Here is a 57,406-nt window from a genome sequence, read left to right on the forward strand (position 1 = left end):
CGATTAGAAGCCGCCTGATTCCAGGTTCCAACAAGCTTGACAGGCATCGGCCCCAGGCTATGGCAAAGTCGAGCCCTGCCAGTAGCGCAAATATCCAAGTCAATAAACCGGTCAGTACACTGACAGCGGTTCTGACGAGCATGTAGCGGCGAAATTTCCACCCGAGGATATGAAATGCCCTCAGCAGCCGGTCGGCTGCATCCGCGCCAAGTGCATGAGGAAGGCGATGCTGGAAGGCACTGGCTTCCAGCAGGCCCAGGATCAGAAAAATCAAGGTCAATGCCACGAAGCCCATGATCGCATTGATGCGCAGTACGGCCTCATGAACCAGGTGAAAGAGTCCGTTGAGGCTGAACGGATCACCTGCGGTGGGCCAAAGGCCAATCCCCCTTCCTTCGAGCCAGAGACCGATGGCGCGATAGGTCTCCTGTGCGCGATCGCCGTACAGGGACAGGCCGTCCGCAACGGTGCGGACGCCGTAACCGATCAGCAGGAGAACGGCTGCCGTGGCAACCAACACGAGCAGAACCGAAATGATGAGCGCCAATCCGCGCAGTGCTCGTCTTCTCTTGAATGCTCTGTGCTGGTAAACAGGCCACACCAGCGCCATCAGAAACAGCGAGAATGCCATGGGCGCGGCGAGAACCCGTAGCCAGTAGAGGGCTGCGACGATAAGGATGATCGCGATCACCCAGAGTGGATTCAGTATCGGTGACCCATGGTGGTCGTACATGATGTTTCACGTTTCTCCCGAGTCTATTCTCTTCTTCATGGCCAATGGCCAGCCGTAGAGCCCGCGAAACGCGATCTCGCTGGCACCGTCGCGTAGCGTTCCCGCGAGTTCGAGCCAGGAGCCGATCATCGCGCTGTTCAGCGCCTCCCATTGGGGAAACGGGTTGTCGGTGTTGAGTGGCTCGCGTGCGGTTGCCACGGAGGCTGCCAGCTGCTTCACAGAGGCCATCCAGGGGTTAAAACGCTCGGCATACAGCAAACGGCTGGTTCTGGCGGGGTGTAGTTGGCGTAGCGCCTCTGCCGTCCATGGATTGGACATTAGCCGTACCCAGGGGCCAAGAAACGTCTCGTACAGAGCCACATTGTGCTCGGACAGTGCACGCACCCGCTCGAACGCCGGAACCTGGTCGGGATAATCCAAGTCCTCCACGCGACGTTCCTCGAAGTGCACCCGGAATTGCGGCTTGTGACAGTCGGGGTCGCCGGTGGGGTTATCGATGTGCATCTCGTAGAGGCCGTGCGCCAGGTCTTTCAGCTCACCGACACTCTCGAGGATCGCCCGATGCTCGAGTCGGGCAACCTTGGCCGAGACGAAGATGCCCAGATGGCCTACATGGGGGTTGATCAGATAGACGATGCGCTGGCCCGAGGCCTTGAGCGCCGCGGTGTCCGGGTAGACCGCCGGGATCCAGTTCAGCGCTTGATGGGGCGGGGTAATGTTGTCGCCGCTGGAGGCGAAGATCACCAGCGGATTGCGGATGCGCCGTAGATCGACGGTGCAGCCCGGACATACCCTGAGTTCGCCGCGTTCGAGCTTGTTGCCGACGAAGAGGTTCCCGACAATGGAGGTGATCTCTTCCTTGCTCAGTGCGAAGAAACCCGTCCACCAGCGCTCGAAGTCGAGGAACCGCTCGCGCTCGGTGTCGATATGGGAAAAGAGCTGGTACTCCTTCTGCCAGAGGGTGTTTGCTGGCTTGAGCGATTCGAAGTTGGCGGCCAGGTGGGCGCCGTCGAAACGCCCATCGCCCAGGTCGGCCAACAGGTGTGCCAGCCAGGCGCCGCCCATGAGCCCGCCGGCAAGCCGCATGGGGTTGACGCCGGACTCGCCCGACCAGTAGGAGAGCGGAGAGCCATTGAGGACCGCGGGTCCCACGAGGCCCTCGCAGTCGGCGGCGAGCAGGGCGATGGCCCAGCCCGCCTGACAGTTGCCGTAGAGCACCGGCGGCTTGCCAGGATGGCGCTTGGCCACCGTCTCGACGAACCGCCGCAGGACATGCAGTACATCACCCAGCGTTTGACCGGCCACGGGCTCCGGAAAGAAGGCGACGAAGTAGACCGGGTGGCCTTCGTGGAGCGCCATTCCGACTTCGGAGTCGCGCTTGAAGCCGCCGATGCCTGGGCCATGGCCGGCGCGCGGATCAAAGATGACTACCGGCGGTTTGCTGGCGTCGAGGCAGTCCTCCAGGCAGTCATCCCCCACCCGGGTTATCCGCAACAGCGCATAGTTGGCGGGGCGTTCCAGCCGACGACCGTCGAGGACTGTCTCGTAGTCGAAGTCGAGCAGCGTCGGCTTGCCGGCCCGCTCGTGCTCGAGCATGTTGTTTGCGCGCTCACGCAGGGTGTCCAGATGGAGCACGCTGCGCTGCCAGAGATCGGTCTGGTAGCTCAACAAGTTGGGCATCATTTGATTGTCCACCGTACCCGACAACAGCCGAGCCGTCGTCGTAGTGGAAGGTTGCTGAGCCATTTAGAGGTCCTTGGAGCGGTTGGTCTGGTGGACCAGGCGCATCGCTTCATGCTCTTCGAGCTTCAGGAGCTCACCGATCAGCTTGCGCGTCTCGGGAATCTCGGTGCGCCCTTCGAGATAGCGATAGAAGCCGATGACCTGCTCATGGAGGTCGAAGATCTCCTGGCAGATCTCGTCGAAGCTCATCTGGGCATAGGGCGCGCTGCATGACAGGTGGGGCTTGATGGGCGCGTAGGCAATGTAGTCGTAGAGCCAGGTATTCAACGCCTTGGTGGCAGCCTGCTTCTTGAAGCTAGTGACGGTTTTCTCCAGTGCCGCCTCATGATCCGCTAGATATTCCAACAGCCACTTGGCGCGCTCCTCCTCCTGCCGCGTTGAACAGTGCTTCAGGCACCTGGCCAGATGCTCATGCAGGGCCCGAGTCCACTCGACTACATCACGAAAGGTTTCAACGTTCATGGCAATCACTCACTTTACTGGTGTGTATCAAGACATGAGACCAAGTATCGAGATCTCAGTTAGGACACCGGTGACCGTAGCACCAAACCGACAACGTTCATGGGTATGCCCGTGCCGCGGCACCGAGTAGAACGGATGTACGGCTTACAGGCGCAGGCGCTGGGTGAGCAGATAGATGGGAGCGCCGGACTTGGACGGCTGTTGTCGAGGTGTGCTGGAGACGGATCTAGGGATGGGGGCAGGCGTCGGTTTGGTCGTGACCGTCAGGGCATCCTCGAACTCGATTTCCTGCTGATCGACACGTAGGACTCCCTTAGGCAGGGTGAACTCGCCATGACCGTGCCGGCAAAGTGGCCCTTCTTCATGCCGCGCTTTAGCAGCCACCGTGGTGGAAGCGCCCTCAAGCACCATTACCGCGTGGTGCCCGGGATCACCGGCCTCGGGATCCGGGGCCTCGGCATGGGCCAGCGCGAGTCCACTCAGCAGCAGCGCAAATAGCCCGACCAGCAATAGCCTTGCCCACTTCATGGGAGCATACGGCACTTGGCGGTTGAATAAGCTGTGAGGGTGCATGGCGCATCGCTGCCTGACGCTGAGTGATCCTATTCACCATAGCTCACTGGCATCTAATGTCGCTTGATCGACATCAAGTGATATACATCACCCAACCTGAAGACAGGTCACGGTTTGCCTAGGTGCGTACGGCGTGGAAGACTGGCGGCTGTGCTGTTTGGGAGAGGTTTCATGACAGGAACGCAAGCCGGTTACGGCCCACTGAAGCGGCTGTTGGCTAGCCCGGAATTCAACGTGGCACTCTTTGCCTTTCTACTGAATTTCCCCTGGGAGTTCCTGCAGGTGCCGCTCTTCGTCGCGATGCCGGAGATGGCGCACTGGGACGCCGTTCTCTTCTGCACCCGGGCGACCCTGGGCGATGTGCTCATCGCCCTGATCGCTTTCTGGGTCGTGGCGGGTCTGCGCCGACATCGCTACTGGCTGCTTCGCCCCGATACGCGCTCGATCCTCGGCTTCTTAGCCATTGGCATCGTGATCACGGTCGGGCTGGAATGGCATGCAACGGAGATCCAGCAGCGCTGGCAGTACGCTGAGCGGATGCCTACCCTGCCGCTGCTGGGGACTGGGCTGGCGCCGCTGCTTCAGTGGCTCCTACTGCCGCCGCTGATCCTGTGGTTGGCACGACGCCAGATGCTCGGGGAGGCGTGTCTACAATAAATTGGCGCACCCCACCGCGCACTCCACCGTGTTCTGCTCCGGGCTTGATGGACACAAGGTCGTAGACCTGGAGAGTCGTCTCATCCCCGGCCATGAAAGGCATGGTCATCAGTACGGCCAGTATCAAAAAGAAGGGGATGCCCTGGGCCAGAGCGATCGGGTTTGTTGGACTTGGGAAGCATCGAGTCATTCCTCCATTGGTATTCAGGGCCTGTCAGTGAGCGGCAGGGAGAGGCAGAAGGTAGTGATGCCATCCTGTGAGGAGACCGTGACGTCACCCCCATGCGCTTTGATGACGGATCGGGTGATGGCGAGCCCGAGCCCGGCCCCTTCTCCGTGGTGGCTGCGGATGTTGTCGGCGCGGTGGAAGCGCTCGAATAATCGTGGAAGTTGATCGGCAGGTATGGTTTCGCCGGGATTGCTGACGCTCAGCTGTGCCCAATCCTGGGACGGGGTGATAGAAATCTCGATGGTGCCGCCGGCGGGCGTGTGGCGCACGGCGTTCGAGATCAGGTTGGAGAGAGCGCGACGCAGCATCAACCGGTCGCCGGTTACCGTGGCGTTTCCGGATAGCTGTAGCTTAATGCCTTTTTCTTCAGCGAGAGCCTCGTAGAATTCCAGCAGCGCCTCTGCTTCCTGTTCAAGCACCACGGTCTCGAACGGGTTCGGTAGCAGACCGTGGTCGGTCTTCGCCAGGAACAGCATGTCGGCGATCATCCTTGCCAGTCGCTCGAACTCTTCCAGGTTGGAGTGCAGCACCTCACGGTAAGCCTCGGCGGAGCGCGGCCGCGACAGCGCGACCTGGGTTTCGGTCAGCAGGTTAGAGACGGGGGTGCGAAGCTCATGTGCGATATCTGCGGAGAAATCGCTGAGACGCTGAAAGTCGGCTTCCAAGCGGTCGAGCATACCGTTGAAGGCGCTGACCAAGGCCAGCATCTCAGCCGGAGCATCTCGCTCGGATAGGCGCTCGCCGAGACGGTCGGCGGAGAGCTTGCTGGCGGTGCGGGTGACCCGGCGAAGTGGTGCTAGGCCGTTGCGTGCGGCTAGCCAGCCGAGATGCGCCGCAATCAGCGTCGCCATCGTTATTCCGGTCCACAGATGGCGGCGGATGTCGCTGAGGAAGTGTGCATGGTGGCTGATATCAAGCCCAATCAGCACGTCCAAGGGAATTGGCTCGGGCAGTGGAAGCGTCTTCTCGGCCTCTCGGCCGATGAAGCTGCGCCCCTCATGCTGCCAGCGGGTCTGGGCGGCGACCTCATTTCCCTGCTTTGCTGGTGTTAGTTGCTCGGGCCGAAAGGCATAAAGCACCTCGTCCTCTTCGTCTCGGATCGAGAGGGCCAGGGTGTCATGACTGGCCAGTATGGTGTCGAGTTGAAGTAGCAAAGCGTCGAATGCCACGGATGAGTGCGCTTGCCCCAGCAGATTATCGATCATGGTCATCTTGGCACTCAGTTCCTGGCTATCGATTTGGTCGAAGTGAGTGTCGATCAGACGCTCCATCAATAGGCCAAGTACCAGCAGCAGGCTAGCGGTCAGCATGGCGAACAATAGTGCTAGACGCGCGGTTAGGGAGAGTGGCTGCCGTCTCATGTGATGTCAGAGGCCTCCAGCACATAACCCATGCCGCGAACGGTACGTATCAGCTTGAGGTGGAACGGGCCATCGACCTTGGCTCGCAGCCGCCTGACGGCAACATCAATCACGTTGGTGTCGCTGTCGAAATTCATGTCCCAGACCTGAGAGGCGATCAGCGAGCGGGGGAGTACCTCACCCTTCCGACGAATCAGCAGCTCGAGCAGGGCGAATTCCTTGGCGGTAAGGTCGATACGCTCACCAGCTCTTGTGACTCGGCGCTTCAGCAGGTCAAGCTCCAGGTCAGCGGCCCGGAATATTTCGGGCTCGCGGGTCTTGCCGCGCCTGAGTAAGGATCGGATACGAGCCAGCAGCTCGGAAAAGGCAAACGGTTTTACCAGGTAGTCGTCAGCTCCGAGCTCAAGCCCCCTGACTCGGTCGTCAACTTCGTCCCGGGCCGTCAGAAACAGGACGGGGACATCCTGCCCTGCGCGTCGCACCATCTGGAGAATGGTCCAGCCATCCATCCCCGGCAGCATCACATCGAGAATCAGAAGGTCATACTCCTCATTCTGTGCCAAGTGGAGGCCATCCAGCCCATCGCGCGCCAAGTCGACGACAAAACCGGCCTCCCTAAGGCCCTGGGCAAGGTAGTCACCCGTTTTCGGCTCGTCTTCAACAATCAGAATTTTCACGACGCCTCCGTTTTCTGGCCTCAATAGAAAATGACAAACATGTCATTTTGGGGTCACTTTCCTGTCCGTTTCTATTAGTTACTATGAGCACATAAAGACGAAGCGGGAGAGGAGTAGACAAGAGACATTCTACCACTTTTCCACATCAGAACCATAGAAGTCTGACGAAGTGAACCGCAGTCCTAGTAAACTTTAAATTAGATGAGGTGTAACATGCTTAAGAAAATCGCTCTCGCCACTGCTGTTGTTAGCATGTTCTCTGTACCGGCTTTTGCCAGTTTTGGCAGCGCAGCAGAGAACGGAAATTTCCTCCAGGAAGGCAGTACCACTAGCAAGATTATTAACAGTGGTCAGGCGCATACTTACTATCTGGATGTGGAGCAAGCCACGGCAGTGAAAATCGGCAGTGACCATTTCCCTGGTGCCACTCACCCCTTGCTCCGTATGAGTGCTCAGCTCGTGGATGCGCAAGGTAACATTGTCACTGAAGCGCAATCATCTGCTGGAAATTTCGAAATTCAAGAAACTCTTCAGCCTGGCCAATACCGACTGATGGTATCAGGTGACTCCGCTCCCGGTGGAGATGGCTGGGAACCGCATCGCTACAGCTTGCACGTTAATTTTCAGTAATCAGATTATCAAGTCATTGTTCTCTAGGAGAATTGGCCGGCGCAAGTCGGCCAATTTTATTCGGGCCTGTTTGAAGTGTGCGCCACATTTCATGGCAAATAATGATGATTAAAGTAAACAATCTTCTAGAGGCGGGGGGATAGTTTTATGGGCTATAAAACAGTGTGTATGCGGGCTGCCCTGATGTTGAGCGCCGCATTGTTCGTTCCCTCCCTGGTGCTGGCAATGCCATCGCTCTCGCTCAGCGAGGCCGAGCGCCTTGCCCGTATCGACGATCCTGCCACACTGCGCTTTCAGGAGCTGGCTGAGGCACGCCGGGAGGCTGCCATTTCGGCAAGTCAGCTCCCCGACCCCATGCTGATTGTCGAAGTCATGGATGTTGCCCGCGATGGCTTTACAGTCGAAGACGACAGCATGACTCAGTTACGGCTTGGCATTCGTCAGACCTTCCCCAGAGGCGATAGCCGCCGCTTTGCAAGCGAGCGGGAATTGGCCATGGCACAGGCGGAGGAAGCGCGTAGCAGCAATGCTGAGCGCGCTGCCATCCGCGCCGTTCGCCGCGCTTATTTATCTCTTTATAACCAGCGCGCCGTACTTGAGGTGCTTAAGCAAAGCCAGCCATTGTTCGAGGATCTGCGTGAAATTACCGAGCGTGAATTCGCTTCCGGTTTCGCCGATCAGCAGGATCTCTTGCGTGCCGAGCTTGAACTTGACCGACTGCATGATCGCTTGCTGAACACGCAGGCTCAGGAATCAGCGGCGTTGGCCCAGCTTTCTCGGTGGGTCGGCCTGGAAGCCGTGGCAAGACCCCTACCGTCGGACTTTCCGGAGCTTTCCGAACCGACGGGCACGTTACTAGCCCACCCCTTGTTGGCGGCGGAGCAGGCAATTGTCGATGCCGGAGCCCATGGTATCGAGCTGTCGCGGCAGGGCTATAAGCCGCAATGGTCAGTCGAGCTCACCTACGGCACCCCGACTGAAAGAGGCATGGGCATGCCTGACCGCATGTCGGCCATGGTCATGGTCGATTTACCTCTTTTCACTCGCCAGCGTCAGGACCGTGACCTGTCTGCCAGCGTACACCAGCGCGAGGCGGCTCAATACGCGTGGCATGAGCAGGTACGGGAGATGCAGCGCCAACTCGAAGAATCGCAGGCCAGGTGGCGACAGCTGAGCGAGCGTGAACGCGGTTTCGTGGAGCGACTCATCCCCCAAGCCAAGGCGAATGCTGAGGCGGCCGAGCATGGCTACAGAAACCGGACGGTCGATTTTACTGCCTACGTACGCGCTCGACTCATTGAGTTGGACACGCAGATCGATGCGATAGGCATCGCCACGGCACGACGTCTTGAGCAGGTGGATCTGCTCTATCTGTTGGGAGAGGACGCATGAGAGTTCTGGGAGTAATTGCCATTCTGGGGGTGGGGGCCGCATTGGGTGGCGCTGCCATGAATTACTGGCCGGATTCACATGCTCACGTTGCTGCGGCAGATGAACCGGCGAGTGGCGAGCGTGACATTCTTTACTACCGGCATCCTCACAACCCCTCCGTCACGTCTCCCGAGCCACGCAAAGATGAGATGAGCATGGATTTCATCCCGATCTATGCGGGCGGTGGTGATGCTGCGGCACCCGGCACGGTGAGCATCAGCCCGGTGGTGCAGCAGAACATGAACGTGCGCATCGGCTCGGTTGTTCGCGGCGATCTGGCTCGCCTGGTCGAAACGGTGGGTTTCGTCGATTACGACGAGTCGAGTCTGTCACATGTCCATCTACGCACCGAAGGATGGATCGAAGACCTCACGGTTCGAACCACCGGTGAGCGGGTCGAGGAGGGGCAGCTGCTGTTTCGCCTCTACTCACCCGAACTCGTCAATGCGCAGGAAGAGCTGCTGCATATCGTACGCCGTGGCGGCAGTGCTGCGCCGGCACGTGAGCGTCTGAGGGCGCTGGGTGTCAGTGCGGCCGAGATCGCCGAGGTCGAGAGAGCCGGCGAGCCGCGCCGGCTGGTGTCGGTACGGGCACGGCAGGGCGGTGTCGTGGAGTCGCTGAATGTCCGTGAAGGCATGTATGTCACGCCGGGCACCGAGGTCATGACCATTGCCGATCTGTCGCGGGTATGGGTGATGGCCGATCTGTTCGAGCATCAGGTCGATGCCGTGACACGAGACGATGCCGCTCACGTGAAATTGCCTTTCCGGCCCGGCGAACGTCTGGAGGGCAAGGTCGATTACATCTACCCGAGCTTGAACAGCCCGACCCGTACCGTGCGAGTGCGATTGGCCTTCGACAATCCCGGGGAACGGTTGAAGCCAGGCATGTACGCGGACGTTCATCTGGCGCCCCGTCCTTTGCTAAGTGTGCTGCATCTCCCTGCCGAGGCGGTGATCCGCACCGGTAGGCAGGATCGCGTGATCCTGGCGCTGGGAGAGGGGCGTTTCCAGGCTCGCGAAGTGCAGGTGGGTAGCCGTGCCAATGGTGACCTGGAAATCATCGATGGTCTCCAGGAGGGGGAGCGAGTCGTCCTCTCCGGTCACTTCCTGCTCGATTCCGAAGCGTCAGCCAGTGCCGAGCTTGGCCGCATGCTCGAGGCCGTGGAAGAGGAAGTGGGCGATGAGGTCTGGGCGGATGGTCGCCTTCTCTCTGTCGATCTGGAGGCACGGATGGTGAATGTCGATCATGAGCCAATACCCGTGTTGGGGTGGCCTGCCATGGTCATGGACTTCGCCGTGGCTGACGACCTTGAGCTTGATGGCCTGCACGAAGACATGGCGATGCGCTTCCGCATGCACGAGCGTGAAGAGTTCGTGTACGAAGTCACCGCTATCGAGCCGGCGGCTCACGACCACTGAGGAGAGGTTGCATGATCGAAAGGATCATTTCGTGGTCGTTGCACAATCGCCTGCTGGTGCTCTTGGTGACCGCCATCTTCGTCGTCTGGGGGCTGTTCACAGGCCGACAGATGCCTCTGGACGCCATACCCGACCTCTCGGACGTTCAGGTGATCGTCCATACCAGTTTTCCCGGCCAGGCGCCTCAGGTCGTCGAAGACCAGGTCACCTACCCCTTGTCGACGGCCATGCTGGCGGTGCCCCGGGCGAGGGATGTGCGGGGTTTCTCCATGTTCGGGGATTCCTATGTCTACGTGCTATTCGAGGATGGCACTGATCCTTACTGGGCCCGCTCCCGGGTATTGGAATACCTGAGCCAGGTGGCGCCGCGCATGCCGGAAGGCGCCCAACCTGCCCTGGGACCCGATGCCACGGGTGTGGGCTGGGTCTACCAGTATGCGCTGGTAGACCGCAGCGGTGAGCTAGACCTGGCGGACCTGCGCTCGCTACAGGACTGGTTCCTCAAGTATGAACTGCAGTCGGTGACAGGCGTTTCAGAGGTCGCCACCGTGGGCGGCATGGTCAAGCAGTACCAGGTAGTGCTTGACCCGAACCGTGCGCGTGCCTACGGCTTGACCCTGTCGGGCATTCGCACGGCCATTTCCAATGCCAACCGTGAGGCAGGCGGTTCCGTGATCGAGATGAGCGAAGCGGAGTACATGGTCCGTTCGCGAGGCTATCTCACCGGCATCGAAGACCTGCGCCTGGTTCCTGTTGGTCTGGGTGATGATGGCACACCTGTACTGCTCGAGGACGTGGCCGAAATTCGCATCGGGCCTGCGGCTCGGCGTGGGATCGCAGAGCTGGATGGTGAGGGTGAGGCCGTGGGTGCCCTGGTGGTTATGCGTCATGGCGAAAACGCCCTTGCCACCATCGACCGCGTCAAGGCACGCCTCGATGAGCTGCGTCCGAGCCTGCCGGATGGCGTCGAAATCGTGGAAACCTACGATCGTTCGGTTCTGATTCAGGAGTCGGTAGATAACCTGACCGTCAAGCTGCTGCAGGAATTCCTTATCATCGCGCTGGTTTGCGTCGTCTTCCTGCTTCACTTCCGCTCGGCGCTGGTGGCCATCATTGCGCTACCAATCGGCATTTTGGCGGCATTGATGATCATGCAGGCCAAAGGCATCAACGCCAATATCATGTCGCTGGGCGGCATCGCCGTGACGATAGGTGCCATGGTCGATGCCGCCATCGTCATGGTGGAGAACCTGCACAAGCGGCTGGAAAAGGCGCCGCCGGGGGAAGATCGCTGGCATACCGTAGCCGAGGCCGCCAAGGAAACCGGGCGTCCGATTTTCTTCGCCCTGCTCATCATCGTGGCCAGCTTCCTGCCCCTGTTTACCCTGCAGGGCCAGGAAGGGCGCATGTTTTCACCGCTCGCCTTTACCGGCACCTACGCCATGGCGGCAGCAGCAGGTCTCGGCATCACCCTGGTACCGGTACTGATGGGCTATCTGGTGCGTGGCCGGATACGTCCGGAATCTGCTCACCCGCTCAGCCGCATGCTGATTGCCATCTACCGGCCGGGACTGAGCGCCTTGCTGCGCTATCCCTGGATCACCATTGCAGCTGCCGTGCTGCTGGCCGCCAGTGTGGCCTATCCGGCGAGCAAGCTGGGCAGTGAATTCATGCCCCAGCTGGACGAAGGCGACCTCATGTACATGCCGTCGCTGGAGCCGGGTGTCTCAATTGGCAAGGTGCGTGAATTCATGCAACAGACCAATCGTCTGATCATGTCCGTGCCGGAAGTGGAACGTGTCTTTGGCAAGGCGGGACGCGCCGATACTGCCACCGACCCGGCGCCCATCGGCATGCTGGAGACCGTCATTCGCTTCAAGCCCCGCGATCAGTGGCGCGAGGGCATGACCAAGACCGATATCATCCGCGAGCTCGATGAGGCGGTCAGCTTTCCTGGCGTGGCCAACGTCTGGGTGCCACCGATCAAGACGCGTATCGACATGCTCTCGACGGGTATTCGTTCGCCTGTTGGCATCAAGGTGGCAGGCTCCGACCTGGGGGAAATCGAGCGCATCGGGCGCGAGATAGAGCGAGTCCTTCAGGATGTGCCGGGCACGGCGTCAGCGTATGCCGACCGCACAGCCGCCGGTCGCTATGTTGAAGTGGATATCGACCGGCGTGCCGCGGCACGGCATGGCGTCAACGTCAGCGATTTGCAGGCCGTGATTCAGACGGCTGTGGGGGGGATGAATGTCAGCGAGACGGTAGAAGGCCTCGAGCGCTACCCGATCAACCTGCGTTACCCCCAGGACTGGCGCGACTCTCTTGAGCGGCTGCGCGATCTGCCGGTGATCACTACTGCCGGCGCCTATCTCCCCTTGCAGGCACTGGCGCAGGTGAATATTGCCGATGGTCCAGCCATGATTCGCACGGAGAATGCGCGCCTCAACGGCTGGGTGGTGGTCGATATCCGCGGCCGGGATATCGGTTCCTACGTGGCCGAAGCGCGTGAGCGAGTCATGGAGGAGGTTGCATTGCCCGCCGGCTATTCCGTCACCTGGTCGGGTCAGTACGAATACATGGAGCGGGCCAAGGAGCGGCTGCAGTGGGTCGTGCCGGTGACTATCGTACTTATCTTCCTGCTGCTCTACCTGTGCTTCCGCAACGGCCCGGAGACGCTGATGTTGATGGGCTCACTGCCGTTCGCCGCGGTCGGTGGTGTCTGGCTGCTTTACTGGCTGGCCTATGACGTCTCGGTAGCAGTGGCAGCGGGGTTCATCCTGCTGATTGGCCTGGCGGCCGAGTTCGCCGTGGTCATGCTGATGTACGTCAAAGGCGCAGTGGAGCAGCGCCAGCCCCGGACCCAGGGCGAGCTGCGTGAAGCAATCATCGAAGGTGCCGTGATGCGCGTGCGTCCCAAGGCCATGACCTCGCTCACGGTGGTGCTGGGGCTGAGCCCGCTGCTGATGGATTCAGGTCCAGGATCGGAAGCGATGCAGCGCATCGCCACCCCAATGGTCGGCGGCATGATCACTGCACCGCTGGTCTCGTTGCTGCTCATTCCGGTGCTGTACTGGCTCTGGCAGCGTCGACAACTTCCCGAAACGGTCTCATCTGAGGCTGTAGTGAGTAACACCAACCTCGAAGGAAATCAGTAAAATGAAACATATCGTATTTCAGATGGCCGTAGTGGCGAGCTTCCTCATCACAGGGCCGGCCGTGGCGAGTAGTGATCATGGACATGGCAAGCATGCGAATCATGGTGCCACGGACACGCATCAAGAGATGCGCACCGCGGAAGGCGTCGGTACCGTGCAGTCGATAGCAGAGGATGGCAGCAGTGTGGTGTTGGCTCACGAGCCGATCGCTGAGCTGCGCTGGCCAGCAATGACAATGGAAATGGCTCTGGCCGATCCGGCGTTGGCTGAACTCGTAAAAACCGATGACTACGTTGGTTTCGTGCTGCGCCAAACAGGCGAAACTGACTACGAAATTATTTCCATCCAAGCGACTCAATCTCAGTAAAGCTGTTCGTGCCAGGGCATGCCGTATTTCAAACCATCGAGATCTGGTATGCCTACCTGAGGTCAATCTTGTGATGCGACACTTATCATTGAAACCTGTCCCGGCTGGTGATCGCCGTGCGCACCTCGGCAAAGGAGACCAGTCGACGCTTCTTCTCGTCCCACAGCACGAGTGGCACCGATGCGAGGCTTTGCGACAGGGTGAGGCGGCCGATATGGCGGAGTTGAGGATGGTCGCGCAGCACTTCGGGCAGCCGGTAGGAGGGGATGCGGCTGCAGAGATGATGGACATGGTGGATCCCGATATTGGCGGTGAGCCAGCGCAGGGGACCCGGCAGGTCATAGTGGGAGCTGCCGTGCAGCGCCGTCTCGTGGAACGTCCAGTCGTCTTCGTGTTTCCACAGGGTCTCCTCGAACTGGTGCTGGACATAGAACAGCCAGACGCCGATCGAGGAGGCGAGAAGCGTGATGGGGAGTTGCACGAGAAGAAAGGGGATCACGCCGACCAGCCAGATCATGGCGGTGACGAGCAGCGCGATCGCCGCGTTGGTGCTCATGGTGCTCAGCCAGGGCATCCAGCCTGCACGCATGAATCCCACCGGCAGGCGATGGTCCAGGATGAACAGGTACGTCGGGCCGAGACCGAACAGCACCAGCGGGTGCCGGTACAGGCGATAGCGGAGCCGCTGCCTTAGCGGCAAGCCCCGAAATTCGCGTACGGTCAGGGTATCGATGCCACCGATACGCGGGCGATCGAGATTGCCGGAGCTGGCATGATGGAGGGCATGGCTGTGCCGCCACAGATCGTAGGGCGTCAGGGTCAAGACCCCGATGGCGCGGCCGACCCAGTCATTGGCAGCGCGAGACGGAAAAAATGACCCGTGGCTGCAGTCGTGCTGGATCATGAACAGGCGCACGAGAAAGAACGCGGCAGGCACGGCGAACAACAGGCCGAGCCAGTAGCCAGCGCTCAGGGTGCCCCACATCAGTATCCAGAGGGCGGCGAAGGGGATTGCCGTGGCCATCAGTTCCACCACGCTGCGCATCAGGCGCGGCGTGCGGTACTCACCCAGGGCGCGCTTCAATGCCCGTGGCTCGGCGGTGTCGATAGTCGTTTTGGGGTCCATGACGGTAGGTTGGTGGCCGTCACGCCCCCTGTCTGTACGGAACCGCACGTATATCGGGAAGATCGTCGGCGTGGCCCCGCCTGTGTTGCTGGCGTCACGGCGTGCGCCTGAGGCGACCTGCCTACTGCTGCGGTGGCTCCGTCGGCAGCGCCTCCACCAGCCCCAGTGCCACGCAGAGCCGCACCAGCTCGGCCAGGTTGTGCGCCCCCAGCGCCTTCATGGCCCGCAGCCGGTAGACCTCAACGGTCTTGGCACTGATGTCGAGGTGTTCGGCGATCTCGCGGCTGGTCATGCCTTCGGCGACATGTACCAGTATCTGCCGCTCCTTGGGACGGAGGGCGGCGTAGCGGGTCTGGACGGTTTCGAGCCTGGCCCTGGTCTGGCGCAGGCGCTGGTGTTCGGCCATGGCCTGCTGCACGGCATCGATCAGCTGCTGATGATTGAAGGGCTTCTCGATGAAGTCGAAGGCCCCCGCCTTGAGGGCCGTCACCGCCATGGGCACGTCACCGTGTCCGGTCATGAAGATGATCGGCGCGATGTCGCCGCGCTCGTTCAGGCGCTGCTGGACCTGCAGGCCGCTGAGGCCGGGCATGCGCACATCGAGCAGTACGGCAGCGAAGCTGTCGGGTTCTGCGGCCAGGAAGGCATCGCCGTCGGCAAAGGCGTGGGTGGCGAGGCCCACGGAGTCCAGCAGCCAGGCCAGCGAGTCGCGCAGGGCCTCGTCATCGTCGACCACGGCGATGCGGGGCACAGCGTGATCTGAATGGGCCGAAGGGGTGGTCACGCGTCTCTCCTGGGCGAGCGTTCAGGCGGAGGCTGGCCGGGTCGTCAGCGAGCCGGGTTCGGCCTGCAGTGTACCCGCAAAGGTGGCGCCGTCGGAACCGCTGGTCAGTGCCAGGCTGCCGCCCATGGCTTCCATCAGCGAATGACTGATGGCCAGACCCATTCCCAGGCCGTCGGGGCGGGTGGAGTGAAAGGGCTCGAAGAGATGTGTCGCCTGGGCTTCACTGATGCCGGGCCCCCTGTCGCTGACGGTGAAGGTGACTTCCCGGGGGCCGCTGCGCCAGGCGTGGATTGTGACCCGGTCGGCGCCATGCCGGTCGCGGCTCGCCTCCAGCGCGTTGAGCAGCAGGTTGACGAGCACCTGTTCCAGTGCCACCGGATCGGCCATCACCCGAGGCAGGGCGTCGGCCAGGTCAGGCTCGATGGCCACGCCGGCCTGCTGATACTGCCAGTCGCAGAGGCGACAGGCGGCGTCGACGATACCCGCCAGCACCAGCGGCCGAGGCCGTGTCTGGCCCTTGCGCACGAAGGTGCGGATATGACGCAGCCGCTCGTCCAGGCGCTGGACCTGCTCGTTGATACGCGAGAGGGGATGCGCCAGGTCGCTGGCTGGTCGGCCCGGGTCGGCCTGCAGCTGCATCAGCGCGCCGCTGGAGTAGTTGGCGATGGCCGCCAGCGGCTGGTTGAGCTCATGGGCGATATTAGAGGCCAGCTCGCCGGTGGTGGCCAGCCGGTTGGCATGGGCGATCTGCTCCTGATGGCGCCTCGCCTGATCCTCGGCGGCCTTGCGCAGGCCGATATCGCGATTGAGCAGCGAGAGATGGTCGGGCTCGGCGCCGGGTCCGTGGTGGGCCAGTACCACGCTGAGTACCGGCACGGGCCCCTTGGGACCCGGCATTTCCAGCTCACCGCTCCAGGAACCGTAGCGTGCCACGGCCGGCAGCACGATATCGCGCAGAATGACGAGCGAGGCCGGCATATAGGCCTGTTCGAGGCGGGCGTCGAGGCCCTCCCTGGGAAGGCTCAGCAACCGACGTGCGGCCTCGTTGGAATAGATGAGTCGCTCGTTGCCATCGGCGAAGAGCACATAGTCGGTGGTCGACTCCACCACCCGGGCCAGGCGCTCCCGGTTGGCCTCGGCGCGGATACGCCGGCCCACGTCCCGGGAGACGCAGAGGATATCGAGCAGTTCGCCGGTCGCCGGGTCGCGGCGAGTGCGACTGGTGGTCTCGAACCAGACGTAGCGGCCATCCTTGGCCCGGAAGCGGTAGGTCTGCTGGTAGAAGCCATCGTGGTAGTAGACCCGGGGCGACTTGTTGAGCAGGTCGGCCAGGTCGGCCGGGTGGAAGTGATCGTAGGCGGAGGCGCCGATCAGCTCCTCGGGCTCGAAGCCGAGCAGCTCCCGCGACGCCTGGGAAGCGTAGAGAAAGGTGCCGTCGCGGGCGTGGCGGGAGATCAGGTCGGTGGTGCTCTCCGCCAGCCACTGGTAGTGGCGTTTTTCCTCCTCGAGTGCGGCGTTGCGCGACTCCAGCTCGGCGCAGCGGGCCTCCAGGGCGGCAAGCCGTTGGCGCAGGCGGGCAGTGTCGTTGCCAGCCATCAGCGTGCCGGGTCCACCAGGCCGCCCAGCGAGGCGTTGCGTCGGAACCAGCCGGCAATGCTGGCGCGGGGCAGGCGGGTCGGCAGCACCTCGTGGGGAACGCGCTCGGAGAGAAAGCAGGCGAAGTTGCCGGCGGCAGGCGCTACGCGGGCCACTTCACGCTGCGGGTCGTCGTCGGCGAAGATCACCATCTCGCCGCCGCCATCGACGGGCCAGTCGGGGTTGAGGTAGCCCACCGTGGAGACCACCCGATTGGCGCGCCCTTGAAAGCTGTCCAGGTGCCTCTTGTAGAAGGCCCCGGGCGGGTAGTGGGCGAAGTGGGCCTCGTACTCGAAGAGCCCCAGGAACAGTGCCTGATTGAGCTCACGCTGCAGGTCGGCCATGGCCTCGAGGTAGCGCCGCTGGGCCAGGCTGCCGCGATCGAGCCAGTGGATGGCATCGCCGCGGATATCGCGGCGCAGGGTGTGCTGCGGGCCCCGGCCGATGCCGGCCGACTCGAGCGCTTCGCTCTCGGCCAGGGTCATCAGTTCCCGGTACAGGTCGTGACACAGTTCGGCGTCGAGCATGGCCTCACCGATATACCAGCCCTGGTCGACCAGGGCGTCGACCAGCCGGGGAAGGGCGCTGACATCGAGGGCCGGGCGGGTGGCTGGGGGCATCGGGACGTCTCTTCTCCGTGGCGACAGCGGTGGTCAGGGCGTGTGCGTCTCGCTGTGCAGCGTGCGCAGCAGGCGTTCGGGAAAATAGCACAGGCGGCCGGTCGGTGGCTCCTCCAACAGGCTCACCGGGCGCCCGAACCCCTCGGCCAGCAGTTCGACCAGCATCATCGAGGAGAGCCCCCAGATCACCTGGCCGGCGGCATGATAGCTGGGTACATAGTGGAGGCGCCCATCCACCGGAATGACATCGGTATGGTGTCGCCTGTCCTCGAGGAACAGCGACAGTTCCACCTCGAAGATGGCATCGAGCTCGCTGGGGTCTGGCACCAGCGGCAGGTCGGGAGGAATCAGGCCGACATAGGGCGTGACCAGGATGCCGTGCAGCGATATCACGTCCGAGAGCCGTCCCAGCAGTTCGACCCGCTCCGGCGGCAGGGCGATCTCCTCCCGGGATTCCCGCAGCGCGGTGAACAGCAGGTCGGGGTCGGCCTCCTCGCGCTTGCCGCCGGGGAAGGCGACCTGGCCGCTGTGGGTGCTGAGGTGGCTGGCGCGGCGGGTGAAGAGCAGCGTCGGCTCGGGGCGGTCGACGATAGGCAGCAGCACCGCGGCCTGCGGCATGTCGAGTCGCATGCGACACGGGGTATGTGCTTGCAGGCGTTTGCGAAGTTTCTCTAACATGGGGTTTCCATCGGGTTTGATTCGTTCTACCGGCCGCCATTGCCACCGTCAAGCCCGAAGCCGGGCGGTATCGCACCGCTCGTCAGCCTGCCAGGGAGCCCCATGAACTTCTGCAGCCATTGTGGCCATACCGTGCGTTTCGCGATTCCGGAAGGGGATGACCGGCCAAGATACCTGTGCGATGCCTGCGGGGCCATCCATTACCAGAATCCGCGTATCGTTGCCGGTACACTGCCGGTGAGCGGTTCGCAGGTTCTGCTGTGCCGGCGTGCCATCTCCCCGCGCAAGGGCTTCTGGACCCTGCCCGCCGGCTACATGGAGAACGCCGAGACCACCGTCGAGGCCGCCGTCCGGGAGACCCTCGAGGAGGCCTGCGCCGACGTCAGCATTCACGGCCTGTATACCCTGATCAACCTACCCCATATCAATCAGGTCTACATGATCTTTCGTGCCGATCTGACGGGCGGCTTTGCCGCCGGGTCCGAGAGCCTGGAAGTGGCGCTTTTCGAGGAGCACGAGATCCCCTGGGACGAGCTGGCCTTCCCCACCATCGAGCGTACGCTTCGCCATTTCTATGCCGACCGTGGCGGTAACGATTTTCCGCTGCATATCAGCGATATTACCGCCGAGGATCGCGAGCGCTACTTTGGCTCGGCCTGATGTCTGGGTTGGCGACAATCAGAAAGTCTCCAGTTTCCACACATCGAAGGCGGGTTCCTCATAGGGGTGAGCGGCTCTCAGGGCCGCCACCGCTTCCTCTATGAGATCATCCTCGCAGACCAGCTCCACCTTGAGCTCCTCCACCCGTTCCAGGTCGCCGACCTGGCCGATATGCGGGCTGGCTCCGTCCAATGGGCGGAACTGCCCCGTGCCCGGTGTCTGGAAGCAGCAGGCCTCGTAGTTGCCTATTCTCCCAGCGCCGGTCACGAACACGGCTTCCTTGACGGCTTCGGCGTCCTCGACGGGGACGTAGAACGCTAACTTGTACATATCTTGATCTCCTCTCTTTTCCTTCTCTTCTCTGCTCTATTCCTGTTCTTCTCTCGTTGGCTCGCTGTGATGGCAGCGACGGCACTGACAGGACCGTGACGTCGGTGGGGCGAGCGAAAAAAATGTTGTACAAGTGCTGAACTAGTTGTCCAGATAGTGTACAAACATACTACCGTGTACAAGGATTCGGGCGTCGCCCTCACTCCTGCCGGTCAATTTCACCGCCCTTCGGGGCAGCAAGACACCAAGGAGCATCACTAATGAATGCCTTTACCGTCACAGCACCCAAGTGGATCGGCGCCAGCTTTCTCGGCCTTGCACTCGCGACCTCAGCCCATGCCGGTAGCCATGATCATGCCCATGACGACATCGTCGATACTGCCATCGGCGCCGGGCAGTTCGAAACCCTGGTCGCAGCGGTTCAGGCGGCCGAGCTTGTCGAGGTACTCAAGGGTGAGGGACCCTTCACGGTTTTCGCACCGACCGATGAGGCCTTCGCGGCACTGCCCGAAGGTACCGTAGACACGCTGCTGCTGCCCGAGAACCAGGCCCAGCTGCAGGCGATACTCACCTATCACGTGGTACCTGGAAACGTGATGGCCGCTGATGCCATGGAGCTGGAAAGTGCCACCACCGTGCAGGGCCAGGACATCACCATCACTACCATGGATGGCAGCGTGATGATCAACGATGCCACCGTCGTCCAGGCCGATATCGAGGCCAGCAACGGCGTGATCCATGTAATCGATGGCGTTTTGATGCCGGAGTGAGACGAGCCCCGCATCTCGTCTCCCTTTACCGCTTGCCACTCTTCGGAGTGGCTTTTTTGTGCTCAGCTGTCCATAAGCCTCTCGGGATTCGCAGTCGATGAGGGTCAAGCCCGACTGGCTCCCAGGTCTGGCTCACCGGATTCCGCCACGATGAACGCTCGGGCCTCGTTGCGCAGCCTGACCGCTTCGGACCAGTCCGAACTTCGGGGCTGGAGCGGGGCGCCCACCACGACATCCACCGTGCCGGGATGGGGCAGCCACTCCCTGCCGCGCAGCAACACACGACTCCCTCGAATGGCCACCGGTACTACCGCTACCTGGGCCTTGACGGCCGAGACGAAGGCGCCCATATGAAAGTCCTGTACCCCGGGCTCCGGCCGAAAGGTTCCTTCGGGAAAGAATGCCGGGGAACCGCCTTTCCGGACGGTCTGGAGAACCTTTTCGGTGGTGTGGTTGGCCTCCCGGGTATTGTCGCGCTCGACGAACAGCACGCCCATGCGCTGGAGTACGAACCGGGTGAGAAACGGCTGGCTGAGTTCGGCCTTGGCTAGATAGTGAAAGCCGTACGGGAACACGGCCGTCAGAATCAGCGCGTCCAGGTAGCTGGCGTGATTGGCCACCAGCACGCAGGGCTCGCGGTGGGGAAAGCGGGCCAGGCCATGTGCCCGGGTACGAATGCCCGTCAACAGCGAGGCGCTGCGGGCAATATAGTGGGCGACTCGCCAGCGCCAGGCGAGCCGGGGCAAGGGCAGGGCGAGGAGGGCGACCAGCGCCATGGCAATGCCGAAGATGGCCCAGGCATAGCCGGCATAGAGCCATTCTCCGGCTCGGCTGGCGCCATGGCGCCAGCGCTGCAAGGCCGAGCGTAGCGCCAGCCCGGTGACCTGTCGCCAGACGGGCGCCTGGCCCTTTTCCAACTGCCCGCTGCGGTAGCGCTCTGCCGTGGCACCGCGGCGGATCTTGCCGCTCGAGGTCTTCAGTACGCTGTGAGGTGGTACCAGGCGTATGTCGTCGGGCGGGAGGTTGACGATATCCACCGTTAAGCTGTCGATTTCGTGGGTGATGGCCTCGCGCTGCACCACATCGTCGACATGGGTCTCGGCCACCACAACCAGTTCCTCGATACCGCTTTCGGCATTGGGATTGCCGAATACCGCCACACAGCCCTTTCTGACTCCCTCGAGACCGCCGATGGCCTCCTCGAGATCGTAGGGATAGATGTTGCGCCCACCGCGAACCAGGACATCCTTACGCCGGCCACTGAGGTGGATGTCACCATTGGCGAGATAGCCCCTGTCCCCGGTGCGCAGCCACTCGCCGTGGTACAGCCTGCGGCTCTCCTCGGGGTTGTTGAAGTAACCCTGGGTGGCGGAGGGGCCGCGAAATTCGATGTCACCTTCATGACGTTCCGGCAGCTCCTCCCCCTGTGGGTCGACGATACGAACCGAGTAGCCGGGTAGGGGCGGGCCGCAGTTGACGAAGGTCTGGGCGGCTTCGGGATCCGGCTCCGGCCGGGCCTCACCGGAGGTGGCGAAGAGCTCGCGGTTGACGGCGTCGAGGATCACGCCGCGGCCGGGCGTGGCCACACAGAGCCCGACGGCGGCCTCGGCCAGCCCGTATACCGGCATCAGGGCCTCCTGGTGCAGCCCGCAGGGCGCCAGCGTCTCGGCAAAGCGCTCGAAGGTGCGAGCGCTGACCGGCTCGGCGCCGTTGAAGGCGATGCGCCAACTGCTCAGGTCCAGCGCCTCCAGCTGCTCCGGGCGTGCTGCACGAAGGCAGAGTTCGTAGCCGAAATTGGGCGACCCGGCGATCGTGCCCCGGTGGCGCTGGATCAGCTCCAGCCAGCGCAGCGGGTGCGACAGGAACGAGAGCGGCGACATCACCACCAGCGGGATGGCGTAATAGAGGCTGGCGAGCCAGGCCGCGATCAGCCCCATGTCATGGTAGAGCGGCAGCCAGCTGACGAACACGTCCTCGGGCGTGGCTTCCAGCCGCTTGCCCATGGCACGGATGTTGGCCAGCAGCTGCGCATGGGTCAGCATGACCCCCTTGGGGTCCCCGGTACTGCCTGAGGTGTACTGCAGCAGCGCCAGGCTCGAGCCCTCAGGTGTCATGGCCGCCGCGGTGTGACGTCCGTCGCAGAGCTCTGCCACCGTCACGATGGACCCGAGGTGCGGCGCGTCTGCGCGCAGCAGGTGGGCGACACGTCGCGCTTCGGGAACGGTGATCAGGACTTCCGCTCCGGCGTTGGTCAGAATGCGGCCATGGCGCCGCAGGTGCTCCTCGAGCTGTGCCGGCCGTGCCGGCGGGTAGATGGGTACCGGAACCGCACCGGCGCGAAGAATGCCCAGGAAGGCGATGAAGTAGTCCGGTGAGGTCGGCAGCATCAGGGCGACCCGGTCGCCGGCCTCGACGCCTCGGGCCAGCAGCGCCGCGGCGATGTCTCGGCCGCCCCGGTCGAGTTCACCGTAGCTCAGCGTCCGGGGCTGGTCATCATCGCCGTAGATGAACAGGTGGGGCCGGTCGGGGTGGCGCTCCAGGTGCCAGTCCATGGCCGCATTGAGCGTCTCGGCGCTTTCCGGCTCGCCCTCCACCGGCTCCAATGGGGTGGTGGGAGTAGCAGCCGGTTCATGCGCCGTCTCCACTACCGGGTCGGCGGCGGCATCTGCCTTGGCGGCCTTGCCCCGGGCGCTTTGCAGCGCATCCAGCAGCGCGGCGGGTGTCTCCGCCATCAGGGCCTCTTCGGGTAGCTTGACGTCGAAGGCGTGTTCGATTCGCAGGAGCAGCTCGGAGCGGGCCAGGCTGTCCAGGCCGAGATCCCGGTCCAGCCGCGATTGCAATGACGGGGAGCGTGGCGCAGTCCGGTCCGGCTGCAATTCGCGGGCCATCTCTTCAACGATGGCGAGCAGCCGCTGCTGTGGCGTCATGTCTGTCGGCCGCTCGCGGTTGGAACGTTCCATCATTCGGCACCTCTCGTCATCCTCCCTGCGTATCCTGTGCTTCACTGTAGGCGTTCGGGTGCCAGGTTGTATAACGCCTGCGTTGTTCGCGTCACCCGATGCACGCCTTTGACAGGCGTTCTACTGCCGAAGACCATCAACACACCCACACATCGTCCGAAGAAGAGAGGGGCCATGGAAAGTACATTGACCTCGCTGCTGAAAGGCGCCGGACTCGATCCGCAGGGCGAGCCACGTCCGTTGAGCGGTGGCGATATCGCCGCCGTCTACTGGCTGGAGACCCGTCAGAAACCTGTGGTGATCAAGCGTGACGACTCCACCCGGCTGGATGGGGAGGCCGATGGGTTGCGTGCCCTGCGCGAGACGGGAACGTCGCTGCTGGTACCCGAGGTGCTGGCACTGGGCGACGGCTGGTTGGTAATGGAAGCCCTCGAGCGTATGTCGCCCTCTACGGCCAGTGCAGCGGCCCTGGGAGAGGGGCTGCGCCATCTCCACGGCCACACTGCAGCCGAGCACGGCTGGCCACGGGACAACGCCTGTGGGCGCACGCCCCAGCCCAATGCCTCTCTCGCCGATGGCCGGAATTTTCAGCGCGAGCGGCGCCTGCTGCCTCTGGCAAGGGCCTGCCATGAGCGCGGGCTGTTGGATGCCTGCCTGCGTGAACGGATCGAGCGTATTGCCCATGGGCTGGAAGCGTGGCTGCCCGATGTGCCGGCGAGCCTGGTGCATGGCGACCTCTGGTCGGGCAATGTGCTGTACACCCCGCGTGGGCCGGCGATCATCGACCCGGCGGTCTATTGCCACTATCCCGAAGTGGATCTGGCCATGCTGACGCTGTTCGGCTCGCCCCCTGACGCCTTCTTCGAGGCCTACTGGGAGGGAAACCGGCCCGATGACTGGTCGCGGCGCGAGGCATTGTTTCAGCTCTACCCGCTACTCAACCATCTGTTGCTGTTCGGTGGGGGATATCGCGATGCGGTTGCCCGAGCCACGGCCAGGGTCGAGTCGGGCGGCTGATGGGGCAGGCGACCCCCGTTCCTTGCCTATACTGATATTGATATCGGGCGGACGCACCGCCTGCAGGAATGTGAAGGAGAGCGTCATGTACACGCTCGTCAGGCGGTTGCCGCTGCTACTGCTCCTGGTGCTGCCGATGTGCGTCCTCGCCGACGAGGCGTCGACGGCATCGGGTGACCAGGACGTCTACTGGCACCCCCCCTACCTGGTGATCGATGTGCCCCATCAGCCGCCGGTCTCGGTGGTGCTGCCCGGCCCACGGCTGCCCTGGCAGCAGGGCTACTGGCATCGGGCACCGTCGCCGCCCCACCCGCCGAGCCCGCCGGGCGTGTTCCAGCGGCATGGGATGTGGCGCGACGATGTGGCCAGGCAGCGCCCCGACGGCGAGGCGCGCCGGGAAGGCACGCGCATCGAGTCTCATGCCGGTGGCACGGTCACGCGTAGCCGCGTGAAAAGCGGCAGCCGCATCGAGACCCACCCGGGGGGCTCGGTAATCCGCAGCCGCCCCCGGGGAGAGTAGTGCCGTCATGGCCTCGGGCTAGCGGGCCTTCAAGCGGTTTTCCCGCCTCCTCGCCCAACTAAGCATGCGTTGCCACCAGGAATTCTCGAGGCGCTGTGGCCGGAGCGGCAGTCGTTGCCGGTGGGGGTGGGCGAGAAACTCGGCGATGGGGGCGACCTGGCTGTCACGGTCGAGCATGGGGGCATGGCCGCAGCCGGGCACCTCCAGGGAGACCAGGCCGGGCTGCGCCTCAGCCATGCTCAGGACGCTGTCGGCATCCAGCAGGGGAGATTCCGCACCACGGACCACCATCAGCGGGCAGCGGATCGCCCGCCAGTCGGCCCAGCTGTTGCGAGGCGTGTCATAGATGAATTGTTCGCCGATCCGTGGATCGTAGTGGTAGGTCCAGCTGCCGTCGGGCAGGCGTCGGGCGCTGCCCAGTGCCAGCTGGCGCCAGGCGTCATCGCCCTCGATGCCGAAGCCGCCATAGTGGCTGCGCAGCTCCGTCTCCAACTGGCCGAAGGTGGCGAAACGGTGCGGCCTGCCGAAATAGAGGGCCAGCTGCGTCAGGCCGTCGGCATTCAGTTCGGGCCCCACGTCGTTGAGCACCAGGCGTTCGATGCGATGGGCGCTGTCGGCCTCGGCCGCCAGCAGCATTCCCAGCAGCCCACCCATGGACGTACCCACCCAGGGAACCTGTTCCAGCGAGAAGTGATCCAGCACAGCCAGCGCCACTTTCTTGTAGCGGTGATAGAGGTAGTCCTGGGCCGGAATGGGCGACCAGCTCGAGAGTCCGCGCCCCGGGGTGTCCGGCGCCAGGACTCGCCATTCGGGACCAAGCGTCCGGGCGAAGCCTTCGAAATCGCCGCCGTGGCGTGCCAGGCCATGCCAGGCAATCACGGTTCTCGGTGCGTCGGGGTGCCAGATGCGTACCGCTACTTCCAGCCCTCGCAGTGGAACCAGTTCCAGTGCATCCATGGGTCTCTCCGTGAAATCAGCTATGCTGCTGTGCAGCATAGACTGTTTCCCCTTCGCTTGCCTCACCTCACTTGAGGGGAGGCAAGGCGAATTTGGCCAAGGCGCGGAGACCTTGTGCAAGGCTAGTATACATACAAGGTTGTAGCTATAATCCGTCGCACGCTAATAACCCGCCATGCGACCCCCTGCTGTTGGGCGTGTTGCCCCTGACGAACCACGATATGCAGCGGAGATCTTTTATGCATCAGTCACCCCCGGGAGGGCGTGCCCCCGTGAAATGGATTCTGGCGCTTGGGCTGCTGGCCACACTGCTCGCGGGCTGCGAGCAGGGCGACAACGCCGGTGGTGGCGCCATGGGAGGCGGCGAGCGTCCCCCGCCCCAGGTCAGCGTACTCGGGGTCGAGCCGCGCTCGGTCGATGTGGTCGAGGAGTATGCCGCCCGTGTGCGTGGCTCCCGGGAGGTGGAAGTGCGTGCGCGGGTGCAGGGCATCCTCGAGGAGCGCCTCTATACGGAGGGCCAGGTGGTCGAGGAGGGCGAGCCGCTGTTTCACATCGACCGCGAGCCCTATGAGATCGAGCTTCAGCGGGCGCAGGCAGAGCGCGCCAATGCCCAGGCGGAGCTGAACCAGGCCCGGCGCGAGTGGCAGCGTATCTCGACGCTCTACAACCAGAATGCGGTCAGCGAGCGGGAGCGTGACACGGCGCTGTCGGCTCGCGAACTGGCCGAGGCACGCTTCGCGCTCACCGAGACCGGGGTGGCAAATGCCGAGCTGAATCTCGACTATACCGAGGTACGGGCCCCCCTGGCCGGGATGACCGGGCTCGAGAGCTTCCCGGAAGGCAGCCTGATCGAGCGGGGCACGCTCTTGACCACCGTGACCCAGCAGGACCCCGTCCACGTGCGCTTCTCGCTGCCCGAGGGCGACGCCACCCTGCAGCGCACCGCTCGCCGGGCCATGGCCGCCAGTGGTGGAGAGCATCAGCGGGAGGCGCTGCTGATCCTGCCCGATGGCAGCGAGTACACCGAGTCCGGCATCGTCGACTTCACCGCCAGCACCATCGACCCTCGCACCGGCAGCGTCTCGGCCCGGGCCGTCTTTCCCAACGCCGACGGCGATGTCGTGCCTGGACAGTTCGTGCGTATCAAGCTGAAAGTGCAGACCCTCGACGATGTCTTCCTGATTCCTCAGGAGGCGGTGGGCCAGGGTCCCGAGGGGGCGCGCGTCTTCGTGGTGGTCGATGATACCGCCCAATCGCGCACCGTCGAGCTGGGCCCCGTTGTCGATAGCCGCCAGGTGGTGCTGGCGGGGCTCGAGCCGGGCGATCGTCTTGTGGTCAACGGTCAGGTCGCCCTGCAGGACGGCATGCCGGTACAGGCCAATGAGGTCGAGAGCCATGAAGAGGCTCTGGAGGAAGCGGCAAATGCCGAGGCTTCTGCCGGCGAGACGTCTGGCGCCGAACTTGGGCCCGACGACGCCGAGGCCGATGTCCAGGCCGACGAGGAGGCATGATGTTAAGGCTATTCATCGATCGGCCGATCTTTGCCTCGGTCATCTCCCTGATCATCGTGCTGGCCGGTCTTGCCGCCCTGCGGGCGCTACCGGTGGAGCAGTACCCCGACGTGGTGCCGCCTCAGGTGGTGGTCCAGGCCCAGTATCCCGGTGCCAGCGCCGAGGTGATTGCCGAGGCGGTGGCCGCACCGCTGGAGCAGGAGATCAACGGCGTCGACAACATGCTCTACATGGAGTCGAGTGCCACCGACGCCGGCAGTCTGCAGATCACCGTGTCCTTCGAGATGGGTACCGATCCAGACCAGGCGGCGATCAACGTCAACAACCGGGTGCAGGCCGCGACGGCCCGGCTACCCCAGCAGGTGCGTAACCAAGGGGTTCGTGTCGAGGCACGCTCCACCAACCTGCTGATGGTACCGGTGATGTATTCGCCGGATGGCAGCCAGGATCCGCTTTTCATCTCCAACTACGCACTGCTCAACGTACTCGACGAGCTGGTACGGATCCCGGGCGTGGGGGACGCCTCGCTGTTCGGCGCGCAGGACTATTCGATGCGCATCTGGCTCTCTCCGGACAAGCTCGCCCAGTACGACCTGACGCCTTCCGAGGTGGCCGGTGCCATTCGCGAGCAGAACGCCCAGTTCGCCGCCGGCCGGCTGGGGGCAGAGCCATCGCCCGAGGACCAGGCCTTCACCTTCACGGTGACGACACGCGGCCAGCTCTCCGATCCCGAGGAGTTCGAACGCATCATCCTGCGCGCCGATGAAGAGGGCGGTACCCTGCGCCTTGGCGACGTGGCCCGCGCCGAGCTGGGTGCCCAGAACTACGCCTTTACTGCCACCTACAACGGGCAGGCGGCGGTGCCCATGGGCGTCTACCTGCAGCCGGGGGCCAATGCCCTGGAGACCGCCACTGCGGTGCGCGAGGCGCTGGACGCCGTGGCCGATCGCTTCCCCGAGGGTGTCGAATATACCGTGCCCTACGACACCACCGAGTTCGTCGAGATCTCCATACGCGAGGTGTTCATCACACTGCTGATGGCGGTGGGGCTGGTGGTACTGGTCACCTTCATGTTCCTGCAGCACTTGCGGGCCACCTTGATCCCCGTGATCGCCATTCCGGTATCGCTGATCGGTACCTTCGCCGGCATGCTGGCGCTGGGCTTCTCGGTCAATCTCTTGACCCTGTTCGGCCTGGTCCTGGCCATCGGCATCGTGGTGGACAACGCCATCATTGTGCTGGAAAACGTCGACCGCCTGATCAACGAGCAGGGCATGCGCGCCCGTGAGGCCTCCATCGAGACCATGAAACAGGTGGCCGGTGCGGTGGTGTCATCGACGCTGGTGCTGGTGGCGGTATTTGCCCCGGTCACTTTCCTCGGTGGCCTCACCGGTGAGCTCTATCGCCAGTTCGCGGTGACCATCGCCATCTCGGTGGTGGTATCCGGCGTCGTGGCGCTGACACTGACGCCGGCCATGTGCGCCATGCTGCTCGACAAGCAGTCTCACACCGTGGCCAAGCCATTCCAGTGGTTCAATGCCGGCTTCGACCGCTTGACCCGCGGTTTCAGCTGGCTGGTGAGCAAGCTGCTGCGCCACGCGGTGATCGGCGTGCTGCTGTTCATCGGCGTTCTCGCCCTGACGCTGTTCTCGCTGAGCCGTCTGCCCCCGGGCCTGGTGCCTCAGGAGGATCAGGGCGTGGCGCTGGTGGTCTATCAGTTGCCGGCCGTCTCGGCGCTGGGTCGCACGGAGGCCGTGCGCGACCGGGTCTCGGCCATGCTCACCGAGATGGACGAGGTCGATGAATTCACCAGCTTCGCCGGTTTCGACATCATCGCCGGCTCGCTGCGCAGCAATACCGGGGTGGGCTTCGCCAACCTGGCGGACTGGAACGACCGCCGCGGGCCGGGACAGGACGCGCAGTCGCTCACCGGCCGCATCATGGGCATGGGCGCGGGCATCGCGGAAGCCAACGTGTTCGCCTTCACCCCGCCGCCGATCATGGGGCTGTCGCTGACCGGGGGCGTCGAGGGCTACCTGCAGGTTCGCGGTGATTCCACGCCCCAGGAGATCCAGGCGATCGCCGGCGAGCTGGCGGCAGCCGCCAACGAGCGGCCCGAACTGTCCAACGCCCGCACCACCCTTGATACCAGCATTCCCCGCTTCACCGCCGAGGTGGACCGTGAGAAGGCGCGGGCCATGGGTGTGCCGATCAACCAGATCTTCGAGACCATGCAGAGCACCTTCGGCGCGCTCTACGTCAACGACTTCACCCTGGCCGGCCGCAACTGGCAGGTCAACCTGCAGTCGGAGGGCGAGTTCCGCAGCCAGCCGGAGGACCTCAACAAGGTCTTCGTGCGCTCGGAGTATGGTGAAATGTTGCCGCTGAGTTCGCTGGTGACCCTCAAGCGCGAGCCGGGGCCGGACATCATCAACCGCTTCAATGTCTATCCGGCGGCCAAGTTCATGGCCGACGCGGCGCCGGGCTACACCACCGGCCAGGCCAAGGCGGCCATGGACGAGGTGGCGGCGCAGGTACTGGCCCAGGGCAACACCCAGCTCGGCTGGATCGGCGAGGCGTTTCAGCTTGACGCCGCCGCCGGTGCCGGCGGGCTGGCCTTCGGCCTGGGCATGATCATGGTGCTGCTGATCCTGGCGGCCCAGTACGAGCGGCTGACACTGCCGTTGGCGGTGGTGACGGCGGTGCCGTTCGGCGTGCTGGGAGCGGCGCTGGCGGCGATGCTGCGCGGCTTCCCCAATGATGTCTACTTCCAGGTGGGGCTGCTGGTGCTGATCGGCCTGGCCGCCAAGAACGCCATCCTGATCGTCGAGTTTGCCGCTCAGAACCGGCGCGCCGGGATGAGCTCGACCGATGCGGCACTGGCCGCGGCACAGCAGCGCTTCCGGGCGATCCTGATGACGGCGTTGACCTTCATCATCGGCTCGCTGCCGCTGGTATTCGCCACCGGTGCGGGGGCTGCCAGCCGACAGGAAATCGGCACCGTGGTAGTCGGCGGGATGCTGTTGGCAAGCTCCCTGGCCCTGATCTTCGTGCCACTGGCCTACAAGCTGCTGGAGGATCTGGGGTCCTGGCGCCGCGATCGCAAGGCAAGCCGTCAGGGAGAGGAGCCGACCCATGCGTAATCGCTCACTGCTTCGCACCGGTCGCCTGCCCGCGCTGGCATTGGCCACGGCACTGCTGGCCGGCTGTGCCATGGGGCCCGACTACCGGGCCCCCGAGCTGGCGCTGCCCGACGAGTGGCCCGAGCATGTGATGCTCTCCGCCGAGGCCCGCCAGGAGTGGCAGAGCTGGTGGACCCGCTTCGAGGACCCGTCATTGGACAGGCTGGTCGAGCGGGCGGTCGACGACAATCTGGATATTCGCCTGCAGCTGGCGCGCATCGAAGAGGCGCGGGCGCGCCTGGGGCTGGCCCGGGCCGAGCAGTTGCCCTCGGTGGGCGCCCAGGCCGAGGCTTCGCGGGAGCGCACACCCGGCACGGCCTCCCCGCTGGGGCAGAGCTCTACCGGCAACCTGTTTTCGCTGGCCGGTGTGCTCAACTATGAGCTCGATCTCTGGGGCCGGCTGGATCGCGAGCGCGAGGCCTCCGAGGCTCTGCTCGAGCAGAGCGAGTTCGCCCGTGATGCGGTGCGGCTGAACGTGATCGCCGATGTGGTGGCCACCTACTTCGACCTGCGCAACGCCGAGCGTCAGCTGCGAATCACCGAGGAGACGGTGGCGTCCCGTGAGGAGACCTACCGGATCGAGCAGATTCGCTTCGACTCCGGCGAGACCGGTGAGCTGGCCCTGCGTCAGGCCCAGTCGGAGCTGGAAACCACCCGTGCCCAACTGCCCGGCCAGAAGCAGCGGGTCAGGATGCTGGAGGGTGCGCTGGCCATCCTGGTGGGAATGAGCCCGGCGGAGCTGATGGACGAGCTCGATTTCGGAGACACCCAGCTGGCGGACATCGTGCTGCCCGACAGTGTGCCTGCCGTACTGCCTTCCAGCCTGCTGCAGCGTCGGCCGGATATCCGCTCCGCCGAGGCGGGGCTGATAGCGGCCAATGCCTCCATCGGCGTGGCCGAGGCGAGCCGCCTGCCCACCCTCAACCTGGGCGGCTTCCTGGGCACCGCGGCGGGGGACAGCAGCGACCTGTTCACTACCGCCGCCCAGACCTGGGGGCTCTCCGCCACGGTCATGGGGCCGCTGTTCGACTTCGGACGCTCCCGCTCCCGGGTCGACACCGCCGAAGCGCTGGCCGCCCAGGCCGAGGTTCAGTACCGCGCTACGGTGAACCAGGCGTTCAACGAGGTTCGCAATGCCCTGGTCATCTTCGAGACCAGTGGCGAGCGCATCGAGGCGACACGCGCCCAGGTGGAGGCACTGGCGCGTACCCTGGAGCTGGCGGAAGTGCGCTATCGGGAAGGCTTCGTTGGCTTTATCGAGCTGCTCGATGCCCAGCGGGCACTGCTCTCGGCGGAGCTGGCGCTGTCGGAGGCGATGCGCGACCGCCTGACCGCCACCGCCACGCTGTTCAAGGCGTTGGGTGGCGGCTGGGAAGCCGAAGCCTGATGGTGGCGAAGACGTGAACGAAAACGGGCCGGATCCTCAGGGGATCCGGCCCATTGTCATTGGGGTACCGCCAAACGTCAGGGCTCGCGAGCGAGCAGTTTCAGCAGCGTATCGACCAGCTCCGTGCCGCGCTCGCGGATCGAGAAGTGCTCGTGGTTGCGCAGCCAGTCGTGAAAAAGCCCGCCCAGGCTTGATTGCAGCAACCGCGCTGCCAGTTCCGGCGTGATGTCGGGGCGCAGCAGCCCATGCTCGCTGGCGACCGTGAAGTATTCGATGAGCGCGCCGCAGGATTCCTCGGCGATCTCGTTCTGCATGGCCAGGGGGTCGATCTCGCCAAACACTTCGCAGTGGTGGATCAGAATGGCATGGACCCGGCGATAGCGGGGCTGCTCGAGTCTTGTAAAACCCTGGCGGCAGGCCAGGCGAATCGCTTCCAGCGGTGCATCGGCGCGTGCCGGGTCGTTGGCTTCGTCGACCAGCTCCTGGAAGGGCATGCGAACCCGCTCGAGCATGGCGGAAAACAGGTCGGCCTTGTTGCGAAAATGCCAATAGACCGCGCCGCGGGTCATGCCTGCCTGGCGAGCAATCTGTTCCAGCGAGGTACGGGCAACGCCACGTTCGAGGAAGATCTCCTCGGCAGCATCCAGCAGGGCTTCACGGGTGGCAGCGGCTTCCGCCTTGGTGCGTCGGGCCATGGTAGTGGGCGTTTCTCCGTAACGGGTATGCCTTTCATTCTACCGGAGTGGACCGCGTTTTACATTCAACTCTGTATGGATGCGACGTGAGGTCGTCCTCGTCATTTTGCTGACATCGCGGTATAAGTGGGTGAACACTGTTCTGTTACAGGAAGCCGCAACATGGCTCGTGCTCCCTTCGAACTTGCTGGCGTCAAGGTGATGCCGGGAAACCGAATCCAGATCGATGTGCCGGTGGCACGCCTCTATACACACGCACCGTTGCACATTCCCGTGGAAGTGGTTCACGGGCGTCAGCAAGGGCCAATATTGCTGGTATGTGGCGGTATTCACGGTGACGAGATCAACGGCGTGGAGATTGTTCGCCGCCTGCTGCGCTCGAAACAGATACAGGGGCTGCGCGGTACCCTGGTGGCAGTGCCGATCGTCAATGTATTCGGCTTCATGCAGCACACGCGCTACCTGCCGGATCGCCGTGACCTCAACCGCTGCTTTCCCGGCAGTGAGTCGGGCTCGCTGGGAGGTCGTGTCGCGGCACTGTTCCGCGAGCAGATCGTCGACCACGCCACTCATATCATCGACCTGCACACCGGGGCAATTCATCGCACCAACCTGCCGCAGATTCGCGCCCAGCTCAGCCCCGGCAGCGAGACCGAGAGGATGGCCAACGCCTTCGGTGCTCCGGTGATTCTCAACGCCGAGCTACGTGAAGGCAGCCTGCGCCACTACGCCCAGAATCGTGGTATTCCCGTACTGACCTATGAGGCCGGCGAGGCGCTGCGTTTCGACGAGTGGGCGATCACTCCCGGGGTGCGCGGTGTGCTGCGGGTCATGCGGCGGCTGGGCATGCTCACAGGAGAGCATCGGCGCCGGCTTCCACCCGCGGCGGAACTGGCCAACGGCTCGAGCTGGGCCCGAGCGCCCATCGACGGCATCCTGCGGCCCAAGGTGCGTCTAGGAGCGCGTGTGGCGAAGGGCGAAATGCTGGGAAAGGTGGCTGACCCCTTCGGTAACGCCGAGGAGGCTGTCACCTCCATGGCCGACGGCATTGTCATCGGCATGAGTCGTCTGCCGCTGGCCAACGAGGGCGAGGCGCTGTTTCACATTGCCCGTTTCGATGAGATCGAAGAGGCGGAGAACGCCGTCGAGGGCTTCCATTCCAGCCTGGAGCCGCCGCCGGACTCGCTCTATTGAGGTCAGGCAGTCTCGGTCACCGGAGTCGTCTCCGGCACCAGGCTGAGCGCGTCGTCGTATACCCTCAGGCAGGCGCCGTCCAGGTGGCCGTTCTCGGATAAGTGGCGACGGAAGCGCCGCCCGCCCGGTCGACCCTGGAACAGGCCCAGCAGGTGACGGGTAATGTGGTTGAGCTTGGCACCCTCCTCGAGCCGGCGCGAAATATAGGGACGAAAGGCACGGGCGGCATCATGGCGGCTGGTTGCCGGACCCGTCACGCCGTAGAGCGCTTTATCCACGCCGGCCAGTAGCCAGGGGTTTTGATAGGCCTCGCGGCCCAGCATCACACTGTCGACCTGAGAGAGCTGTTCGCGGCACTCCTCCAGCGTCTTGATACCGCCGTTGATGCCAATATGCAGTTCCGGCCGACTCGCTTTGAGGCGATGTACCCGCGGGTAGTTGAGCGGCGGCACGTCGCGGTTCTGCTTGGGCGAGAGCCCCTGCAGCCACGCCTTGCGCGCGTGGACGATGAACACCTCGCAGCCGGCGTCCGCCACCTGGGCGATGAAGCGCTCCAGATCGGCATCCTCGTCCTGGTCGTCGATACCGATGCGACACTTCACCGTCACCGGAATCGACACCGCCTCGCGCATGGCGCGCACCGCTGCCGCTACCTTCTCCGGATGCGCCATCAGGCAGGCGCCGATCAGGTTGTTCTGCACCCTGTCGCTGGGGCAGCCCACGTTCAGGTTCACCTCATCGTAGCCCCACGCCTCGGCGATGGCCGCACACTCGGCCAGCTCGCCGGCATCGCTGCCGCCCAGCTGCAGCGCCAGTGGATGTTCCACCCCATCGTAGCCGAGGAAGCGCTCCCGCGGGCTGCCGTGGAGGATGGCGCCGGTGGTCACCATCTCGGTATACAGCAGGGCGCGCCGGGTCAGCGTGCGCACGAAGGCTCTCTGGTCCCTGGTCGTCCAGTCCATCATGGGCGCGACGGAGAACCGGCGAGCCTCATCTGCTGGGCTTTTTCCTAACATATCAGGTGTCTAGCCTCCTTCCTTTCAACTCGATCCGTTTGAAGCATATCCGCATATTCCCGGAATCATTGCTTCGATGCCCATCGGTGAACCACGTTCCTGGTTATGCCCGATATTCCGAACAGGCCAGTACACCGTAGCGAGCTTCCAGAAGCGTCACACCACGTGGCGCACTATTCTACGACGCAAGAGACATCCGGCCCAGAGCAAGTTGTTTCACACCTAGGGGCGGGCCAACGTTGGGTCAAAAACCTGAGCTCACCATCGAGTCGGGGCCAGCCCCTTGAAATTGCAGATTTATCCTCATGATTTGTGCCTATGAGTACAAACGGTGGAGAGCAAGATGCCCATCAGGTGGTTGGTGAAGCGCTCTGGGGGGCACTAGCCCCCCTTTCGTAGCATGCCATCAGGGCGAACTCAAGACTCATTTTATCCGCTGTGCGAATGTTTTGTGGTGATAGTGGAGGCGCCTTTGCGCCCCGCGTCTATCTGACGGCGTGCAGTCGTCGCGGGCGTGCCGGGCGGGGCATGCAAACCTCCACGATCGGGTCGATGCTTTCGATATTGCTTAGCATCATGGTCTCCTTTTCGAGTGTTGAGTGGCGTGTAATAGTCACCGAGACATTGTCACCTCCGTGGAACTCGCCTAGCACCAGGGTGCCATCCTGCTGGGCGATTACCACGTCATCCCCTGGGAGGGGCTCCTCGGCTCGGCTGGCGATCACGGTCGTCCCACGCTTGGCGAACGGCCTGTACTCGTCGCTGTCAATCTCTACCCCGTAGCACTGCCCTACCATATAGTCGTACCTCGTGGTGATGCTGGTTTTGGAGGGCGTTCCATGCCTGGTCAATGTTCGAGCAATGGGTATTTCGCCGCCACCTCGCTCCTCGACTTCCGACTGGCGTAGTGAACCGAGGCTTGGGTCGATTTCCCACGGCTCGACTCGCAGTAGCTTGGCAAAGGCGATGACAGCTTCGTAGTTCAGTGCAATGTGGCAGTTCAGGTACTGACCTACCGCGCCTTGCCCTGCGTAGCCGAGCGCTTGTGCGGCCTTGGCCTGGGTCAGGCCGAGATCAGACTTTTTGCGGTTCCATATTCCCTTGAGCCGCTTGGCGTTTTCTCTGTCCTGCGAGGTGATCCTGCGCATGAATTAGTCCCGTTCCTAGAGTGGTGGTGTGGCTTATAATATAAGCTTCTACCGCCTTCGTATCAATAGCATTGCGAATTAATGTATTTATGGTTGTGCGCGAGTTTCACCTCCTGGATGGAGGGGGTTCTGTATTCCACGGAACTGATAGCCACTTTCGCTTAGATAACGCATCCATCTCACAAGTATTTAGCCACAGTAATTACCGTAAGGTCAAGGTAAGAAATATGGATGAACTATCATTAATGTTATCCACTTATGTCATTGTATTATAAGCATATATTTTAAATATTTTTAGGCTTTTACAGTGTGTAATAAAGGTATTTTTTTGTAAGTTATTTTAAATTAACAAACCAAATCATTATGTTGCTGGCAATATTCAAAATATTGAATGGTATCTGATCTCTAATTTTCTATAACATATGTTGTGTATTTTAAAAAAATATACCTTCGATAAATGGCAGTTTTCAAGGCAGTTGACGGCGAAATGAAAGTAAAAAGTGGAAAAAATGCAACGGGTTAATAGCCTTCTCTAAGCGGAATCTTGCCGACTGGCCTTGGCGAATCAATCCATCGTAGCAACCGCTGGGCTCAACATGGGTCTCGTCTTTCTTGCTAGCGGAATCGCCTTGTCTCTCAGCGCAGTAGGCACTGGCGATTTTCGCCGGGGGATCGAAAGGCCAGCTGAGGTGACGAGGCGCAGGCCCTTGAGCCGGTGAACAGAACTCCAGCTATTGAGCATATTCTGCATTGACCCAGGTGCGTGGGCGGTAGCCATGAGCCACGTGCCGGTTCATAGTTGGACTGCCATGGTCCATGGCTGCGTCCATTTCCATGCTGGGTCCATTTCCAAAGGTGGACATCTTTATTGTATCAGCTGTGCGAATATATCGCTGCGAATAATTCGCCACCGGGTGCTGCCTGTCAATGCTGCTGTGACCTGTGTCTGTTGAGCGATCGCTGCAGTGCCCGCCTTACCCTCAGGGTCGTCGAGGTTCCAGGTCACGTCCAGTGTCTTGGCACGGGGCTGTTGAGGCATGGGCTTTTGAGAACTACGTGGTTCCGGCGCATGAAGATAGAAAAAGACACCTGAGGTATGTTCGGTCTTTGAGCTCCTCACGGCTGGTCAGCAGTGCCTCTTGAATGGTGCCGGCTGCCCACGTCTCATGCACCTCTGGAAGGAGGCCATTCAGGTCGCGCTGCTGACGATCGAGTGCAGGGTAGTCGAAGCGGTCGAAACGGCTTGCCCATCATCCAATGCAAAATGCGCTCGTGGAAAATGCGGCTGCCAGTGCCTCGGTCACCTGAATCCACCAGGTAGCTTGGCCCCCATCGCGGTGCGTGGCACTGCTCCCGGTGGTTGGCCAGAGGCTGATGGAAAAAAATCGACGACAATAAAATAAGCCTTTGCAAAGGGCGGGGAGACTGATAGTGTGGCCTGGCATATTCGCAATGCGAATAAACGCAAGGCGATGAACTCTTGAAGGAGAGCTTATATGTACGCAACATCCTCACTATCCCATCACACCAGCCCGCCGGCTAACGCTCAGGTCCTGACACCGAGCGACAGCATGCAGTATGAAGGCGGTGTCATGATCCGGGCCGGCCAGGCAGGCGACGTGACGGTTGAGCCTCTTGGTGGCCAAGTTCCGATTACCTTCTCACTGGAAGCCGGCGCCTTCGTCCCCGTTCGGGTGCGTCGGGTCATGGCTACTGGGACCACGGCCACCGACCTCGTGGCAGTGTGGTGGGGAGAGCAAGGCAGTGAGTTACCAAAGGCTGAGCCCTTGCTAACGTATTTTACCGCTGGCGATGAGGGCACTCTGGTTTTGACCCGCGAAAATGGGAGACGGTATCGCAGCGTTGCCCTCGAGACTGAAGCGGGTAGTAACGATCCAGTGGGTCGAGTTCTGGGGGACCTGGAAGGAGATGTAGGGGCTACACAAACGACTTCGGAGAGCAGGCCCACCTATTCTGCCGATTTCGGTATGCTGAGCCATGATGGTATTGACGACTTCATGACAACGGGCGTCGAACGTTTTGGGAGTACAGGCCTGTTCGTTGCTCCAGATGAGTCTTTCTTTCTGGCTGTGGTTATACAAGGCGCTGCGGATGTTTCTGGTGTTATTGTTGATAAATCCACAGCATTAGCGTTTAAAGATACAACCTTCCGTCTGGATCGTGTCTCGGGCGATGGTCAAGTGCGTATCGTGCTGCGTCGGGAAGATACAAGATTTGATTGGCCGGTTAATGATAACGAACCGCATGTTATCTGGGTTCAGTGGGACGGTTTTCAGGCAACTGGAGGTTACGATAGCTTGGAGCCGCAAGTCCTGAATGCTGGGAAGGTGGAAAGCGAAAGGTCAGCGGATATACTTTTTGGTGCAAGGACAAGCGCCAGCCCCAGCTTCAATTGGACCGGGGATATCGGCTCGAGGATTGTTATAGATCGTGCTGTTACCATGGAAGAGCGAGAATCCATCATCGCCAACTTGTTGAGTCGGCATCAATTTGAGGAAGAGTCCCAATATTCAGTATATTTAAATGAGGAAGGGGCTGTTCTAGTTGACGATGAAGTTCATGCACTGAGTGAGGATTACTAATATGTCCGGAAGCTTCACATCATTCCCGATACCCAGAATTGCGGCGCAAATGAACCGGCCGCTTCACGTAAACAGTCTACAGGAGCTAAGGGATTACCCCGCAGAAAAAGTTCGGGATGACCAAGTGGTTATTGTTCGAGGTCACTATTCAGACAAGGATAGTGGCGGAGGCGACTACATTCGGCGCACGGATAGCCTGGCAGATAATAATGGCACGCATATACCTGGATGGGTGTTCAGGGAAGGGCAAAGCGTAACCCCGATGGTGTTCGGCGCCAGAACGCAAGAAAATGTTAGTTCTGCTGATGAATTGGAAGCATTCTATAATTTTTGCGGGGGGAATGACGACGCTCCTAGTGGGGTCGCGCGAAATTACATGCTTCTGGCTGCAGGTTTTTATAAAACAGATAGAACGGTTAATATTATCAACTGTGGGTCAAGGACGATATATAATGATATCCGAATTGACGCAATGCATGCAGTGGATGATATTGTACTGATAAAAAATTGTGCTAATGCAGTGTGGGTTGGTAAGTTTTCTGCTTGGGGGCACCGCTATGGTACGAGCGGGTACAGCATGAATGACACAGTGAATGCGATTGCATTGGAGAATAATCGTAACGCAAAGTTCTGTGATTTTAATTGTCGAGGGGGGTCAGGATGGGGCATATATCATCGTTCAGGAAACTCGAACATGATGGCCTTGGGCAACGTTGAAGGGTTGAACTGGGGGGCGAACGGAAGGAGTGGTCGTCATCATTATGTTGACGTAACAGGATATGTAAATAATGACGTAAGTAATATACGACAATATACTACCGTTCAGTTGTCGCCCGGCTCAGTTATTCCATCTAGGGCCCATAGGATGCTCAGGGCTTTTTTCACTACAAAAAACCGAGAGCCGTATAAAATTATCAGCATTAATAGAGATAATAACAGCTTGCGTGTATATCCGCTAATTCCTGATGCTGACCAGATCATTGGACAGTGTGAGCTTATTATCGGCGGGTTGCTTTGTCTGGATGCGGGTGGTTTTACAGCAAAGGGTACATTCCTTGACTGTGTTCCTACTCGTTGCGGGACTGGCCTTTGGCTTACCGGATATGATTCCCCGACAGGAAGGAGCCTGACTAGTCAATTCAGCGGAGTCGGGTTGGCGCTGGGTAATAATCCAGATAATGTGTTCAGCGGAACAAGCCTTCAAAGTACCTACTTTGAAATGGAAGAAGTGGCTGAGGTTGTCCATTGCGGGCAAACGGAATCATCCGGCTTCGGAACGTGGCTTGGCGGTATTACGGCAGTTGATATCAATGCATTGAAGTCGTTGTCTCCACGTCGCCCCAGTGGGGCTCTGGCGACTAACCGGGTTTATTTCCCCATAATGATGATCAGGCGCGGTGAATTTTGGTGGCCGGATGCTGATAGGCAAATCGTTAGTAGTACAAACCATGATTCCTCGGCATATCCTGTTAGATCAGCCTATGCAGGGCCTCACAAGCAGGAATATGCGAGGGTTCTGCGCAGCAGTAGTGAGCTTATACTCTCTGATGCCTCGGATATTCGTAGGCTGAAAGGAGTTCGTCCTACTGATTTTACTCTCTATGGTGCCGGAGGAAATGGACAGTATACTGGAACATTCACCGTGCGGGCGACAACTGGCTTTACGATTAACGGCAATGCTGACCCGATTGTTCTCAGCAATCTCACTCACCCTATTACGCTGAAATGCATCATGGGCCCAGGTAACAACTGGATCGTCACTATACAAGAGCATACTATGCTATGAGCGAATATACTGAGACACTCCTGATCGCCGCCCCAGAAGGTTACATAGAGGAGGCAAATCACTTGATGTGCCTTCTAGGGGGTGGGAAGGATATTAAAACCTTTGCTGGGCCCCATTGGCGGAGCGGAGCATACCGGTATGCGGTAGCCAATATGAAGGTAACCCCTGCCTTCATTGCTGCTCTCACAGGAGATCTCCCCGGTGATCCATCTGTGTTAGCGCCGGGGTATAAGCGGGAGCAAGCGGAGGTGGCCCATTCAATGATAGGCGTGGAGCGGGGCATTCATTTTGCGACCGATGCCGATCCACAGGTTCAGCTTGCAGATTGGGGTTTGAAACGAATATCGAACCAAAAAGTGTAATGCATTTTTCACTAACAAATAATTCGCATTGCGACTGTTATGTGCTTGGCGCACCTATGCCAGTCAGGGAGGTAATCTATCAGAAAATTTAATGAAGCTTAGGGATGAAGTCGATGGCATTGGCTCAACCGATGAGTAATCGCTGACTTTGTATAATGGTCGGCACTGCCGGGCTTCGAGATTTTTCTAGTGGAATTGAGCTTGAATGCTGTAAATTTGTTATGCGCATATAATGGTGTCGTTTCTGGGTAGTTTCGAAGGATTGGATGCCTCCCGCGTGGTGGTGGGTACGACGAACAGTGCATACTGAAGTTCCACTAGTGTATGATTTTAGCCCCCGGCCCTTAAAGGCCGGGGTGTTTTTTACTTGCAAAAAAATAATCGCTGTGCGAATATTAAGGTGTCAAGAGGTTCATTATGCGAAGCCGGGACGCTGCATTCCTAATGCCTCTTCCCACTTATTCATAATCAACACCAGGAGATAACATGATCATTAGAAATATCAGTGAAGAGAACAGGGGCTTATTTGTAAAGGGATGCATGGGCAGGTCTACAACCAGCATTATCCTTCCTGTCATGAAATGGCGTAAGGGTGAAAAGTTACATTCGCCAGCGCGTGGTAAATCGGCATGCTTTGCGACCAACAGTCTCGTGAAGACCATGAAGTAGGAATATGCGGATTCGCAACGCCGCAATCGGCGAGCGGATAGGCCTGACATCTTTCTCACGAACTACAATTCCTGTAAGGAACCATCGCTATGAATATTGGCATTATTATTGTGGCAGTGCTTAAGGGCGTCGCCGTTACAGTACTTACCGAGAAGGTTATCATCAACTTGATCGTGGCACTGGCCAGTTGGGCCGTAACCCGCTACGGCAACGACCTCACTCAGGAGTTGTTCGAACCTATCAAAGAGGCCTTGGACAAGCGCCACGGGCAGTCACGATTCAACCTCTATGATGAGCTTCGCCACTAGGATGTCATAGATTGAATCATATTATTCGCAAAGCGAATTAATCTTCCGCCCAGAGGTATTCTCGTGGACTGGAAAACGCTGTCTGACTGGCTTCATTTCGTCCTTGGCCTGGCGATCCTAGCCTTCCCTGTAGCGGCTGGGGTCGCGACCAAGATCGCCACTGACGTGCGCCGGGGTGACCGCCGAAAATTTTGGTCGAGCCAGCTATGGCTTGACTTGCCCGCACTAGTGATGATGGTGGCCCTGGCCAGAGCCGTGGCCTCCCATTACGAGCTTCAGCCCGAGGTCGCCGGCGGCCTTGGGGCATTGTTTGGTTATATGGGGCCGCGAATAGTCGATGTATTTCTGAATATATATCTCCAACACCGATTGCCGAGAGACTACTGATGAACTACCAAACTGCATTTGCTCGAGTCATCGGGCACGAGGGTGATTTTCAAGATAACCCCAATGATCGTGGTAACTGGACGACGGGGATCATCGGCCAAGGTCAAAATAAGGGTACCAAGTTCGGTGTCTCGGCCATGAGTTATCCCGCCCTGGATATCAAGAGCCTGTCCCTGGACCAGGCCAAGGATATCTACTATCGCGATTTCTGGCTGCGTGTCGCCGGGGACGTATTGCACAACGCCTTGGTCTACCAACTTTTTGATGCGGCGATCAACCACGGACCGGGCAACGCGATACGCATGGTCCAGCGGGCAGCGAAGGTAGCCGACGATGGTCAGATGGGGCCGTTAACCCACCGCGCGATCCGTGATCGTGGCATCGACGATATGCTCATGCTATTCAATGCCGAGCGTATCGATTTCTTCACGCGCATAAGTACCTTCAACGAGTTCGGCCGGGGGTGGATGCGCCGAGTAGCCCACAACTTGCGCTTTGCGGCTGATGACTACACGGCACCGTGGCATTCCCGGGTTGAGGTGAGGCATCCGGGTTGATGCGGGCTACGGTATTTCGCCATGCAGGCAGGAAGAAAGATGGAGAGATCGGTCAAATCATCAGCATTCCTGGGAGGGCGGAGGAAGGGGCAAGCTCTATCAGCTCTGGTTAATCGTTGATCATCGCGGGGACATGGCTCATGCCGTGAACACCGCATACACCATCTGCAGCGCCAGCCCCATCAGCATGACGGCGAAGACCCGCTTGAGCAGGGCGACGGGCAGCCGGTGGGCGAGCCTGGCCCCGATGGGAGCGGTGAGGATACTGAAGGGCGCCATCAGCAGCAGGGCGGGCAGGTAGACGTAACCCAGGGCGGCATTCGGCAGGCCCGGCGTGGCCCAGCCATTGATGATGTAGCCCAGTGCACCTGCCATGGCGATGGGCAGCCCCACGGCCGCCGAGGTGCCGATGGCGCGGGGCAGCTTCACGTTGCACCAGGTCAGGAAGGGCACCGTCAGCGAGCCGCCGCCAATGGCCACCAGGGCCGAAATGCCGCCAATGCCGAGGCCGACACCGCTCAGGCCGACCGGGCCTGGCAGGCTGCGGCTCGGCTTGGGCTTCAGGTTGGCGAGCATCTGCAGCGACATCAGCACCATGAAGCAGGCGAAGAAGATGGCCAGGCCGCGGGTCGGGATCAGGGCGGCGATGAAGGTCGCCATGAAGGTGCCGATCAGTATGCCCGGCGTAATGACCCGTACGGTTTGCCAGCCCACGGCCCCGTGGCGATGGTGGGATAGCAGGCTGGCGGTGGCGGCGGGAATGATGGCAGCCATGGCGGTGCCCAGGGCCAGGTGGGCGAGGTGCTCATGAGGCACCCCCTGGAGCACGAACAGCGAGGTGAGAACCGGTACCATGATACCGCCACCACCGATACCGAGCAGGCCGGCCATGATGCCGACCACGCCGCCCAGGGCAACGTAGGTCAGCCACCAGATGAGTTCCAAGGTCACGTCTCCTGAAAGGGCTTCGCCAGAGTTGGCGGACTATTGTACGGGAAGTGGCCTTCGGGCGGTGAGTGAAGGACAGTCGGCGTGAGGCTATGCTATTGGCTGCACGGCCCGTCGATATAGGAAGTGCTTGCGGAGACATGGCACTGAGTGGGGCATGGCGTGAATGCAGGGGGAGGTGATGCGGATCGAGCCAGGGACCGATAGAGGGAATAAGAGAGAGCTGCCTGCTCATCGTGCCGTGGCCCACAGGGTGGCCATCGCCGGCCTGGAGGCCTTCAGTCTGGTCTCCGGCAGAACGTTTCCCCGGCACTCCCACGACCAGTTCGGGGTTGGCCTGGTCGTCTCCGGGGGCCATCGCTCCTGGAGCGGTCTCGGCATGGTGGACGCCCGAGCCGGTGATCTGATCACGGTCAATCCCGGAGAGCTGCACGATGGCAGCCCGATGAATGGCATTCCCCGTGCCTGGCAGATGCTCTATTTCGACCCGGTCCTGGTGGCGTGCGGCTTGGAAGGAGCCCTGGATGGCGAGGGGAGCCGGCCGATCGAGTTTGCCAGGCCGGCTATTGATGATCCCCGGTGTGCGGCGCTGTTTCAAACCCTGTTCGCCGAGGCAACGCGGGCTGGCAGTGAGCCGATGGCCATCGAGGAGGCGACGCTTCACTTCTTGGCCGAGGCGTTTCGTCGGCACGGCGCCTATCAGGCCCGCTGCGACGATCGTCTCCCCCGTATGGCAAGGGTGCGCCAGTGGCTGGACGAGGCGCCGGAGCAGACGGCCTCACTGGCAGATCTGGCTGCCCTTGTCGGAGTGAGCCGTTATCAATTGCTGCGCGGTTTTGTCCGCGAGACCGGCATGACGCCTCATGCCTATCGCGTTCAGCGGCGTGTGCGTATGGCAAGACAGTACATCATCGAAGGCCAGACGCTGAGCCAGGCGGCGGCAGGGTCCGGCTTCGCCGACCAGAGCCATATGACCCGGGCCTTCACGCGGCAGTTGGGTATTTCACCCGGGCGCTACCGGGCGGCACTGGGATGACGTGAGATCCTGCAATTTCCTTCAAGACGCTCTACCCGATGGCGAGCACAGTGGTGGCGAGCCAATGCTCGACCCACCTCAGTCATTGGGAGAGTCCTCTCGTGAGTATCGAATTTCTACTGACGTCCCTGGTCGTTGCCGCCTTGCCTGGAACCGGGGTGATCTTCACTCTGGCAGCGGGAGTCACTCGTGGCGTGATGGCGGGGATCCTGGCGGCCGCAGGCTGTACCCTGGGCATCGTGCCGCACATGGTGGCCGCCACGCTTGGCCTCGCCCCCTTGTTGCATACCAGTGCCGTGGCCTTTCAGCTTTTCAAGTTTGCGGGGGTCGGTTACCTGCTCTACCTTGCATGGTGCACGCTGAAGCAGAGGGGGGCGCTCAGCGTTGAGCAGGGTGCCAGCCCGCAGGCCGGCTGGCGCATCATGGCCTCTGCGGCATTCGTTAACCTTCTCAATCCGAAGCTGACGATCTTCTTCCTTGCGTTCCTGCCCCAGTTCGTCGACGCCAGCGAAAGCACCCCGTTGCTGAGGATGCTGGAGCTGAGCGCTGTCTTCATGGTGGTAACACTGGTTGTCTTCAGCGGCTACGGCACTTTTGCGGCGGTCGTGCGCAACCATCTGTTTTCCAGGCCAGGGGTGTTGGCCTGGATGCGCCGAGGTTTTGCGGCTGCCTTCGTGGCACTCGGCTTCCGGCTTGCCTTGATGGAGCGATAGCGGCGTGGCCGATGATTGTGGCTGATTTCCTACAGAGCGTGTAGGCGATTTCCTACAAGCCTGGATAACCTGCGTTAAGCGTTTTTCCTGGCCAAGCTGGCATGGTGGAGTCATTGAGCAATGGAAGGCTCAACAGGGAAGATCGAGCCAGGAGGGCTCAGCAACCAGGGATGCGCGAACAGGAAGTTCGTGATGGACAGGAAAGGGAAGTGGAGATAGAAGCCCGGCCTTACGGCCGGGCTTTCTTGTGAGTGCCATGCCATTGAGTGCCGGGCTCAATGAATAATCATCTGCTCTACGGAAAAGTAGGTAGGCTCGGCAGCAGCCATAGTCAATGCTGGTTACGCAGCGAATTTCTTACCCATCTTGCGATCTTGATGAGCCATTCGGCGCTTCAGGAGGAGGTGCAGTGCTGTTATTGCTGCAATTGCGTCGCCGTTGGGACGAACTGTTCAGGCTGGTGGTAGTCTAGAAGATCAATGTTCGGTTGGAGGAATTCATGAAGGTACGGCGTCGACTATCCTGCATTGGGTTGGTGGCTCTGCTGGCGCTGTCCGGCTGTGGTAACGAAACCGGGCCGGAAGAGGCCGGGCCGGAAGATGGCGCGGCGAATGAACAGGCGGAGGCGGTCGCGACCGATGAGGTGGGCATGGAGCCAGCCGAAGAGGTGGAGGAAAGAGAGCCGCTGGAAGTGGATGTCAGTGTGGCGGCCACGCTGCGTAACGATCGAAGATTGATGGTCGAAGGGGAAACCAACCTACCGGAAAGCGCGCGCCTGCTGATCGTGGTTGAACGTGAGCTGAGTGGTGTGCGTTGGCAATCTCGCACAGAGGTGCAGAATGGCCGTTTTGAAGCGGGGCCATTCGGTCCTGGAAGCGGGTTGCCGGATGGTGGCTATACCATTACTGTGAATCTGCCGGAGGCCAGTGTGCAGCCGCCGGCAATTCGTGAAGAGATCGGTAGCCAGGGGGAGCATCTGGCGGGCCCGCTGGTCCGGAGCTCGCGCCACGGCCTGGGGCAGGTGGCGACTTATTCACGACGCTATCTGATCGGCAACGAGCCTCGTCGGACAAGCGACGAGGTGGAAGTACTGGGAGTCGAGTGAACTGTCAGGGGTGGCTTAGCACCCCTTCTGACACCAGTGTGCCAACAGCCTGCCAACCGGTTGGTCACTCTTCTGTAGCGGCGTGGCCTGGGTCGTTGTCGTTTTTTCTCCGCTATAAAGCAACTCCCCGCTCCGGCTGCGTTCCAGCTGGCCGATGAACAGGCCCATTGCACCCTCTATCAAGTAGCGGCCAGGTTGGTCATAGTCTTTGATTGGCCCAAATGCGGCAAGATCGCCCGTGCCCAGATAGTCGAAGTGTTCACCTGGGGCAGGCGTGACCAGATAGCACGAACCTTGCCAGTTGGTACTGGCGAGAAAGCCCTCGGGTAGCGTGATGCGATTGGCGTTGGGGTCATGCCAGGGTGCTGGAGGTTGGCTACGCAGATAGAGTGGAGTGGGAAGCAGGTCGGCACTGTCATCTTCCAGCAGGCGGCGTAAGGGGCAGCCCAAGGCGTCGGCCAGGGCAACCAAGCGCTCGTGGCCGATCTGCTTGATGGCGCCGGACTCCCAATAGGAAATCGTCACATCAGAAACGCCGACTTTCCTTGCCAGTGCCGCCTTGTTGAGGCTCGCCTCTATCCGAAGCTGCTTGATGCGTGGGCCCAATGCGTGCATCTCTTGTTTCCTGCCAACGATGTAGAAAAGAAAGGGATAGTCAATGATCGGCATTAACTGTGCAAATTTGGCTGTTCAACGATAAAAAAACCTTCAGGAATCCCTCTGCAAGCAGCTTTAAAGAGCTGCTTGTCAAGCTTGTTTTGCGCTTGTACACAAGGGAGAGGGATGGGTCGGGCGGCGGGGGGCGGTAGATCATGCTTGCGACGAAGTGTCTTGATCTTGGGCCCTGTTTTCTGAAATGGATTCTCGGGTACGGCTGCCTGTGTCGAGGCAGGTGCGTATAATGACGTCATGCTCATCCCTCAATGGATAAGGAAGACATGACCGTACGTACTCGTATTGCGCCGTCGCCCACTGGTGATCCTCATGTGGGAACTGCCTACATCGCCCTGTTCAACCTTTGCTTCGCGCGTCAGCACGGCGGGCAATTCATTCTGCGCATCGAGGATACCGACCGTGTCCGCTCCACGGCAGAGTCGGAGCAAATGATTCTGGATTCGCTTCGGTGGCTGGGCCTTGAATGGGATGAGGGTCCCGATGTAGGTGGCCCCCATGGCCCGTACCGGCAGAGCGAGCGGGGAGACATCTATGCCGAATATGCACGTCAGTTGATCGACGCCGGTCACGCCTTCAAGTGCTACCGCACCAGCGAGGAACTGGATGACCTGCGTGAGGCTCGCAAGGCGGCCGGCATGCATCTGGCATTGAAGCCCGCCGACCTGGCGTTGCCCAGCGATGAGCAGGAGCGCCGCGAGCGAGAGGGGTGGCCCCATGTCGTACGCATGAAGGTCCCCACTACGGGTACCTGTCTGGTAGAAGACATGCTACGGGATACCATTGAGGTGGATTGGGCACAGGTCGATGCGCAGATCCTGCTCAAGTCCGACGGCATGCCCACCTATCACTTGGCCAACGTGGTCGACGACCACCTGATGGGCATCACCCATGTACTGCGCGGTGAGGAGTGGATCAACTCCGCACCGAAGCATCAGTTACTCTACGAATATTTCGGCTGGCAGATGCCGGTTCTGTGTCATATGCCGCTACTGCGCAATCCTGACAAGTCGAAACTTTCCAAGCGCAAGAACCCGACCTCGATCAATTACTATCGAAGGATGGGCTTCCTGCCCCAGGCCGTGACCAACTACCTGGGCCGGATGGGCTGGTCGATGCCCGACGAGCGTGAGAAATTCAGCCTTGACGAGATGATGACGCACTTCGATATCCAGCGAGTCTCGCTGGGCGGCCCGGTGTTTGATCTCGAGAAGCTGACCTGGCTCAACGGCCTTTATATTCGTGAGGACCTTGACGACAAGGCCTTCCTGAAGGCGTTGCTGGAATGGGCCTTCAACGAGGAGTACGTGGGGCAGATCCTGCCTCAGGTACGCACCCGGGTGGAAACCCTTTCTCAGGTAGCACCCCTGGCCGGCCATTTCTTCTCCGGCCTGCCCGAGATCGAGGAGGGCGATTTCGATAGCGTGAAGCTTGGACGGGAGGAGTTGGTCAAGCTGCTGCAATTCCTGGTCTGGCGCTTCGAGATCGCCCCGGCCTGGCACAAGGAGGTATTGCTCGGCGAGGTCAAGTCGCTGGCCGCGCATTTCGATCTCAAGATGAAGGACTTCCTGGCACCGGTATTCATCGCCATTACCGGTTCTGCGGCGAGCACCTCGGTCATGGATGCCATGGCCATACTGGGCTCCGACATGACCCGGGCGCGCTTGCGCCACGCCATCGAGGTGCTCGGCGGGGTCTCCAAGAAGCAGGCCAAGCGCTTCGAAAAGGAGTACCGAGAGCTTGCCTGAGACGGACCCCGGGAAATCGTCTTTATCTTGTTGACGAAGGCGAGGCTAATCAGTACCATACGCCTCGTCTTCACGAGATGCATGGGGCCTTAGCTCAGCTGGGAGAGCGCAACACTGGCAGTGTTGAGGTCAGCGGTTCGATCCCGCTAGGCTCCACCAAACATCATTTTGTGCGAGACATTGCGTCCCATTCGTCTAGTGGTCCAGGACACCGCCCTTTCACGGCGGGAACAGGGGTTCGAACCCCCTATGGGACGCCATTCTGCTCTGCAATCTATCTCCCCAAGGCGCCTGGTGCGTCTTTTTTTATTGCCGCGTCACGCTCAGGACGACGACGGCTTTCGCTTGCGTGTAAAAGGCATTGAACCGCCGGTTTTTCGCTATTTAGGGCTTGACTTGTCCACTCGTCCAAGTCACCCAGGAGTCCCCTGTGTGCAGTTTTGATCATCTCGCTGCATCCTTGATGTTTTCGATAAAATCCATGTATTTCAATAGCTTGTAATCGATCAAAAATTAACCAATCTAACAGCAGGCCTCTGTTCATGCCGATTCGATGGCGTTTTCTGACGGTTGTGAACAGGGTTATCCACAGAATGTGTGGAAAACGTTCCGACGTGCTGATGGACGGCGATTCGTGCCTCATGGGAGTGGCAAGTCAAGCACTGAATTGTCGTTTTTTTTCTGCTTGGCCGTTAGAGAGGGGCGAGGGCGTCACTGCAGGAGTGACGCCCGAGTTGAACCTCTAATCGCGGCCATGGCTGCGAAGACGGCGAAGCAGCGATGAAGTATCCCAGCGGCCGCCACCCATGGCTTGCACGTCGCCATAGAATTGGTCCACCAGTGCGGTCACCGGCAGACGGGCCTGGAGGCGGCGAGCCTGCTCGAGGCATATGCCTAGGTCCTTGCGCATCCAGTTCACCGCGAAACCGTGCTCATACTCGTCTGCAACCATGGTCTTGTGACGATTTTCCATCTGCCAGGAGCCGGCGGCACCCTTGGCGATCACATCGATGACCCGCTGCTGGTCCAGTCCGGCCTGCTCGGCGAAGTGCAGGCCCTCGGCAAGGCCTTGCACCAGGCCGGCGATGCAGATTTGATTGACCATCTTGGTCAATTGGCCGCTGCCGGCAGGGCCCATCAGAGCCACGGCACGGGCGTAATGGGCGAGAGTGGCCTCGACCCGGGAAAATTCGCGCTCTTCGCCGCCGCACATGATGGTCAGAGCGCCATTGATCGCGCCCTGCTGGCCGCCGGAAACCGGAGCATCGATGAAGCCGATGCCTTGCGCGTGACAGATGTTGGACAGCTCTTCGGCCAGATCGGAGGAAGCGGTGGTATGGTCGACCAGCAGGCTGCCGGCGGCCATGCCGTGCAGGGCGCCCTGTGAGCCGGTTGTAACCTGGCGAACGTCATCATCGTTACCCACGCAGACCAGTACCAGATCGGCCCCCTGGGCCGCTTCCTGAGGGGTTGTGTGGTGGCTGCCTCCATGTTCGGTGACCCAGGCCTCGGCTGTGGCGGTGGTTCGGTTGTAGACGCGTACCGTCAGGCCCTGCCTGGCGAGGTGGCCGGCCATGGGATAGCCCATGACGCCCAGGCCGATAAAGGCGACAGTCGAGATCGTCTGGTGCATTGATGATTCCTTCTCGTTGGTGGCGGAGGTATGCGTCCGCTCAGGTAAAGTCTCTGGGGGCAGTACGCGAAAGGCCGCCCGATGGGCGGCCTTGCGGTACCGAGCGGCCTTGGCCGCATCCTGCCGGGTAGTGACAGGATAGATTACTTGGCGGGGTAGTCGCGCTGCGGATGGCCAATATAGAGCTGGCGCGGGCGACCGATCTTGTAGTCTCCGGTGATCATCTCGTGCCAGTGGGAGATCCAGCCAATCGTGCGCGACACGGCGAAGATTACCGTGAACATGTTGGTCGGGATGCCCATCGCCTTGAGGATGATGCCGGAATAGAAGTCGACGTTGGGGTAGAGCTTGCGCTCGATGAAGTACTCGTCTTCCAGTGCAATTTGCTCCAGGCGCTTGGCGATCTTCAACTGGGGGTCGTCGGCCATGCCCAGTTCGCGCAACACTTCGTCGCAGGTCTCCTTCATGACCTTGGCGCGGGGGTCGAAGTTGCGATAGACGCGGTGGCCGAAGCCCATCAGGCGGAAGGGGTCATCCTTGTCCTTGGCCTTGTCGACAAAGCGCTGGATGTTTTCTTCGGAGTCGTCGCCGATCTCATCGAGCATGTTCAGGACAGCTTCGTTGGCGCCACCGTGAGCCGGCCCCCATAGCGCGGCAATGCCGGCGCTGATGCAGGCAAAAGGGTTGGCGCCGGTAGAGCCTGCCAGGCGCACCGTAGAGGTTGAGGCGTTCTGCTCATGGTCGGCGTGGAGCATGAAGATGCGATCCATTGCCTTGGCGAAAACCGGGTTGGTCTTGTACTCCTCGCAGGGGTTGCTGAACATCATGTAGAGGAAGTTCTCTGCGTAGTTCAGGTCATTGCGCGGATAGTTGAACGGCTGGCCGATGTTGTACTTGTAGGACATCGCCGCGATGGTCGGCATCTTTGCGATCAAGCGGATGGCGCTGATCTCGCGATCCTCGGCCTTGGTGATATCCATGTGATCATGGTAGAAGGCCGCCAGGCCGCCGACCACGCCGCACAGGATCGACATCGGGTGCGCGTCACGCCGGAAACCCTTGAAGAAGTTGTTGATCTGGTCGTGGACCATGGTGTGGTTGCTGATGCGCTTTTCGATATCGGCATATTGCGCATCGTTGGGCAGTTCGCCGAACAGCAGCAGGTAGCACATTTCGACGAAGTTGGACTCCTTGGCCAACTGCTCGATGGGGTATCCCCGATGCAGCAGCACCCCCTTGGCACCATCGATATAGGTAATGGCAGACTGGCACGAGGAGGTTGCCATGAAGCCGGGGTCGTAGGTAAACAGGCCTTCCGCGCCGAGGCCGCGCACATCAACCACATCAGGCCCCAAGGTGCCCGAGTAGATCGGCAGTTCGACCGGGTTATCCAGTCCGTCTACCGTCAGTGTCGCTTTCCTGTCAGCCATGCTGGCCTCCTCTCGAAGTCGAATTGAAACGTTAAGTCATTATTTCGCAAACAGTGTTTTCTTATGTTGGGCCGCGAAAAAGGTTCGCCCACTATAGAAGCGTTCCCGGGATTGTCAATTAACCTTAAGCAACTGCCTAGCTATACAGATATCTTGATCTGTATAAGAAAATGTACAATAATTGATGCTATGCACCATGGATGCTGCATGCGTCGGTCAGTTGGGGCGTCGCTGGCTGGGCCGTCATGAGCAACGGGCTTGAACCATGGTCGAGTTCGGTGGGTGTTCATTTGTCACTAGGGGTTCATATCCCTATAATCCACTGCGCGCGACTGGCAGGTACTCGTTGTCATGCCCGTCCCGGCAGCGGCGAGCCCCCTACCTCAAACCACCGCCCGCATTCCAGCCAAAGTCCGTTCGGCACAGGAGCGAGCCAAGAGAGTGTGTATAGAGCCGTGAATAGCAAACGACCCGTCAACCTCGACCTCACCACGATAGAGTTTCCACTTCCCGCCTTGACGTCGATCGCCCACCGTATCACTGGCGTCATTCTTTTCATCGGACTGATCTTCGCCTTCTGGGCCCTCGACAGGTCTCTGTCGTCCCCGGCCGGCTTCGCTGCCGTCAGTGATGCCCTGGCCAACAATATTCTGGCGAAATTGGTGGCCTGGGGTCTGCTGTCGGCCTTGGCCTTCCATTTTGTCGCCGGCATCAAGCATATGCTGATGGATGCCGATATCGGCGTGACCCTGGAGGGGGGCGTCAAGAAGGCACAGGCCACCGTGGTCATCAGTGCCGTCCTGATCATTCTGGCGGGAGTCTGGGTATGGTAACCAACATCACCAATCTGGGTCGGAGTGGCCTGTCCGACTGGCTGATCCAGCGCGTGTCGGCGGTCATCCTGGCACTCTATACGCTGTTTATCGTCGCCTACCTGCTGTTCAATCCGGGACTCGACTACTACACCTGGAGCGGCCTGTTCGCCCAGACCTGGATGCGCATCTTTTCACTGCTGGCCTTTATCTCTCTTGCCGCTCACGCCTGGGTGGGTCTGTGGACAGTGACCACGGATTACATGAAGTCGACCGGTGCTCGTGTCGGCACCCAGCTCGTCATCATCCTGGCCATCTTCGTGTTCCTGGTCTGGGGCATTCTAGTTTTGTGGGGAGCCTGAATACATGTCAACCATGCGTAGTCTGACATTCGACGCCATCATCATCGGCGGCGGCGGCGCCGGCATGCGTGCCGCTCTCGAGCTGGCCAAGTCCGGCAAGAAGACCGCCGTGCTATCCAAGGTCTTCCCGACGCGTTCACACACAGTGTCTGCCCAGGGTGGTATCACCTGTGCCATTGCCTCCGCCGACCCCAATGATGATTGGCGCTGGCACATGTACGACACGGTCAAGGGCGGTGACTACATCACCGATCAGGACGCCGCCGAATACATGTGCTCCGAAGGCCCCAAGGCGGTATTCGAGCTTGAGCACATGGGCCTGCCGTTCTCGCGCTTCGAGAATGGACGCATCTATCAGCGCCCCTTCGGCGGACAGTCCAAGAATTTCGGCGAGGGTGGCCAGGCGGCGCGTACCTGCGCTGCGGCCGACCGCACCGGTCATGCTCTGCTGCACACCTTGTATCAGAATAATCTGAAGAACAACACGACCTTTCTCAATGAATGGTTTGCGGTCGATCTGGTCAAGAATGCCGATGGCGACGTGGTGGGCTGTATCGCCATGTGCATCGAGACCGGGGAAGTGGTGCACGTCAAGTCCAAGGCCACCGTGCTGGCCACCGGCGGCGCCGGGCGTATCTACGCCTCCACCACCAACGCCCTGATCAATACCGGCGATGGCATCGGCATGGCGCTGCGTGCCGGCTTCCCCATGCAGGACATGGAGATGTGGCAGTTCCACCCCACCGGCATCTATGGTGCCGGGGTGCTGGTCACCGAAGGCTGTCGCGGCGAGGGTGGCTATCTGGTCAACAAGGACGGCGAGCGCTTCATGGAGCGCTATGCGCCCAACGCCAAGGACCTCGCCGGCCGTGACGTGGTTGCCCGCTCCATGGTCATGGAGATCCTCGAGGGCCGTGGTTGCGGCGAGAATGGCGATCACGTCTATCTCAAGCTGGATCACCTCGGCGAAGAGGTGCTCAACAAGCGCCTGCCCGGCATCAGCGAACTCTCCAAGATCTTCGCCCATGCCGATCCGACCAAGGCACCGATTCCGGTGGTGCCGACCTGCCACTACATGATGGGCGGGATCCCCACCAACGTTCATGGCCAGGCGATCATGCAGGACGCCGACGGCAACGACCAGATCGTGGGCGGTCTGTTTGCTTGTGGCGAAGCGGCCTGCGTTTCGGTACATGGTGCCAACCGCCTGGGCGGCAACTCACTGCTCGATCTGGTGGTGTTCGGCCGCGCGGCCGGCATGTTCATCGAGAGTGCGCTCAATGAAGGCATCGAGTACCTCGATGCCAGCGAGTCCGATATCGACAGTGCCATGAAGCGCATCAATCGCTGGAACGAGTCCAGCGGGGGCGAGTCGGTCGCCGACCTCAAGGTCGAGCTGCAGAGCATCATGCAGAATGCCTTCGGCGTATTCCGCCAGGAAGACAACATGCAGGAGGGCGTCAAGAAGCTTGCCGACCTGCGTGGCCGCATTGCTGAAGCGCACCTCGTCGACAAGTCCGGCGCCTTCAATACGGCTCGCATCGAGGCCCTTGAGCTCGATAACCTGATGGAAGTGGCAGAAGCTACCGCGATTGCGGCCCTGGAGCGCAAGGAGAGCCGTGGTGCACACTCTCGCTACGACTATCCGGACCGCGACGATGTCAACTGGCTGAAGCACTCCATGTACTTCCCGCTCGAGAAGAAGGTCGGTAAGCGCGACGTCAACTTCAAGCCGAAGACCGTTGACACCTTCGAGCCCAAAATCCGTACCTATTAAGGGGGAGTCACGATGTCCATGCTTCAGGTATCCATTTACCGCTACAATCCGGAAACCGACTCCGCGCCTTACATGCAGGAGTACCAGGTGGACACTCAGGGCCGCGACCTTATGGTCCTGAACATTCTGGAGATGCTCAAGGCCGAAGACACCACCTTGGCCTATCGCCGCAGCTGCCGCGAAGGCGTGTGCGGCTCCGACGGCATGAACATGAACGGCAAGAACGGCCTGGCCTGTATCACTTCACTTTCCGAGGTGGTCAAGAACAACAAGCTGGTGCTGCGACCGCTGCCGGGCCTGCCCGTGGTGCGTGACCTGGCGGTCGACATGGGGCTGTTCTACAAGCAGTACGAGCGCATCCAGCCCTACCTGCAGAATGACGAGCCGGCGCCCGCCATCGAGCGCCTGCAGTCGCCGGAAGAGCGCGACAAGCTCGATGGGCTCTACGAGTGCATCCTGTGCGCCTGCTGTTCGACCTCCTGCCCGTCGTTCTGGTGGAACCCGGACAAGTTCGTCGGACCGGCGGGGCTGCTGCAGTCGTACCGTTTCCTGGCCGACTCGCGGGATACCGCCACCCAGGCACGCCTCGCCGAACTGCAGGATCCGTTCAGCGTATTTCGTTGCCGCGGCATCATGAACTGTGTGGCGGTGTGCCCCAAGGGGCTCAACCCGACACGTGCCATTGGCAAGATCCGTGACATGCTGCTTGCGAATGCCACTTAAAACGTGGCCCAGGGCTTGCTATCATGGTTGCCGGAATCTGGCCGCGGCGAGTTGTCGCGGTCGCTCCCGTGCAGCAGGTCAAGAGCCGGTGCCATAGGTACCGGCTCTTGACCATGAAATTCAAGGATTCCGGCCTGGCGGCCGGAGCCGCCGGATAAGGAAGACGCCCTTCCGGCAGGGCACCAGCCAAGCCGTCACGGCTGGCCCGTGACGGCGCCGACAACACCCCATCAGTGTAGGGTGACCGAGAGATGCAACAAGGCATAATGGAGTTGATGTGGAACAGCTCCCACGTGAGCGGCAGCAACGTTCACTATGTGGAAGCGCTCTACGAGCAATACCTCGCCGACCCAGGTTCCGTCCCCGAAGAGTGGCGAACCTACTTCGACCAGCTGCCCAGCGTGGAAGGCGGCTCTACCCACGACGTTCCCCTCAGTCCCGTGCGTCATCAGTTCGAGCAACTGGGGCGTGCACGCCGAACGACGACGGCCGCCGCGGATAGCGGAGAGAGCAAGAAGCAGGTCAAGGTCCTTCAGTTGATCAACGCCTACCGCTTCCGGGGTCACCAGAAGGCCGATATCGACCCGCTCGACCTGCGTAGCCCGGTACCGGTACCCGACCTGGACCTCTCCTTTCATCAGCTTTCCAAGGACGACCTGGATACCGAGTTCCAGACCGGTTCTTTCTTTTTGGGGATCGACAAGGCACCGCTGCGTGAGATCGTCGAGGCGTTGGAGCAGACCTACTGCCGCTCCATCGGCTGCGAGGTCATGCATATCGTCGACACCGAGGAGAAGCGTTGGCTGCAGCAGCGTTTCGAGTCGGTGCGTTCGTCACCCAAGTTCAGCGACGACGTGCGCAAGCACCTGCTGGAGCGGCTCACCGCTGCCGAGGGGTTGGAGAACTACCTGGCATCCAAGTATCCGGGCACCAAGCGCTTTGGCCTGGAAGGTGGCGAGTCCTTCATTCCGATGATGGACGAGCTCATCCAGCGAGGCGGTGGTTACGGTGTCAAGGAGGTGGTCATCGGCATGGCCCACCGCGGACGCCTCAATCTGCTGGTCAATATACTCGGCAAGAATCCCTCCGAGCTTATCGACGAGTTCGACGGCAAGAAGCTGATCGAGCGAGGCTCCGGTGACGTCAAGTACCATCAGGGCTTCAGCTCCAATGTGATGACGCCGGGCGGTGAAGTCCATCTGGCGCTGGCCTTCAACCCCTCCCACCTGGAGATCGTCTCTCCAGTGGTCGAGGGCTCCGTGCGGGCGCGTCAGGATCGTCGCGACGACCTGGAAGGCACCAAGGTCCTGCCGATCAACATCCATGGTGACGCGGCCTTCGCCGGCCAGGGCGTGGTCATGGAGACGTTCCAGATGTCCCAGACTCGCGCCTACAAGACCGGCGGCACGGTTCATATCGTCATCAACAACCAGGTCGGTTTCACCACGTCGCATCCGCAGGATACCCGCTCCACCGAGTACTGCACCGACATCGCCAAGATGGTCCAGGCGCCGATCTTTCACGTCAACGGCGACGACCCGGATGCCGTGTTGCATGCGACACAGGTGGCACTGGACTACCGTCAGCAGTTCAAGAAGGACGTGGTCATCGACCTGGTCTGCTATCGTCGTCGCGGCCACAACGAGGCCGATGAGCCTTCCGGCACCCAGCCGATGATGTATCGCAAGATCAAGGAGCATCCCTCGTCGCGCACGCTCTACGCTCAGCGCCTGGTAGAGCAGGGCGTGCTCTCCGAGGACGATGCCAAGGCAATGATCGAGACCTATCGCGAAGATCTCATGGCTGGCAACCATGTGGCCAACGCCTTGGTGCAGGAGCCCAACACCTCGCTTTTCGTCGATTGGCAGCCGTACCTGGGGCATGAGTGGTCCGGGTATGCGGAAACTGGCGTCGAGATGAAGCGCCTTCAGCGTCTAGCTGGCAAGATGTGCGAGATTCCCGACGGCGTCGAGGTGCAGCGCCAGGTGGCCAAGATTTACGAAGACCGCCGCAAGATGCAGGCCGGCGGTTTGGGCCTCAACTGGGGCTTTGCCGAAACCCTGGCTTACGCCACGCTGCTCGATGAAGGGCACCCGGTGCGCATCACCGGTCAGGACGTGGGCCGCGGTACCTTCTCCCACCG

48 protein-coding genes and 2 tRNA genes (1 of these 50 cut by a window edge) are annotated in these 57,406 nt (G+C 61.0%); 29 read left to right on the forward strand and 21 right to left on the reverse strand.

What is annotated here, in order from left to right; all coding sequences use genetic code 11:
* The 4 genes from KZO25_RS09365 to KZO25_RS09380 form a co-directional block, all read right to left on the reverse strand.
* On the reverse strand, positions 1-733 hold a 733-nt coding region (locus KZO25_RS09365; protein ID WP_223136748.1), incomplete at its 3' end, for an AI-2E family transporter.
* A 6-nt stretch (positions 734-739) separates the two neighbouring features.
* On the reverse strand, positions 740-2,479 hold the full coding sequence (locus KZO25_RS09370) for a DUF3141 domain-containing protein (protein ID WP_223136749.1): 1,740 nt from the start codon (positions 2,477-2,479) through the stop codon (positions 740-742).
* A complete protein-coding gene (locus KZO25_RS09375) occupies positions 2,480-2,938 on the reverse strand; it encodes an ATPase (protein WP_223136750.1) in 459 nt (152 codons plus the stop codon).
* A 144-nt stretch (positions 2,939-3,082) separates the two neighbouring features.
* Positions 3,083-3,466: a hypothetical protein gene (locus KZO25_RS09380; RefSeq protein ID WP_223136751.1), complete on the reverse strand. Its 384-nt coding sequence runs from the start codon at positions 3,464-3,466 to the stop codon at positions 3,083-3,085.
* A 216-nt stretch (positions 3,467-3,682) separates the two neighbouring features.
* On the opposite strand from KZO25_RS09380, the gene KZO25_RS09385 reads away from it, so the two are divergent.
* Positions 3,683-4,168, forward strand: coding sequence for a hypothetical protein (locus tag KZO25_RS09385; RefSeq protein WP_223136752.1), 486 nt, complete (start codon positions 3,683-3,685; stop codon positions 4,166-4,168).
* Positions 4,169-4,372: 204 nt separating this feature from the next.
* Here the strand turns inward: KZO25_RS09385 and KZO25_RS09390 are convergent, their stop codons facing one another.
* Both KZO25_RS09390 and KZO25_RS09395 read right to left on the reverse strand, forming a co-directional pair.
* The gene (locus tag KZO25_RS09390; RefSeq protein WP_223136753.1) at positions 4,373-5,758 is read right to left on the reverse strand and encodes a heavy metal sensor histidine kinase; all 1,386 of its coding nucleotides are present in this window, start codon (positions 5,756-5,758) and stop codon (positions 4,373-4,375) included.
* Positions 5,755-6,435, reverse strand: coding sequence for a heavy metal response regulator transcription factor (locus tag KZO25_RS09395; protein ID WP_223136754.1), 681 nt, complete (start codon positions 6,433-6,435; stop codon positions 5,755-5,757). Before KZO25_RS09395 ends, KZO25_RS09390 begins: the two co-directional genes overlap by 4 nt.
* A gap of 213 nt (positions 6,436-6,648) precedes the next feature.
* Here KZO25_RS09395 and KZO25_RS09400 point away from each other — a divergent pair, with 213 nt between their 5' ends.
* From KZO25_RS09400 to KZO25_RS09420, 5 genes are all read left to right on the forward strand, one after another.
* The gene (locus KZO25_RS09400; RefSeq protein WP_223136755.1) at positions 6,649-7,065 is read left to right on the forward strand and encodes a hypothetical protein; all 417 of its coding nucleotides are present in this window, start codon (positions 6,649-6,651) and stop codon (positions 7,063-7,065) included.
* A 147-nt stretch (positions 7,066-7,212) separates the two neighbouring features.
* The gene (locus KZO25_RS09405) at positions 7,213-8,457 is read left to right on the forward strand and encodes a TolC family protein (RefSeq protein ID WP_223136756.1); all 1,245 of its coding nucleotides are present in this window, start codon (positions 7,213-7,215) and stop codon (positions 8,455-8,457) included.
* Complete coding sequence (locus KZO25_RS09410) at positions 8,454-9,917, forward strand: efflux RND transporter periplasmic adaptor subunit (RefSeq protein WP_223136757.1); 1,464 nt, start codon at positions 8,454-8,456, stop codon at positions 9,915-9,917. Before KZO25_RS09405 ends, KZO25_RS09410 begins: the two co-directional genes overlap by 4 nt.
* A gap of 11 nt (positions 9,918-9,928) precedes the next feature.
* Complete coding sequence (locus tag KZO25_RS09415; protein WP_223136758.1) at positions 9,929-13,075, forward strand: efflux RND transporter permease subunit; 3,147 nt, start codon at positions 9,929-9,931, stop codon at positions 13,073-13,075.
* A gap of 1 nt (position 13,076) precedes the next feature.
* Positions 13,077-13,442, forward strand: coding sequence for a copper-binding protein (locus tag KZO25_RS09420; protein WP_223136759.1), 366 nt, complete (start codon positions 13,077-13,079; stop codon positions 13,440-13,442).
* Between the two features lie 85 nt (positions 13,443-13,527).
* Here KZO25_RS09420 and KZO25_RS09425 read toward each other — a convergent pair whose 3' ends face one another.
* The 5 genes from KZO25_RS09425 to KZO25_RS09445 all read right to left on the reverse strand — a co-directional run bounded on the left by KZO25_RS09425 (position 13,528) and on the right by KZO25_RS09445 (position 18,285).
* Entirely contained in the window at positions 13,528-14,568 is a 1,041-nt protein-coding gene (locus KZO25_RS09425; protein ID WP_223136760.1) for a fatty acid desaturase, read from the reverse strand.
* Positions 14,569-14,689: 121 nt separating this feature from the next.
* Complete coding sequence (locus tag KZO25_RS20165) at positions 14,690-15,352, reverse strand: response regulator transcription factor (protein WP_223136761.1); 663 nt, start codon at positions 15,350-15,352, stop codon at positions 14,690-14,692.
* 21 nt (positions 15,353-15,373) lie between these two features.
* Positions 15,374-16,948, reverse strand: coding sequence for an ATP-binding protein (locus KZO25_RS09435; RefSeq protein WP_223136762.1), 1,575 nt, complete (start codon positions 16,946-16,948; stop codon positions 15,374-15,376).
* Positions 16,948-17,607, reverse strand: a complete 660-nt coding sequence (locus KZO25_RS09440) for a 2OG-Fe(II) oxygenase (RefSeq protein ID WP_066450616.1) — start codon at positions 17,605-17,607, stop codon at positions 16,948-16,950. Before KZO25_RS09440 ends, KZO25_RS09435 begins: the two co-directional genes overlap by 1 nt.
* A 33-nt stretch (positions 17,608-17,640) precedes the next feature.
* Positions 17,641-18,285, reverse strand: a complete 645-nt coding sequence (locus KZO25_RS09445) for a CoA pyrophosphatase (RefSeq protein WP_083517599.1) — start codon at positions 18,283-18,285, stop codon at positions 17,641-17,643.
* A 102-nt stretch (positions 18,286-18,387) separates the two neighbouring features.
* On the opposite strand from KZO25_RS09445, the gene KZO25_RS09450 reads away from it, so the two are divergent.
* On the forward strand, positions 18,388-18,945 hold the full coding sequence (locus KZO25_RS09450) for an NUDIX hydrolase (protein ID WP_223136763.1): 558 nt from the start codon (positions 18,388-18,390) through the stop codon (positions 18,943-18,945).
* 18 nt (positions 18,946-18,963) lie between these two features.
* Here the strand turns inward: KZO25_RS09450 and KZO25_RS09455 are convergent, their stop codons facing one another.
* Positions 18,964-19,275: a YqfO family protein gene (locus KZO25_RS09455; RefSeq protein ID WP_066450607.1), complete on the reverse strand. Its 312-nt coding sequence runs from the start codon at positions 19,273-19,275 to the stop codon at positions 18,964-18,966.
* Between the two features lie 260 nt (positions 19,276-19,535).
* Here KZO25_RS09455 and KZO25_RS09460 point away from each other — a divergent pair, with 260 nt between their 5' ends.
* Entirely contained in the window at positions 19,536-20,045 is a 510-nt protein-coding gene (locus tag KZO25_RS09460) for a fasciclin domain-containing protein (RefSeq protein ID WP_223136764.1), read from the forward strand.
* 104 nt (positions 20,046-20,149) lie between these two features.
* Here KZO25_RS09460 and KZO25_RS09465 read toward each other — a convergent pair whose 3' ends face one another.
* Positions 20,150-23,008, reverse strand: a complete 2,859-nt coding sequence (locus tag KZO25_RS09465) for an AMP-binding protein (RefSeq protein WP_223136765.1) — start codon at positions 23,006-23,008, stop codon at positions 20,150-20,152.
* 171 nt (positions 23,009-23,179) lie between these two features.
* Between KZO25_RS09465 and KZO25_RS09470 the strand changes: the two genes are divergently transcribed.
* Both KZO25_RS09470 and KZO25_RS09475 read left to right on the forward strand, forming a co-directional pair.
* Positions 23,180-24,022 (forward strand): fructosamine kinase family protein, encoded by an 843-nt coding sequence (locus KZO25_RS09470; protein ID WP_223136766.1) that lies wholly within the window; start codon positions 23,180-23,182, stop codon positions 24,020-24,022.
* Positions 24,023-24,107: 85 nt separating this feature from the next.
* A complete protein-coding gene (locus KZO25_RS09475; RefSeq protein ID WP_223136767.1) occupies positions 24,108-24,542 on the forward strand; it encodes a hypothetical protein in 435 nt (144 codons plus the stop codon).
* Positions 24,543-24,560: 18 nt separating this feature from the next.
* On the opposite strand, the gene KZO25_RS09480 is transcribed toward KZO25_RS09475, so the two are convergent.
* Positions 24,561-25,499 carry an alpha/beta fold hydrolase gene (locus KZO25_RS09480; protein WP_223136768.1) on the reverse strand — a complete coding sequence of 313 codons (939 nt, stop codon included), beginning with the start codon at positions 25,497-25,499 and terminating at the stop codon, positions 24,561-24,563.
* A 239-nt stretch (positions 25,500-25,738) separates the two neighbouring features.
* Between KZO25_RS09480 and KZO25_RS09485 the strand changes: the two genes are divergently transcribed.
* From KZO25_RS09485 to KZO25_RS09495, 3 genes are read left to right on the forward strand one after another with little or no spacing between them, the layout of a single operon-like run.
* Positions 25,739-27,010 carry an efflux RND transporter periplasmic adaptor subunit gene (locus KZO25_RS09485; RefSeq protein WP_223136769.1) on the forward strand — a complete coding sequence of 424 codons (1,272 nt, stop codon included), beginning with the start codon at positions 25,739-25,741 and terminating at the stop codon, positions 27,008-27,010.
* Complete coding sequence (locus KZO25_RS09490) at positions 27,007-30,153, forward strand: efflux RND transporter permease subunit (protein WP_262488932.1); 3,147 nt, start codon at positions 27,007-27,009, stop codon at positions 30,151-30,153. Before KZO25_RS09485 ends, KZO25_RS09490 begins: the two co-directional genes overlap by 4 nt.
* Positions 30,146-31,579, forward strand: coding sequence for an efflux transporter outer membrane subunit (locus tag KZO25_RS09495; RefSeq protein WP_223136770.1), 1,434 nt, complete (start codon positions 30,146-30,148; stop codon positions 31,577-31,579). Before KZO25_RS09490 ends, KZO25_RS09495 begins: the two co-directional genes overlap by 8 nt.
* A 77-nt stretch (positions 31,580-31,656) precedes the next feature.
* Here KZO25_RS09495 and KZO25_RS09500 read toward each other — a convergent pair whose 3' ends face one another.
* Positions 31,657-32,274, reverse strand: a complete 618-nt coding sequence (locus KZO25_RS09500; RefSeq protein ID WP_223136771.1) for a TetR family transcriptional regulator — start codon at positions 32,272-32,274, stop codon at positions 31,657-31,659.
* Between the two features lie 162 nt (positions 32,275-32,436).
* Between KZO25_RS09500 and KZO25_RS09505 the strand changes: the two genes are divergently transcribed.
* A complete protein-coding gene (locus KZO25_RS09505; RefSeq protein ID WP_223136772.1) occupies positions 32,437-33,468 on the forward strand; it encodes a succinylglutamate desuccinylase/aspartoacylase family protein in 1,032 nt (343 codons plus the stop codon).
* A 2-nt stretch (positions 33,469-33,470) separates the two neighbouring features.
* Here KZO25_RS09505 and dusA read toward each other — a convergent pair whose 3' ends face one another.
* Positions 33,471-34,484, reverse strand: coding sequence for a tRNA dihydrouridine(20/20a) synthase DusA (dusA, locus tag KZO25_RS09510; protein WP_223136773.1), 1,014 nt, complete (start codon positions 34,482-34,484; stop codon positions 33,471-33,473).
* A gap of 485 nt (positions 34,485-34,969) precedes the next feature.
* The gene (locus KZO25_RS09515) at positions 34,970-35,632 is read right to left on the reverse strand and encodes a helix-turn-helix domain-containing protein (RefSeq protein WP_223136774.1); all 663 of its coding nucleotides are present in this window, start codon (positions 35,630-35,632) and stop codon (positions 34,970-34,972) included.
* A 1,496-nt stretch (positions 35,633-37,128) separates the two neighbouring features.
* On the opposite strand from KZO25_RS09515, the gene KZO25_RS09520 reads away from it, so the two are divergent.
* From KZO25_RS09520 to KZO25_RS09535, 4 genes are all read left to right on the forward strand, one after another.
* The gene (locus KZO25_RS09520; RefSeq protein WP_223136775.1) at positions 37,129-38,235 is read left to right on the forward strand and encodes a hypothetical protein; all 1,107 of its coding nucleotides are present in this window, start codon (positions 37,129-37,131) and stop codon (positions 38,233-38,235) included.
* A gap of 1 nt (position 38,236) precedes the next feature.
* On the forward strand, positions 38,237-40,021 hold the full coding sequence (locus KZO25_RS09525; RefSeq protein ID WP_223136776.1) for a hypothetical protein: 1,785 nt from the start codon (positions 38,237-38,239) through the stop codon (positions 40,019-40,021).
* 1,120 nt (positions 40,022-41,141) lie between these two features.
* Entirely contained in the window at positions 41,142-41,360 is a 219-nt protein-coding gene (locus tag KZO25_RS09530) for a hypothetical protein (protein ID WP_223136777.1), read from the forward strand.
* Positions 41,361-41,746: 386 nt separating this feature from the next.
* The gene (locus KZO25_RS09535) at positions 41,747-42,304 is read left to right on the forward strand and encodes a glycoside hydrolase family 108 protein (protein WP_223136778.1); all 558 of its coding nucleotides are present in this window, start codon (positions 41,747-41,749) and stop codon (positions 42,302-42,304) included.
* 138 nt (positions 42,305-42,442) lie between these two features.
* Here the strand turns inward: KZO25_RS09535 and KZO25_RS09540 are convergent, their stop codons facing one another.
* The gene (locus KZO25_RS09540) at positions 42,443-43,255 is read right to left on the reverse strand and encodes a sulfite exporter TauE/SafE family protein (protein WP_316935649.1); all 813 of its coding nucleotides are present in this window, start codon (positions 43,253-43,255) and stop codon (positions 42,443-42,445) included.
* 250 nt (positions 43,256-43,505) lie between these two features.
* Here KZO25_RS09540 and KZO25_RS09545 point away from each other — a divergent pair, with 250 nt between their 5' ends.
* The 3 genes from KZO25_RS09545 to KZO25_RS09555 all read left to right on the forward strand — a co-directional run bounded on the left by KZO25_RS09545 (position 43,506) and on the right by KZO25_RS09555 (position 46,106).
* The gene (locus tag KZO25_RS09545) at positions 43,506-44,288 is read left to right on the forward strand and encodes an AraC family transcriptional regulator (RefSeq protein ID WP_316935650.1); all 783 of its coding nucleotides are present in this window, start codon (positions 43,506-43,508) and stop codon (positions 44,286-44,288) included.
* Positions 44,289-44,389: 101 nt separating this feature from the next.
* A complete protein-coding gene (locus KZO25_RS09550) occupies positions 44,390-45,001 on the forward strand; it encodes a LysE family translocator (RefSeq protein WP_223136781.1) in 612 nt (203 codons plus the stop codon).
* 499 nt (positions 45,002-45,500) lie between these two features.
* Positions 45,501-46,106 carry a hypothetical protein gene (locus KZO25_RS09555; protein ID WP_223136782.1) on the forward strand — a complete coding sequence of 202 codons (606 nt, stop codon included), beginning with the start codon at positions 45,501-45,503 and terminating at the stop codon, positions 46,104-46,106.
* Between the two features lie 15 nt (positions 46,107-46,121).
* On the opposite strand, the gene KZO25_RS20000 is transcribed toward KZO25_RS09555, so the two are convergent.
* On the reverse strand, positions 46,122-46,775 hold the full coding sequence (locus tag KZO25_RS20000; RefSeq protein WP_410505387.1) for a helix-turn-helix domain-containing protein: 654 nt from the start codon (positions 46,773-46,775) through the stop codon (positions 46,122-46,124).
* 269 nt (positions 46,776-47,044) lie between these two features.
* On the opposite strand from KZO25_RS20000, the gene gltX reads away from it, so the two are divergent.
* From gltX to KZO25_RS09575, 3 genes are all read left to right on the forward strand, one after another.
* Positions 47,045-48,526 (forward strand): glutamate--tRNA ligase, encoded by a 1,482-nt coding sequence (gene gltX / locus KZO25_RS09565; protein ID WP_066450562.1) that lies wholly within the window; start codon positions 47,045-47,047, stop codon positions 48,524-48,526.
* 83 nt (positions 48,527-48,609) lie between these two features.
* Positions 48,610-48,685 (forward strand) — tRNA-Ala (locus KZO25_RS09570).
* Positions 48,686-48,710: 25 nt separating this feature from the next.
* Positions 48,711-48,786, forward strand: a tRNA-Glu gene (locus KZO25_RS09575).
* A gap of 482 nt (positions 48,787-49,268) precedes the next feature.
* On the opposite strand, the gene KZO25_RS09580 is transcribed toward KZO25_RS09575, so the two are convergent.
* Entirely contained in the window at positions 49,269-50,159 is an 891-nt protein-coding gene (locus KZO25_RS09580; protein WP_223136783.1) for an NAD(P)-dependent oxidoreductase, read from the reverse strand.
* A gap of 143 nt (positions 50,160-50,302) precedes the next feature.
* Positions 50,303-51,589, reverse strand: coding sequence for a citrate synthase (gltA, locus tag KZO25_RS09585; protein WP_223136784.1), 1,287 nt, complete (start codon positions 51,587-51,589; stop codon positions 50,303-50,305).
* A 455-nt stretch (positions 51,590-52,044) separates the two neighbouring features.
* On the opposite strand from gltA, the gene sdhC reads away from it, so the two are divergent.
* The 5 genes from sdhC to KZO25_RS09610 form a co-directional block, all read left to right on the forward strand.
* Positions 52,045-52,422, forward strand: a complete 378-nt coding sequence (sdhC, locus tag KZO25_RS09590) for a succinate dehydrogenase, cytochrome b556 subunit (RefSeq protein ID WP_201025332.1) — start codon at positions 52,045-52,047, stop codon at positions 52,420-52,422.
* Positions 52,416-52,763 carry a succinate dehydrogenase, hydrophobic membrane anchor protein gene (gene sdhD, locus KZO25_RS09595; protein ID WP_223136785.1) on the forward strand — a complete coding sequence of 116 codons (348 nt, stop codon included), beginning with the start codon at positions 52,416-52,418 and terminating at the stop codon, positions 52,761-52,763. Before sdhC ends, sdhD begins: the two co-directional genes overlap by 7 nt.
* A gap of 4 nt (positions 52,764-52,767) precedes the next feature.
* The gene (gene sdhA, locus KZO25_RS09600) at positions 52,768-54,540 is read left to right on the forward strand and encodes a succinate dehydrogenase flavoprotein subunit (RefSeq protein WP_223136786.1); all 1,773 of its coding nucleotides are present in this window, start codon (positions 52,768-52,770) and stop codon (positions 54,538-54,540) included.
* Between the two features lie 12 nt (positions 54,541-54,552).
* Complete coding sequence (locus KZO25_RS09605) at positions 54,553-55,263, forward strand: succinate dehydrogenase iron-sulfur subunit (RefSeq protein ID WP_066450558.1); 711 nt, start codon at positions 54,553-54,555, stop codon at positions 55,261-55,263.
* A gap of 251 nt (positions 55,264-55,514) precedes the next feature.
* Positions 55,515-57,406 carry the 5' portion of a 2-oxoglutarate dehydrogenase E1 component gene (locus KZO25_RS09610; RefSeq protein WP_223136787.1) on the forward strand. It continues 937 nt past the right edge of the window, so only the first 1,892 of its 2,829 coding nucleotides appear in the window; its start codon is at positions 55,515-55,517; its stop codon lies off the right edge, out of view.

This window comes from Halomonas sp. ANAO-440, from assembly GCF_019915905.1.
GTDB lineage: Bacteria > Pseudomonadota > Gammaproteobacteria > Pseudomonadales > Halomonadaceae > Halomonas > Halomonas chromatireducens.

Excerpts from the sequence above, each read along its gene's own strand:
- KZO25_RS09370 (WP_223136749.1), bottom strand. The coding sequence starts at position 2,479 with ATGGCTCAGCAACCTTCCACTACGACGACGGCTCGGCTGTTGTCGGGT.
- KZO25_RS09375 (WP_223136750.1), bottom strand. The coding sequence starts at position 2,938 with ATGAACGTTGAAACCTTTCGTGATGTAGTCGAGTGGACTCGGGCCCTG.
- KZO25_RS09380 (WP_223136751.1), bottom strand. The coding sequence starts at position 3,466 with ATGAAGTGGGCAAGGCTATTGCTGGTCGGGCTATTTGCGCTGCTGCTG.
- KZO25_RS09385 (WP_223136752.1), top strand. The coding sequence starts at position 3,683 with ATGACAGGAACGCAAGCCGGTTACGGCCCACTGAAGCGGCTGTTGGCT.
- KZO25_RS09390 (WP_223136753.1), bottom strand. The coding sequence starts at position 5,758 with ATGAGACGGCAGCCACTCTCCCTAACCGCGCGTCTAGCACTATTGTTC.
- KZO25_RS09400 (WP_223136755.1), top strand. The coding sequence starts at position 6,649 with ATGCTTAAGAAAATCGCTCTCGCCACTGCTGTTGTTAGCATGTTCTCT.
- KZO25_RS09405 (WP_223136756.1), top strand. The coding sequence starts at position 7,213 with ATGGGCTATAAAACAGTGTGTATGCGGGCTGCCCTGATGTTGAGCGCC.
- KZO25_RS09410 (WP_223136757.1), top strand. The coding sequence starts at position 8,454 with ATGAGAGTTCTGGGAGTAATTGCCATTCTGGGGGTGGGGGCCGCATTG.
- KZO25_RS09415 (WP_223136758.1), top strand. The coding sequence starts at position 9,929 with ATGATCGAAAGGATCATTTCGTGGTCGTTGCACAATCGCCTGCTGGTG.
- KZO25_RS09420 (WP_223136759.1), top strand. The coding sequence starts at position 13,077 with ATGAAACATATCGTATTTCAGATGGCCGTAGTGGCGAGCTTCCTCATC.
- KZO25_RS09425 (WP_223136760.1), bottom strand. The coding sequence starts at position 14,568 with ATGGACCCCAAAACGACTATCGACACCGCCGAGCCACGGGCATTGAAG.
- KZO25_RS09435 (WP_223136762.1), bottom strand. The coding sequence starts at position 16,948 with ATGGCTGGCAACGACACTGCCCGCCTGCGCCAACGGCTTGCCGCCCTG.
- KZO25_RS09440 (WP_066450616.1), bottom strand. The coding sequence starts at position 17,607 with ATGCCCCCAGCCACCCGCCCGGCCCTCGATGTCAGCGCCCTTCCCCGG.
- KZO25_RS09445 (WP_083517599.1), bottom strand. The coding sequence starts at position 18,285 with ATGTTAGAGAAACTTCGCAAACGCCTGCAAGCACATACCCCGTGTCGC.
- KZO25_RS09450 (WP_223136763.1), top strand. The coding sequence starts at position 18,388 with ATGAACTTCTGCAGCCATTGTGGCCATACCGTGCGTTTCGCGATTCCG.
- KZO25_RS09455 (WP_066450607.1), bottom strand. The coding sequence starts at position 19,275 with ATGTACAAGTTAGCGTTCTACGTCCCCGTCGAGGACGCCGAAGCCGTC.
- KZO25_RS09460 (WP_223136764.1), top strand. The coding sequence starts at position 19,536 with ATGAATGCCTTTACCGTCACAGCACCCAAGTGGATCGGCGCCAGCTTT.
- KZO25_RS09465 (WP_223136765.1), bottom strand. The coding sequence starts at position 23,008 with ATGATGGAACGTTCCAACCGCGAGCGGCCGACAGACATGACGCCACAG.
- KZO25_RS09470 (WP_223136766.1), top strand. The coding sequence starts at position 23,180 with ATGGAAAGTACATTGACCTCGCTGCTGAAAGGCGCCGGACTCGATCCG.
- KZO25_RS09475 (WP_223136767.1), top strand. The coding sequence starts at position 24,108 with ATGTACACGCTCGTCAGGCGGTTGCCGCTGCTACTGCTCCTGGTGCTG.
- KZO25_RS09480 (WP_223136768.1), bottom strand. The coding sequence starts at position 25,499 with ATGGATGCACTGGAACTGGTTCCACTGCGAGGGCTGGAAGTAGCGGTA.
- KZO25_RS09485 (WP_223136769.1), top strand. The coding sequence starts at position 25,739 with ATGCATCAGTCACCCCCGGGAGGGCGTGCCCCCGTGAAATGGATTCTG.
- KZO25_RS09490 (WP_262488932.1), top strand. The coding sequence starts at position 27,007 with ATGATGTTAAGGCTATTCATCGATCGGCCGATCTTTGCCTCGGTCATC.
- KZO25_RS09495 (WP_223136770.1), top strand. The coding sequence starts at position 30,146 with ATGCGTAATCGCTCACTGCTTCGCACCGGTCGCCTGCCCGCGCTGGCA.
- KZO25_RS09500 (WP_223136771.1), bottom strand. The coding sequence starts at position 32,274 with ATGGCCCGACGCACCAAGGCGGAAGCCGCTGCCACCCGTGAAGCCCTG.
- KZO25_RS09505 (WP_223136772.1), top strand. The coding sequence starts at position 32,437 with ATGGCTCGTGCTCCCTTCGAACTTGCTGGCGTCAAGGTGATGCCGGGA.
- dusA (WP_223136773.1), bottom strand. The coding sequence starts at position 34,484 with ATGTTAGGAAAAAGCCCAGCAGATGAGGCTCGCCGGTTCTCCGTCGCG.
- KZO25_RS09515 (WP_223136774.1), bottom strand. The coding sequence starts at position 35,632 with ATGCGCAGGATCACCTCGCAGGACAGAGAAAACGCCAAGCGGCTCAAG.
- KZO25_RS09520 (WP_223136775.1), top strand. The coding sequence starts at position 37,129 with ATGTACGCAACATCCTCACTATCCCATCACACCAGCCCGCCGGCTAAC.
- KZO25_RS09525 (WP_223136776.1), top strand. The coding sequence starts at position 38,237 with ATGTCCGGAAGCTTCACATCATTCCCGATACCCAGAATTGCGGCGCAA.
- KZO25_RS09530 (WP_223136777.1), top strand. The coding sequence starts at position 41,142 with ATGAATATTGGCATTATTATTGTGGCAGTGCTTAAGGGCGTCGCCGTT.
- KZO25_RS09535 (WP_223136778.1), top strand. The coding sequence starts at position 41,747 with ATGAACTACCAAACTGCATTTGCTCGAGTCATCGGGCACGAGGGTGAT.
- KZO25_RS09555 (WP_223136782.1), top strand. The coding sequence starts at position 45,501 with ATGAAGGTACGGCGTCGACTATCCTGCATTGGGTTGGTGGCTCTGCTG.
- KZO25_RS20000 (WP_410505387.1), bottom strand. The coding sequence starts at position 46,775 with ATGCCGATCATTGACTATCCCTTTCTTTTCTACATCGTTGGCAGGAAA.
- gltX (WP_066450562.1), top strand. The coding sequence starts at position 47,045 with ATGACCGTACGTACTCGTATTGCGCCGTCGCCCACTGGTGATCCTCAT.
- KZO25_RS09580 (WP_223136783.1), bottom strand. The coding sequence starts at position 50,159 with ATGCACCAGACGATCTCGACTGTCGCCTTTATCGGCCTGGGCGTCATG.
- gltA (WP_223136784.1), bottom strand. The coding sequence starts at position 51,589 with ATGGCTGACAGGAAAGCGACACTGACGGTAGACGGACTGGATAACCCG.
- sdhD (WP_223136785.1), top strand. The coding sequence starts at position 52,416 with ATGGTAACCAACATCACCAATCTGGGTCGGAGTGGCCTGTCCGACTGG.
- sdhA (WP_223136786.1), top strand. The coding sequence starts at position 52,768 with ATGTCAACCATGCGTAGTCTGACATTCGACGCCATCATCATCGGCGGC.
- KZO25_RS09605 (WP_066450558.1), top strand. The coding sequence starts at position 54,553 with ATGTCCATGCTTCAGGTATCCATTTACCGCTACAATCCGGAAACCGAC.